Raw genomic sequence first — 57,671 nt, 5'->3', positions numbered from 1 at the left:
TATTTTATATATGGGATGCAACTCAACATCATCCGCAAAAAACAATTTCCACATTAGAACAAGCTGAATTTTTTGCAACCAATCCTCAAGGTTTAGGTTTCACTGAAAACTTAAAAAGCTGGTTGTTAGATGTTGAACAAATTGTCACAAGCCCTGTACTTGCTGAGAATTTTGATGAAGAAATAATCCAATTTTTTACTAAAGTACAAGGTTTCTTTAATTTTTCATCAAATGTTTTTGTGATTGAACATTTACAAGAAAAGAGTAAATATCTTTATAAAATATTAGTCGAAACATTACGTAAACATAAGCTCGTTGCTTTTGATGCAAAACATTATGTGTTTTTTAGTCAGGATGTTATTTTTCCTGATCAAGAAAGTATTGAGGAAATGTTGGGGGCAGTACAAGCCGTAACAAAAGAACAGTTATTGCAATTTAAAGCTGTTCCAGCCAGTAATGATAAACTAATTGTATTTTCGGAAGAATGGTTGAAAGCAAATCAAGATGCATTGCATTTTATAAAAATAAAGAAAAGTAATGTTTTTAACGAATTAGTAATAGGTTTTTATAGAGATATATCGTCTGAGTTATATCAGGATATTGCTATTTTAACTCCAACAAACGGAAATAGGCTTGCATATACGAAAGTAGCACTTATAGATTATATTCAATTAAAAACAGGTGTTAATTTTCATTTAAAAAGAGACCATTATATAAATGATTACACTTTACAATATTTACCAAATATTCATGGTATTGAAGGTGAAGCCAGTCATTTTGATGATCCTAGTCAATTACAATTTGTCCTTCAACAGGTTTATGATTTCTTAATTTATGATGCAGAAAAGCATAAAGATTTAAATACTTTAAATCAGTGGGTAAATCATGGTGATGAAAAGCAATATATTACGGGTTTAGGGGTTATTTCTCGTTTGGTGTTTGCGAAATATATGAATGATCCTTTATATGATCAATTAGTTGATGAAGCTCTGCCATATATTCAAAGGCATCGTTTTTTTAAAAAAATGACATTGGAAGATTTTCATGAAAGATTGACCAAAGAAATAAAAGATATTTTAGACAAATAAACTATTCCATATATCAAAAGTGAAAAGATGTGTTTAACTAGCACATCTTTTCACTTAAAAAGATCATCATTCAGCCGCTTCATTGGTGACACGTAAAACCTCTTCCATTGTGGTTTTACCCGCCAATACTTTACGTAAACCATCATCTCGAATTGAACCTGCATCTTTACGGGCATATTCTTCAAGTTCATACTCTGCTGCATTGCCATGAATCAAACGGCGCATCTGCTCATCAATCGGTACAATTTCATAAATCGCAGTACGTCCTGTAAAGCCCGTATGGGAACAAAAATCACAACCATTCGGCACAGGCAGTTTTAAATTCGATTCTAAACTCACAGGTTTAAACACATCTTTTTCGAAATCATCTGCTTCACGCCACGTATGACAATGAGAACACAATGTCCGAACTAAACGCTGGGCAATCACCCCAATCAATGAACTGGATAATAAGAAGGGTTCAATCCCCATATCTTTTAAACGGGTCACAGCACCAATTGCAGTATTGGTATGTAGTGTAGACAAAACCAAGTGACCTGTTAAAGAAGCTTGAACTGCGATTTCAGCCGTTTCCAAATCACGAATCTCACCCACCATCACCACATCTGGATCTTGACGCAGCATGGCTTTTAACGCACGGGCAAAGGTCATATCCACTTTGGTATTCACTTGAGTCTGCCCAATCCCTTCAAGTTGATACTCAATCGGATCTTCAGCAGTGAGGATATTTTTAGAACCATCATTCAAATCAGAAAGCGCGGCATACAAAGTCGTCGTTTTACCCGAACCTGTAGGGCCAGTGACTAAAATAATGCCATGTGGACGATGAACCAATTGCGTTAAACGCTCATAGTCAGGCTTCATTAAACCCAAATGGGTCATGTTGAGTCGACCCGCTTGTTTATCCAACAAACGCATAACGACACGTTCACCATGCGACGATGGCAAGGTCGAAACACGGACATCCACCTCACGTCCTGCAAGACGTAAAGAAATACGACCATCTTGTGGAATACGTTTTTCTGCAATATCGAGCTTTGCCATGACTTTAATACGCGATACCAACAATGGCGCAAGTTCACGACGAGGCTGTACGATTTCACGCAATTGCCCATCTACCCGCAAGCGAACAGATAATTTCTTTTCAAAAGCTTCAATATGAATATCAGAAGCCCCGACTCGAATCGCTTCAGATAATAAAGCATTGATGAGTCGCACGATTGGTGCATCATCTTCCTGATCCATCAGATCTTCAGTTTCAGGAATCTGATCGGCCAGACTCAATAGATCAGGGTGATCTTCAAGACCAGCTGCAACCTGTTGCGATTCGCCCGTTTCACCAGCATAGCTTGAACTGAGCATATGATTAAACTCAGTTTCATTACATAATTGATGTTGTGCTGTACGACCGAGATAGCGACGGGCTTCCTGAATCGCAATTTGTGCGGTATCCTGACGGCGAACAATAAAAACTTGATCACCTTCATAACGCAACAGCACTCCATGCCGTTTTGCAAAACTATATGGTATTTGTAATTGTTTGAGAACTTGCATTACAACTTATATTAATGATTTAAATTGCTTTGAGTGTACTCTATGCTCATGACAGCGTGAAGTCTGTTTGTTAAAGATTTGATGATGATTTTATGAATGGGATAAACACTTTTGTCTAAGAAGAAAGAACATCTGGAACCAGAACTCCCTGATTTAAAGTGGTGGGGAGAACAACTGTTTGAATTGAACCAATCCAAAGCATGGCAATTTGGTTCTATGATGATGCGCATTACTCGTGGTTTACAAGAATGGCGCTTGGAATATTATCGTCCAAAATTCCAATATGACTATGAACAGCAATGGCATAAAATTCATGATGTAAACTTTGGTTTTCCTGAACCTGTACATGTTGAACGCTATATGTTTCGAGAGACCCATAAAGCATTTCAACTCATGCCCCGTTTAGCCGATCGCTCTGTGGTGATTCGTCCTGTCGATCCAATTTATATTCCAGCAGGTCAACGCGGCACACTCTATATCAGTACACCACTGTGGATTTCAGGTTTTGTGCAAGCCCAAAAAGAACCCTTATTTGATATTCCTGTAATTTTACCTAAGGATACATGGTTTGGCCCTGATCACCGCACAGGCGAAATGTGTTATGCCACCTCAGTCGATGGTCGTACCGAATTAAATTTATTACGTCCACGTGCCTTTCGTGCAGTAACACCGATTGATTTCCACAATGTCAGTAGTCATCAGCTTCGATTTGACCGTATGAATGTGCCTGTTCCTGCGCTACCTTTATTTTATAGTGAAAGCACAGGACGTTTATGGACATCACAAATCAAGGTCGTGTATGAAGGCAATGACCGCCCTGCCCGTGTAAGAATTGAAAATCGTACACCACCTTTGGCCGGCGAAGTGATTTATGTACATCCGCCACGCTCACCAGGTGGCGCTTTGTTCAATATGTTTGATTCATTTTTCTAAGGGATGAGGTAAAAATGGCTGAATCCAATATTCCCAAAGACATTGCCAATAGCCTAAAAGGCATCTTTACCAATGTAAATGTCGACCGCTTAAGTGAAATTGCTGTTGCTCTGATCCTCTGCTTTGTGGGTTTTGTACTGGCACGCGTCATTTCCAATACCTTTATCCGCACCATAGGTGCGCGCTTTAATGCGCACCAACGTTTGGTTTGGCGTAGAGGTATTTTTTATTTTATTTTCTTACTGTTTGTGATTGCCAGCTTAAAAGAAGCAGGCTTTAAACTCAGCGTATTTTTAGGCGCAGCAGGGATTTTAACTGTTGCATTAGGCTTTGCCTCACAAACTTCAGCATCAAATTTAATCAGTGGCTTATTTTTAATTGGCGAAGGTTCATTCGAAGTTGGCGATACCATTCAAATCACTCTGATTCGTGGACATACCATTGAAGGTGAGGTGATTTCGATTGATTTACTTTCCGTGAAGCTTTTGACCATGGACAATGTCTATGTGCGCCTCCCCAATGAGCAATTGATTCGCGCCCCCGTACATAACCTATCAAAATTCCCGATACGGCGATTGTCGATTACGGTTGCAATTAACTTCAATGAAAATATCAATAAAGTCCGTGAAGTTTTAATTGATGTCGCCAACGATTACCCGTTGGTTTTAGCAGATCCTAAACCGCGTGTGACTGTTTCTGCCTTTGGAGAATCCTCCATTGAAATTTTATTTGCGCTGTGGTGTATGCAAGCAAACTATCTACAAGTCAAAGATGAGATTCATGAGTTAATCCGCAATCGTTTTGTGGAAAATCAGATTGAAATCCCTGTACCAAAAATTGGCTTTGTAGATCGTCCAAACCCAAATGAAGTTCTTCAAAATGAAGATATAGACGGTTATGCCAATAAACAGGATTTAAAATTAGAGCAACAACAAGATAAACAGCTTTAAGCAGACAACAGCGATAACCTAGAAAACAAAAGTCCCTCATTTATGATTGAGGGATTTTTGTTTTCAATTACAAAATATTCATCAAGTTTTAAACCATCAGCTGATAAATTAATCACTTCAAAACAACAAAATGGACAATTACAATGCAACTTAATCACTATTTAAACTTTGAAGGTCAGACGGAAGCTGCTTTTAATTTTTATAAATCTGTTTTTGGCGGTGAATTTTCATTTTTAAAACGTTATTCCGAACTGCCCGATGTCCAAGTGCCAGACCAAGAGAAAAACTATATTTTACATGTTTCTCTGCCGATTAATGAATTTACTGTATTGATGGGTTCAGACACCAGCGAGCAGTTCTGTGCACCTAATAGTGCGCCATTTAGCAAAGGCACCAACCATTATATTTCAATCAACTTAGAAGCTCACGAAGCGGATGAAGCTCAGCGATTATTTACAGCACTCTCTGCCAATGGTCATATTGAAATGGCACTAGAACCTACATTTTGGGGTGCTTTATATGGTGCTTTCACCGATCAGTTTGGTATTCGCTGGATGGTGAACTGCCAACTGAATGAAGGATAATGAACAGAATATTGCGATAGCCTATTGATTGACAATGATATAGGTTATATTGCTATTACGATAACAACGTCATTTATAACAATATGATCACTGGTCTTACCCATACCCTTCTGATTATTTTAATCACACTTGCGATTTCTTTTATTGCTTGGCAGCAACGCAATGTAATGAATCGTTTGATTTTCAATGTTTCAGCGATTAAGCATGGTCAATATGATCGCTTTTTAACCCATGGTTTTATCCATAAAGATGGTATGCATTTATTTTTCAATATGTTTACCTTGTACTTCTTTGGGCGAAATGTTGAATGGTTTTTCCGTGATTACTTAAGTGGTATGGGCTTTGTCTTATTTTATTGTAGCGCTATCATCATTGCTGCGATTCCCAGCTATTTGCATAATCGAACCCTAAATTCATACCGAAGTTTAGGGGCTTCGGGTGCCGTTAATGCAGTATTATTTAGTGCGATTCTGTTTAATCCTTGGGGCATGATTTATATCTATATTTTACCTGTGCCCGCGATTATTTTTGGCACGATTTATTTATGCTATAGCCTGTATGCAATCCGTTCAGGACATTCGCCATTAATCGACCACCGCGCGCATATTGCTGGTGCAATCTATGGTTTCTTATTTCCTTTACTGTTAGAACCATCATTAGCTACAGCATTTTTCTATAAATTTATTAATTCGCCATTATTCTAAATTTCATATGGATTCAGTGATATCTAAACTGCTCTGTAAGGAAGTAAGACCTCAATATTTGAAAATTGCGCAATGATCTTAAAAGCGTTCTATCTTGAGAGAATAAATACGACTAACTCAATCTCATCAATACTATAAAAGTTGAATCCTTAGACCCAACTTTTATATTCTTAACATTTGAAATTAATGTTGATCAAGTCGAAATGAGGTCATGGTTAATGAACCAGCAACGGCTTGATCATTAAAAATATGTAACTCATCTTTCTCTTCCTGTAAGCCTAAGGCATATAACATCGGATAATAGTGATCAGGTGTGGGGATCGACAATAAAAACTCAGCACCTTGCTTTTGCCAGTCAATTAAAGCTTGATGGTTATGCGTGGCTAAGAAATTTTTCATCTTTGCATCAGCTTCTAAAGCCCAATCATAACCATAATGATCATCAAATTTATCAAAGGCAATTTTGCTTAGGTTATGTACGAGATTACCACTGGCAACAATCAATACCCCTTTACGACGTAACTGCGCTAATTGTTTAGCCAAGTCATAATGATATTGGGCACCTTGACTATAGTCGACACTCAATTGAACAACAGGAATATTGGCTTGTGGGAATACATGACATAACACGCCCCATGTTCCGTGATCTAATCCCCAACTATGATCATGATGAATTTCTATACTGTGAATTGCTTCAGTTGTTGCCTCAACCAAAGCTTTATTTCCAGTAGCAGGATATTGCACATCAAACAAAGCTTGAGGAAAACGACCAAAATCATGAATGGTTTTCGGTTGTTGCATTGCAGTGACGGCAGTACCACCTTGGGTAAGCCAATGTGCGGAAATACATAAAATTGCTGTGGGCTGTACGTCCATTTCTGCACCAATGCTGTTCCAAGTACGGGTAAAATCATTGGTTTGAATCGCATTCATGGGTGAACCATGTCCCAAAAATAGTACAGGCATGACTTCAGTATTGGGTAAAGTTGCGTTCCAGCCTTTGAGTAGCGATAAGTCACCCATTGTTTGATTTAACATTTCATCCACCATGAATCATCTTTGTTTAATTATCTGCTGTTCATTGTTGTAGATATATAGACTTTTCCAGCCTACAACATTGCAAAAATGCAACGATGAAATTTTTATCAATAGTTTTAATCAGAGAAAGGTTTTACTAACAGATGATCTTATGTTGAATCAATATTGATTTGGGCACGATACAAATAAAGCCGAATACCAATTTATATCGTTCATATCATATTCATAATAAGCAATGGCTACACCAGCTTTAACTTGAGAACAATAAAAAGCCGAACTTTCGTTCGGCTTTCATTTCAAAATCAGTACTTAGAGCAATCAAGCACCTGTTTGATAATGTGCTTTTGGTACAGCTGTAGAGGCTTGGTAAGGATGAGTAAAATCACCTAAACCTGCTGCTGCCTCATGGATATCTTTACCTTCTTTCACAACAAAAGTATCGAAACCAGAACGCTTCATATAGTTCAAAACATCTTTAAACACATCGCCTGTTGCCCGAAGATCGCCTGTATAGCCTTGGCGACGTAACAACGCAGCAAATGAATAACCACGACCATCATTAAAACCTGCGAAATCAATAAAGATCGCATCTAACTGATCTAATGGAAACGCATTGGTTTCAGGTGAAGCATCTACGGTAAGAAATAGTGCTTTTTTCCCCGTCACATTCGCAAGCTGATCCAGCTGCTCAACGGTCAACAACACATCACCTTGTGGCAATACTCCATCTTCAGCAATGATTTTATAGGTATTGTCTGCAACAGTGCCATCTTTAGAGAGGACTTGAAGTGCGGTATTAAGCATATGCGCGCTCCTTAAAAGGTTGAATACCCACTCGGCGATAAGTTTCAATAAATTCTTCACCTTCGTTACGAAGATCAAGATAAGTATTTAAAATTTCATCAATAATGTCAGGTACAGATTCTGCTGCAAATGATGGTCCTAAAATATCACCAATTGAAGCGTCATGGTCTGCATTTCCACCCAAGGTAATTTGATAGAATTCAGCGCCTTTTTTATCCACACCTAAAATACCAATATTGCCGACATGGTGATGACCACAAGCATTCATACAACCTGAAATGTTCAAGTCGATATGGCCTAAGTTATAGACTGTATCTAAATCATCAAAACGGCGTGTAATGGCTTCAGAAATCGGAATAGATTTCGCATTTGCCAATGAACAGAAGTCACCACCTGGGCAGCAAATGATATCGGTAATAAAACCAATATGTGCCCGAGCAAGATTATTCTTTTCAAGCGTTTGCCACAATTCAAATAAATCTTTCTGTGGTACATCAACCAATGAAATATTTTGTTCGTGTGTGGTCCGTAATTCACCAAATGTATATTTGTCTGCAAGATCTGCAATCAAATTCATTTCTTCAACAGTCATATCACCTGGTGCAATACCCGCACGTTTTAGTGAAATAGTGACAATACGATAGCCTGCAACTTTATGTGCATTGGTATTGATATTGAACCACTGTTTAAACTTTGGATATTCAGCAAATAAGCCACTGAAATCTTCATCTGCATAATTTTGATAATCAAACGGCATAAACTCTTCGTCTAATTTTTGCAAAATTTCAGGTTGAACTTTCAAGGTTTTAATTGTTTCAGCAAATTCAGCTTCAACTTTTTCAGCAAAAACTTGTGGTGTTAATGCTTTAACCAAAATTTTAATACGAGCTTTATATTTATTGTCACGGCGACCATGCAAGTTATAAACACGCAGAACCGCTTCTAAATAAGCAATTAAATCTTCACGTGGCAACCACTCACGAATCATAGAACCAATGATAGGTGTACGGCCTAGACCACCACCCACTTTGATTTTATAACCCAACTCACCCGCTTCATTACGAGTTAAATACACCCCAATGTCATGGAATGAAGTTGCTGCACGATCAATTTCTTCAAGTGCGGAAACTGCAATTTTGAACTTACGCGGTAAAAATGCAAACTCAGGATGGAATGTAGACCACTGACGAATCAATTCACACGTCGGGCGTGGATCTGCAATTTCCCCAGCAACAACACCAGCGTATTGGTCTGTTGTGGTATTACGGATACAGTTTCCTGAAGTTTGGATCGCATGCATCTGAACAGAAGCTAAACCTTCAAGCATATCAGGCACATTTTCTAGCGCAGGCCAGTTAAACTGAATGTTCTGACGTGTCGAAACGTGTGCATAACCACGGTCATATTCTTTGGCAAGCTCTGAAACTTTACGTAATTGTTTAGAGTTCATTAAACCGTAAGGTACAGCAATACGTAGCATTGGCGCATAACGCTGTACGTATAAACCATTTTGTAATCGTAATGGACGATACTCATCTTCAGTGAGTTTTCCAGCTAAATAACGTTCCGTTTGATCACGGAATTGTGCAACACGTTCATTGATCAGTTGCTGATCGAAATCAGTATATAAATACATGGCGTACAGCTAGTAGTTTCATTATAACGATGCACAATATAACGAGTATTGATCTATCAAAGAAATGCTTTTTTTCCATATTTTATAGCGGTTTTATTGATAAGCATTGTGCAAAGATCGAATTGGCAATGCTTTACGGGCAAAGCATGCTTTTATTACGTTATGGATGTTTTTCTTCATTGCTTATCTTTATTTTAGATAATAAAAAGAGCATATCGAATATGCCCTCTCTTTGATCACAGCTGTCATCCCGATACTGAACTTATTCAACCCTGTAGCTTATTGATATGTACACAGGATTGATTAAGATCAATGCCCAAAGCTGAGTTTAGCGATCTTGAGTTAATCCTCTGCTTTCTGCTGCTCATCACTATTTTCTAATTTATCTTCGGCAATTTTTGCGGCTTCATAACCTGCAAATGCGCCAGCTGCTTTTTCTAGAAAGCCAGCATCAGGATCTAACGTATCGACACTTTGCTCAGCAATCACTGCACCTGCAATTTTACCTAACTCGTCTAATAAACCGCTCATTGATCACACTCCGCAGTGTTTTGTTTGAGTTTTTAGTCTATGTAAACTTGTTGAAAACATTGCGAAGTTTCTGTTGTTACACTAACTAGATTATGAGAGAGCAATGCAATGATTGATGTCAATTTTTTAAAATTAAGATCCGCTTAATCTTTTAAGGCTGCAATACAGCGCCCTTTTTAAGCAGATCAAGCGATGACAACTCAGATGGTCAAATAGGTATTCTCCCAAACACTTTGGTCAAGCTCTACATGAGAATCAGCATTCAAATCTACTTCAATCAATTGCACATAACGGCCATATACCTGATCTATCGCCAGACAATCATCTACCTCTAAAACTCGATCGGTATGTGGTTTTTGCCAATGCCCTGCAAAATGCTGTTTACCCTTGGCTTTCGCTTCAATCGCATCTTGAGCAACAATCAGGATATAGCGGTGTAACTCACCAAACTCATTTACATCATAGCCGCCTAAATTAATTAGCCAAAGCTTCTGATCTGATTCATTCGGTTGCGCATCAGTAAAATGTATTTGATATTTCTTATTTTCAAACACTAAAGCCTGTAATTTTTGCCATGCGTCGATGTGTAAGCCCTGTTGCTCACCAAACCACGCATTTTTTAATTGAGGATAAACCTCTTCAAGTGAATCGCCTACGGCAAGAACCACATCATGAACTTCAACATTGGCACGTGCATGACGGCCACCCAACATAACGATAAATAAACTAGACATATTCAGTCACTAAGTTAATGTTTGAACAAGTTTTAATAATAAAATCCCACCCACAGATAATACGGCATTGTTCAAAAAATGAATGAGTAATACATGCCAAATATTGCGTGTCCACAAATAGATCAGATTTAAAAATAAACCTGCACTCATAAAGCTGATTGTCGCGATTAAATTTCCGTCAAAATTATGATAATGGATCAAACCAAATAATATAGAGTTCAATATAATCAGTACAATGCGCCATAACCACGGTTGGATAAATAACTTTTGCAATAAAGTATAGCGAAACACAATATCTTCTAAAAGCGCAGTAAATAGTGGACCCGAGCTAATGATCAACAGACTGAGAAAAGGAATATGTTCAGGATCAATCAGGCTTTTTTCTTGTGTACTCGGCCCGAGGGGTAAAAGCTGACGTGTCAGTGAGATCACCACTTGTAGCACGATTGCACCAACCACCACTAAGACACTTGAGCGCCAAAAGGCCTGTTTATACTTTTGCCAATGCGTAAGCAACATTTCCTTATATAAGTAGCACACTAAAATAAACAGCACGCCTCTTAAAATGGTATCGCCCAGACTAACAGCTATCGAGATTCCAAATATTTTTTCTAAAATAAAGCCATTTAAAATAATTAAAGGGATGATACAAATCGCAAATGTGTCTTTCCATCCCCAGGCAATTTTTTCAGGAAAAGGTTCAGCTCGAACCCGTTGTAAAAAACGCATATAAAAAATTAACCGATTATTTTTGGTAAATTCTGGGTAATTTAGCTCATGATTTCCATGTGCTTTTTGTAGAGTTTCCCCATGATCCTGTCTAGTCCAGAAATAAAAAAGCCTCTATAAAAGAGGCTTTTAAATTGATCGAGTGAAATGAATTACATCTCGACCATTTCAACACCATCAATACGTGCAACAGTCATTAAGTCTTTGTCACCACGACCCGATACCGTCGCAATAATAATTTGATCCTTCGACATTGTTGGCGCGAGTTTAGTCACATAAGCCATTGCATGTGAACTTTCCAATGCAGGAATAATCCCTTCAATATGAGTCAAATCACGGAAGCCTTGAAGTGCTTCTGTATCATTAATTGGCACATAATTCACACGATGCATGTCTTTTAAGAAACTATGTTCAGGACCTACACCAGGATAATCCAAACCTGCAGAGATTGAATGTGTTTCAATAATCTGACCTTGCTCATCTGACATTAAATAAGTACGGTTACCATGTAAAACGCCAACATGGCCTGCATTTAATGGCGCAGAATGTTTCCCTGTTTCAATGCCTAAACCTGCGGCTTCAACACCGTACATTTTAACATCTTGATCATTTAAGAATGGATAGAACAAGCCCATTGCATTTGAACCACCGCCGACACATGCAACCAAAGCATCTGGTAAACGACCTGCTTGCTCTTGAATTTGTTTACGTGCTTCACGTCCAATAATCGACTGGAAATCACGTACCAATTGCGGATATGGATGTGGACCTGCAACCGTACCAATCACGTAGTAAGTCGAATCTACATTGGTTACCCAGTCACGCATCGCTTCGTTCATGGCATCTTTTAATGTTTTAGAACCACTTTCTACAGGAACAACTGTTGCACCAAGCAAACGCATACGGTAGACATTCATGGCCTGACGTTTTACGTCTTCTGCGCCCATGAATACCACACATTCAAGACCTAAACGTGCGGCAATTGTTGCAGTCGCCACACCATGTTGACCTGCACCCGTTTCCGCAATAATACGTTTTTTGCCAGAAAGCTTCGCAAGTAGCGCCTGACCAATGGTGTTATTGACCTTATGTGAGCCTGTATGGTTTAAGTCTTCACGTTTAAGATAAATTTGCGCACCACCCAACTCTTTCGACCATCGCTCAGCATAGTAAAGCGGACTAGGACGTCCGACATAATAAGCGAGATCACGGTCGAATTCTGCCAGAAACTGCGCATCATCTTTCATACGGAAATAGAGTTTCTCTAAATCCTCTAAAGCTGCCATTAAAGTTTCTGACACAAAACGTCCGCCATGGATACCGAAATGCCCGTTTTGATCTGGGAATTGGGTATAGTCAATCACACTATTTTGTTGATTACTTTGCTGATCCACGTTGGACTCCTTGCATAAATCGTTCTACGAGTTGTTGGTCTTTGATACCTTTTGCGGATTCTACGCCTCCGCTGACATCGACTGCATACGCTTGAGTCGTTTGTATAGCGTCTTCAATATTTTCAGGTTTTAAACCACCTGCCAAAATTAAAGCAATATCGAGTTTAGGGAATTGAGACCAGTCAAAACTGTGTCCAGTCCCTCCTTTCAGTTCAGGATGCCATGCGTCTAAAAGCATAGCACTCGCACCAGCCTGTTGGTATTGCTGAATTGTCGTAATAATATCTGAATTTTTTGCATCAGGTTTAATCTGAATCGCTTTGTACCAACGGCGCTTATTATACTGTGCGATCTGCTGACATTGTTGTGCAGTTTCATCACCATGAAACTGAATAATATCCAAAGGTACTTGTTCTAATACTTGTGCAATGTCTTGTGCGCTGGCATTGACAAATAATCCAACAATGTTGATATACGGTGGAATAAGTTGTGCCAATTGCTGAGCCAATTCAATCGTGACATAACGTGGACTAGGTTCATAAAACACAAAACCAATCGCATCCACACCTGCTTGTACAGCAGCTTGGATATCCTGTGGTCGTGTAATCCCACAAATTTTGGCACGGGTACGCATAGCTTTGAACTCGAATTTGTTCAGATCAAACTGATTTTTTCAGTATTTTAAGCAAATCATTGTAAAGCAAATTTATTCACTTGCGTTAAAGTTCTATAGGATTATCTGTTTTACATTGTTTATACACTAAACAAACTTTATACTGCACACAAATGCAACAAGTCTAGCTTAAGGCTTTGGGAAGTTGGTGGAAATCCAACACTGCCCCCGCAACGGTAAAATGAAAATATTATTCTTTAATAAGTCAAAAGACTTACACCACTGCAATGTTTTGTGGGAAGGTGGAATAATCTGAATCGCTTTAGGTTCTATATTTAAGTCCGGATACCAGCTTGTTGTGCCCTTAAACTCAATCATTCACGGGGAGTGAATGTATGGAGCATATCATGTCTGTTATTTTTAAACCTACTGCACTTGTAGGTGCTGTCGCTATTGCGATGGGGTTATCTTCTACTGCTTTTGCAGAAAATCAAAATCTGACTTCTGATTCGACAGCATCATTGTCACCAATTGTTGTGACTGCCACTCGTTCAGAAGAAAACCTTAAGAATGTCCCAGTTCGACTCACAGTTATTGAACAAAAGACAATTGAACAAAATCCTTTACTCAATGTCTCTGATATTATCCAACGTGATCCCTCTGTTTACATTAAACAAAGTGGTGGTATTGGGCAAGTTTCAGAAATTGCACTTCGTGGTACGAAAGCTGTACATACGTTAGTTTTAAAAGATGGTGCTCGTTTAAATAGCCAAAATGAATTAGGCCCTCTATATCCTGCTTTCTTAGATACAACAGACGTTCAACAAATTGAAATTTTGAAAGGTCCTGCATCTGTTCAGTATGGTAGTGATGCTATTGGCGGCGTTGTTCAACTTATTTCAAAAAAACCTGTAAAATCTGGTGCGGAAGTGACCGGTATTTATGGTGAAAACAATACTTATAAAGCAATTGCCAAAGCAAATTTAGTGACGGATCAGGGCTTCTATGCACAGGTCGGTGGTCAGCGTTTAGAAAGCGATGGCACACGTATCTTTGAAAGCCAACCTAAAAATGAAAAAGCAAGCTATGACCAAAAAGGCTACAATGCCAAATTTGGTTATTCGCAAGAAAACCTAGTTGATGCATATGCTTCGATTAGCGAAAATAAAGGCACAAATGTTTTTAGTAATGACTATATTGTCAATACTGCACCACGCGAATTTGAAAACCGTGTGATCAATGCCAAAGTTGCATATAATATTTTGCCTGATTTAATTTTGAATGCGCAGTATGCAAATGTTCAAGATAAACAGAATGTTCCTGCTTATGCCTCTCACTACAATACTGAAAACAACCAAGGTGATTTAAACTTAAAATGGAAATTCACACCAAATCAAAATGTCTTGGTTGGTGCAACATATAATGATGCGAATTATAAAAGTAATACCATCTTGAAAAATGATCAAAGTGTGAATAGCACAGGTTATTATTTACAACACCAATTCAAAAATGAGTTGTTTGATACCCAAGCTGGTATTCGTGTAGAAGATAATGAGCGTTTTGGTACTCACACCGTAGGACAAGGTGCAGTACGTTATCATTTCTTACCTAATGCAAGTGTATATGCCAATATCGGAAGTGCTTTCCGTGCACCGACCTTAAATGAGCTATATTCACAATGGGGTGGTAATGAAAAATTAGAGCCTGAAGAGAGTACCTCTTATGAAATTGGCTTTGACTACGATTTAACCTCAAATATTAGTACAAATCTTTCTGCATACCATACCAAAATCAAAAACTTGATTATTTACAATTACCCTGCTGGTAATGAAAATGTTGATAAAGCTAAATTTACTGGTGGTGAAGCAGAAGTTAAATGGCATCAAGATGATTTGTTCCTCTCTACCGCATATGCTTATGTGAAGACAGAGAATGACAAAGATGGTAATGAAATTGCCTATCGCCCTCGCCAAACGCTTACTTTAACCACAGGTTTAGAAAATTCAACTTATGGTATCAGTGCTTCATTAATTGCACGAGCTAAAGCATATGCAGATGCTGCGAATAAAACTCGCGTTCCAGGTTATGCAACTGTGGACTTAAATGCTTATTGGAATGCAACGCCAAATGTTAAAGTCTTTACCAACATTCAAAATGTAGGTGATGTTGAGTATCGTGAAGTATTCAATAATTATCCAGCACAAGATTGGTATATCAACAGTGGCCGCCAAGCTTCAGTTGGGGTAACTTTCCGCTACTAAAAGCGACACCCAAAAAAAATATCTAAAACAGCGCAGTTTATGGATAATGTTTTGACCGACATTATCCTTTTTTATTCTTTATCTTTTCATTTTCATCTAGGACAAAATTATGGGACATCGTTTAAGTAAAATTTATACCCGTACAGGCGATTCAGGCACCACAGGATTAGGAGATGGTTCTCGCGTAGCGAAAGATGACTTACGTATTACAGCCCTCGGTGATGTAGACGAACTAAATTCTATTGTTGGTGTATTACGTTCACAAATTTCAATGAGTAGCATCGTCGATAAAGCCGATTGGGATAAATCACTGAGCTTGATTCAACACTGGCTATTTGATTTGGGTGGTGAAGTCTGTATTCCTAACTACAACTTGCTTCAACCTGTTTGTGTTGAATTTCTTGAAAAGGAAATCGACAAAATGAATGAAGACTTACCAATGCTTAAGGACTTTATTCTACCTTCAGGAACATTAGCATGTAGTTATGCACATCAAGCACGTGCTGTATGTCGTCGAGCAGAACGTAGCTTAATGACTGTACACAGTCGTGATCAAAATATTCAAGCAACTGCTCTACAATTAATTAACAGATTATCCGACTGGTTTTTTGTTGCTTCACGCACCTTACAACGCGCAGAAGGCGGTAGTGAAGTACTTTGGCAAAAGAACATCAATGACACGATTTAACGATAAATCACTGTCTAAAAGTAAATTTTTAACAGTATGATAAAGTCAAGTTATTGCTAAAAGTAAGACTTAAACGATTACTAGACAGATGAAAATGGGTATGTGAGTTCATTATGAGAATTATCGGACATCGTGGCGCGCGTGGTGAAGCACCTGAAAATACCCTAGCTGGATTTCAATATATTCACGATTTAGGTATCCGCGCAGTTGAATTTGATGTTCGACAATTAAAAGATGATGAACTCATTATCATGCATGATGATAATTTTTTAAGAACAACTGGAATAGATCAAGTACTGTATGATTTAAACAGCGCTGAATTAGCGGCCTATAACCAAGCCAATATCTGGATGGATTGGGAAAAACAAATTACCCCAACCTTAAACCAAAGCCTAAAGATTATGCAGGACTTTGAGCATATTGAAGTTGAAGTGAAAGCTGTAGAAACATTGCAACACGCTGAACAACTCATCATCGAATTACAAAAACAACTGCGAGGTTTTGAAAATGTCGCAGTGATTACCAGTTTTGATTTAAAAATACATCAAGCCTTACAACAGCAAAACTCAAGTTTTAAACGTGGTCTACTGATTGAAGATGACATCCAACAACGTGCGATCGAACAAGCATTACAACTGGGATGCTGCCAGATTGGATGGATGAATCAATTGGCAACAGATGAGCTCATTCAAGCAACTCAGCGTGCAGGTTTGGGCATCAGTGTTTGGACCGTCAATGATATTGAGCGCGCTAAGCATTTAAGAGATTTGGGGATCAATGGATTAATTACTGATTTCCCAAAAATGATGCAGCTTGCCTTAGCGCAAATTCAATAACTCAAATCCATTTAATAACACAATAAAGTAGAATTTTATTTTGAACTTTTGAGGGTTCCAAAATTAAAATTTAACTTGAGAATCAATTGTCTAACCCCCTAAAAATCAAATTGGATAAGACAGAAAAATTCTTACACTATTGTGACATTTAAATACGACGTTTTAACCATTCATTTTTTTCGATCAAACCGCTAGAATTCATGTTTTATTCTGTTACTGTTTTATACAATACAGATGTACACTAATACTAGTGAACACATGTTCGCCCATGATAATATCTGTGAAAGTATAGCCTAGAAAAATGCTGAAGCTATGCGTTTAACTTTACCTGATTAAGGTTCTTAGGAGTGCTGTTGGAGATGAATGCTCCCCTACCCAAAGCCCCAATAAATTGGATCGGTGTTTTTGCCTTGGTGTTTTTACCCCTTGTGGCAGTAATTGCGATCCCTTTATATGCCTACCACCATGATTTTAGTGCGGCAGCTTGGATTAGTTTATTCGTTTTACTCGGTCTCAGTAGTTTAGGTATTACTGCAGGTTATCATCGCTTGTGGGCACATCGTGCATACGAAGCGACTTTACCACTTAAAATCATTTTGATGATCATGGGAACTTTTGCTGTTCAAAACAGTATTTTGTTCTGGGCTTCTGGTCACCGTACACATCACCGCCATGTGGATGATGTGGATCAAGATCCGTATTCGATTAACAATGGTTTTTGGTACGCTCATATTGGCTGGATGTTACGTAATTATCCTGCTGCTGAATCAAATTATAAAAATGCACCTGATTTGTTGAATGACAAAGTGGTTATGTTCCAAGACAAGTATTATGTTCCACTTGTGATTGCTGTACATGCTGCGATTTTAGTTCCACTGGGTTGGGCTGTAGGTGACATGTGGGGCGTATTACTCTTAGGTGGTTTGCTCCGCTTAATCATTAGCCACCATGTAACTTTCTTTATTAACTCACTCTGCCATATGTGGGGCAAACGTCCTTATACTGACGAAAATACTGCACGTGATAACTTTGTTCTTGCCATTGCAACATGGGGCGAGGGTTATCATAACTATCACCATATTTTCCAATACGATTATCGTAATGGTGTGAAATGGTGGCAATATGATCCAACAAAATGGTTGATTTGGTCATGCTCTAAAATCGGTTTAGCCAAAAATCTACGTCGTATCCCAAGCTTTAATATCAAAAAAGCGGAATTGGCGATGAGATTTAAATATGCTGAACAGGATTTAGCGATTTATGGTCATAACGTCAATGCAGACATCATCGCGATGAAACAAAAAGTATCGCAAGAATATGAAGCATTCACCAATACGTTAAATGATTGGGCTGCGTTAAAAGAACAAGAGCTACAAGCGAAAAAAGCATCTGTTGCTGAAAAAATCCACCAGATGGATGTCAAACTCAAAGTTGATTTCCAATTGGTCGAACAGAAACTTGCTTTCCATCGTGAACGTTTAGAAACACTGATGCGTGGAATCAAAAAGAACGTTGTTTCTTAAATTCTCAATACACATCAAAAGCAAAGCTCCGAAAGGGGCTTTTCTTTTATCCATTTTTTACAGAAATTCATACTGAGAATATTGAGAGAAAATAATATGCAAATTAATAACATCCCCTTTGGCATTACCAACTGGGCAGAAGTTCCAACAACGCGCCATGAGGGTGAGCAAGGCTTTGCACTTTGGCGCACACAGCAATTTGACAATATTCGAGTGCGAATGGTCGAATATTCTGTCGATTATTTGGCTGACCACTGGTGTTTAAAAGGTCATATCCTGTTTTGCTTGGAAGGTGAGTTGCACACTGAACTTGATGATGGACGTACCTTTACCTTAAAAGCAGGGATGAGCTATCAAGTTGCAGACCAAGCTGAAGCGCATCGTTCTTCTACCGCATTTGGTGCAAAGCTATTTATTGTCGACTAAAACAGTCGACATTATCTCAATAGCTTAAAACTTTGCTATATTGAGAGGGACAAGTAAAACCATTGTGACCGATCGCTATGCAATTTGCCCCACGTTATCCATCTCTCGATTCAAAGCTCTACCATGAGCAAATGCCTAGTCCACTGAAAGGTGCAAAGGCTGGGCATTTTAATGCTGCGCTTGCGGATGAATTACAATGGTCTGAAGATGAAAAAGCCCAATGGGTCGAAATTTGTAGCGGACAAAAAACCTTTGCTGAATTTCATCCCCTTGCCATGGTTTATGCAGGGCATCAATTTGGACAATGGGCAGGTCAATTGGGGGATGGGCGTGGCCTATTGATAGCGCAAATTTTAAATCGACAAGGTCAAACCATTGACCTACATTTAAAAGGTGCAGGCTCAACCCCCTACTCTCGTATGGGAGACGGACGTGCTGTATTACGTTCTGTGATTCGTGAATATCTAGCGGGTCATGCACTCAATGCACTGGGGGTTCCTTCAAGCAATTCCGTAGGCTTTACTTCTTCAACCCAAGGCGTACAACGAGAAAAACTTGAACTTGGTGCAATGATGTTACGCACTTCGGATTGCCACATCCGTTTAGGGCATTTTGAATGGATCAATCAATATCAGCCTGAATTACTCACTGAATTTACCCAAAAATGTATTGAATGGCACTATCCACAATGTTTGAATACTGAACAGCAAAAGTTTGAAGACACTGTTCTAGCATTTGCAACGCAAGTGATTCAAAACACCGCTGTCATGATCGCAAAATGGCAATTGGTGGGTTTTGCACATGGGGTTATGAATACAGATAATCTCAATATTACAGGTTCTACCCTCGATTTTGGCCCTTATGGTTTTATGGAGCGTTTCCGTCCCAATTGGATCAACAATCATAGTGATTACAATGGTCGTTATACCTACCAAAACCAACCAAGTATTGCACATTGGAACTTATGGAATTGGTTAAACAATTTAATTCCACTGGCACAAGCAGAAAATAAAGAACAATTTAAGCAAGACCTCGTCGAATGTTTAGAGCATTTTGAACCGACCTTTCTAGAACATTATACCCATGGGCTATGCCAAAAACTTGGACTACCTGCCTTCCACAAAGATAGTTTTGATTGTGGTATGGCATTTTTAAGAATTCTACAAAGTGAGCAACTCGACTATACCGACAGTTTTCTTCGCTTACAGAATAAAGAATACGAAGCCATTAAAGATGATTGCCTAGATCGCTTTCAATTTGAAAACTTCTTGACGCAATATCACAGTATTCGTGAGCAGCAAGATATTGATGTACTTGATGCGGAAATGAAAAAGGCCAATCCAGTCTATATTTTAAGAAATCATATGCTACAAACAGCCATTGAACAGGCTGAACGTGATGATTTTTCTGAGGTTGATCGTCTATTTAAATTGCTTAGTCAACCGTTTACCAAACAAACGGATTTAGAAACAGCCAAAGATTTAGCGCCTTTACCGAGCGACGTTCCAGAAGTGATAGTGAGTTGTTCTTCTTGATCAAATAAATTGCCGAATCACTTTCTTTGATCTGCCCCATCATAGTTACCCACAATTTCTGTGGATAAACTTGTGTTTATCCACAGGATAAATCCACAATCACAAATTAACTACAGCTTTTGTCTTTAGAATGAATAAAATTTAGGCAATACAGGGTTTTACAACATTAGTATTCTAAAATGAATAAAAAATACCTCATTCCATGCTTGATTCTTTTGGCTATAGCTATAGCAAGTGTCTGGACTTATCAAAAATATAATCAATTTATTCCAACCGCAAATGCTGCCATACATGTGCAGAATTTATCTGAGCAAGAGATTCAACGTCTTCGTCAAAACACGCCAATCACCGAAGTTAAAGTTTATAAATCGGATCGTATTGTTAAACTCATGCATCATGATCAAGACATACGAACATATCCAATGCGCTTAGGCTTTGATCCTATTGGACATAAAGTTAAAGAAGGTGATGGAAAAACCCCTGAAGGTCGTTATATTCTAGATTGGCGTAATCCCAATAGTGCATTTTATAAATCGCTGCATGTGTCCTATCCAAACCAACAGGATAAATCTAAAGCCAACCAATTTGGCGTTTCTCCTGGTGGTGACATTATGATTCATGGTTCAGCAACACGCTCACAAGTGGAAAAACTCCCCAGTTTAATGACCTACTTACCTAGAAATGACTGGACATGGGGGTGTATTGCCGTTAGAAATATAGATATGGATGAAATTTGGAAACTGGTCGATGATGGAACAGTGATTAGCATTTATTCATAAATAATATTTTAAAAAGAGACAGTGATGACTGGTGAAGAAATCCGAACTTTAGCATTTAAGATTGCGTCACATTTGCCTAAATCCGAACTTGACTATCCTTTTGGTGAGGATGTTCCTGTTTTTAAAGTGATGGGAAAAATGTTTATGTTAGGCTCTGAACTGCATGGCAAAAAACTGATTAATTTAAAAGTTGAACCTGATCATGGCGAAATGTTGAGAGATCTCTACCCCTCGATTCAGGTGGGCTACCATATGAATAAACGTCATTGGATTTCAGTCTATGAAGGCGAACAGATCAGTGCTGATCTGATTCAAGACTTGGTTGAAGGCTCTTATGAGCTTGTGAGCAAGAGCCTGACCAAAGCCCAAAAGCAGGTATTGGCGGTTTATCAACACATTAAATAATTAGCGGGCTTTGGATCGCACATTAGATCAACAGACCTAACCTCTATCTACTCACGATTCAGTCAAAATTAGAATGTATCAATAAACATAAAGTTATATGTTTATTTTTCAAACATAACTTTTTACATTTATAAACATTTACCCACAATATCTGTGGATAAACCTGTGTTTATCCACAACGATGAACTTAAAATGTCGAAAACTTAATCTTCTGGATATTCAAAACGGTAGCCTACGCCATAAACAGCTTGTACCCATTCATGACGATTTCCGGTTTCCGCTGCTTCAGATATTTTACGACGTAAGTTCTTGATATGACTATCAATAACACGGTCAGCAACATCAAAACTATCTGGGTTAATATGGTCTAAAAGTTGCGCTCTAGAATAGACTTGTCCCAAATGTTCGAGGAAAAGCTCTAAAAGGCGGAATTCAGTTGGCGTTAAATTCAACGATTTTTGTTGATACCAGATACGTTGTTGTGCTTTATCAATACGAAATAAGTCATTGGCTTCAGGTTCAGCTTTACGTTCTAAACGGCGTAATACCGCTTGTACACGTGCCACCAACTCTTTTGGGCTAAAAGGTTTACAGACATAGTCATCTGCTCCCATATTTAAACCCAAGACACGATCGATTTCTTCAGTTCGTGCAGTCACCATGATAATCGGTAAGTCGGTTTGCTCACGCACTTTACGGCAAATGGTCAAACCATCCATACGCGGAACCATCAAATCCAACACCATTAAACTTGGCTTGCGTTGCAGAAAGCTGTCATAAGCTTCTTGACCATCATGAAACATACTGACTTCAAAGCCCGCTGCTTCTAGATAATCCCGCACCAATTGCGCAAGTTCAACTTCATCCTCTACCAGCATGATATGCTTCATGTTGTACTATTCCTGTTTAAACTTTAGTATGTTTTGAAAATGTCAGTTTGCAACGCAAACCGCCTAATGGCGAATGATCAAAAGTAAGCTGACCATCGAGTGTTTGTGCAATTTTACCTGATAAAGCCAATCCCAATCCTGTACCGCCTGTACTACGTGTACGTGAATTATCCACACGATAGAAACGTTCGCCCAAGTGTACAATCTGTTCATCACTCAAACCCACTGGGCTATCATCAACGATCACACTCCAAGAATCTGCATCTTGCTCTGTATGCACTTGGACTTCACCACCTGCTTCAGTATAGCGAATACTATTTCCAAGTAAGTTGACCATAATTTGCTTAAAGCGATCTATATCTAATTGTAATTTCGCTCCCTCACCTGTGGCTGAAATTGTTAAATCAGCCTGTTCAAATTTAGGTTTAAAATTCTCGATTTCCTGTAAAACCACCAACCAAGGATCAATTTCTGCAAAGTAGCATTTTAATTGTTGTGCTTCAGCTTGCGCCAAATCGGCTAAATCCTGTGTCAGCTTTTTCAAGCTCGTGACCTGACGTAACATCGCTTCAAAATGTTCTGGTGTCGGCTTGCGAATTCCATCCTGCATGGCTTCAATCTGTGCTTGTAATACTGCTAATGGCGTTTTTAATTCATGTGAAGTATCAGCAACCCACTGACGGCGTGATGTTTCATGCTGGTCGAGAATGACAGCCAGTTGATTTAACTCTGTTGACAAGTCTCCTAATTCATCATTGCGGTTAATCACCACTTGATGCTGGTAGTTACCTTTGGTTAATTCGCGAGTTGCGTTCAATAAACGTTGAATCGGTGTTTTAAAATAAGTCGCCAATAACAATGCGGCAACCAAGCTTGATAAGAAGGTGAAGATATAAATCAGCACTAAATAACGCTTTTGATTACTAAAGAAGTTAATACTCAGCGCATCATCCTGATCTAAAACTGGTTTTAAACCCAAGTAACCGACCACTTCGTCATTGACTAAAATCGGACGATAAGACACCTGATCATCTGACGGTTCACCTAAAATAAACTGTTGTTTTGCATCATATAAAGAAAGTCGTGAACTCAGCCCCAAACGGTCAGGCAATGACACAAATATCTTTTTGCCATTCTGCGGATTTACCGTTCGCATCGAATCTCGCGTTGGCGCTTCTTTCGCTGCAGAAGCTGGTGCTTCATGTCCTGCTGAAAGATGACCTTTATCTTTGCCTATAGGCGGTTTATTTGCTTTACGATCTGAGGGTCTATATAAGTTTTGATTTGAACTAAGCGGAAATTTCAAACCTTCAAAAGGTTGATAAGCTGAGGGTAAATTTTCTTCGAGAATTTTCAGTTCTTCTTTATCCAGTTGAGACTTATGAACGGCACCGTCCGTTTGTCCCAAAGTCGCCACCATTGTATGTTCTTTAAAGTAGCGTTGCTGTAAAGCGATATCATACTGACGACGTAGCCACCAGCGTGATAATTTATCATAATCATCAGGCGCAGCATCACCTTCAATTTGCAAAATCTGTGCTTGAACCGCGTTACCCCAGTCTTGATAGACTCCATATACATCTGCCAAGTTTTCGATCAGATGATCAAGTTTCTGCATTTCAACATCTGCAACATATCTGGCAAAGTTCTTTTGCATGGTCCAATGTAAAACACCCAAGCTCACTGTTGTAATGACTAAAGTTGTCAATAAAACGGTCAGAAATAAGCGTAATGCAATGGGAACTCGACGTATTTTCAAAACTGGTCTCACGTTTTTCTTCTCATTTCAACATTGTACCCAACAGTTGCTCAAAATTCTCTCCATTGTTTCTACATCATTATTATTTAATCTTTACTGTATCAACAGAACATCAAAATATTCATTGGAGTAGTAACAATGAAAGCAATGACAAAAATCGCACTGGTATCAGCAAGTATTTTAACTGCAGGGGCTTTGACGGCCTGTCAATCCAATCCTGGTCCTAAAGAAGGTCCAGATGGCCGTCCAATGATGCATGGTGGACATCATAAAATGTCACCAGAACAACGCGAAGAAATGAAACAGAAACGTGCTCAACATAAAGCGTTACGCCAACAAATGCAAAAAGCCTGTGATGGCAAAGCAATTGGTCAAACGGTTCAGGTGACAGCAGGTCAGCAAAATATTAATGGTACATGTAATATCGTATTCAAGCCTGATCACAAGGCGATGAAAGAAATGAAACAGGATTACCGTCGTGATGGAGAACAACGTGGCCGTATGATGCATCATGAAGGACCACGTATGAAAGACATGACCGAAGAGCAACGTGCTCAAATTAAGCAAGAATTTGCACAAAAACGTGCAGAACGTAAAGCACAGTGGGATGCGATTCAAAAATCATGTGCAGGCCAAACTGATGGCAAGGCAATTCAAGTAAAAATGAATGACAAAATCATCGATGGTAAATGCGTTGTTAAATTCCAGCCAGAATTTAAAGCAGGCGAAAACATGCCCATGATGCCATCAAAAGTTTAATCTATCTCGGCTAAATATAAAAAACGACCCAAAAGGGTCGTTTTTTATTTGTCACGATAGTTTACTTGGAATTATCCGAAATCAAAGCCACTTGTTGGGCATAATTTAATAACTTAAGTTTAGAAGCCGCTAATTCTTCAGCAGTGGCTTGGCGGGTGATATCCCGATGAATGCGCAATACATGCTGACGTAAAGAATGACTTTCTGCAGCATTGTAAGATTTACAGAATTCTTTAATTGCAGGATCACGCTGTTCAATCATTCGATCAACCCAACGATCCAATTGCGCCAACTTTTTAATCCCTTGTTTAGGGGTTAAATAAGACAAAATGATGGCTTCATCTTCATTACGCAAAAGCTTACCAATCCGTTGAAATTGACGGCGACGTGCTTCAAAAGATGTGATCAATTGCACATCAAGCAAAGCCTCAATCAACCGATCTTCAACAGGTAAAGATTCAATTTGTTTCTTCGACAACTCTGCGAGTTGTTCACCTAAAGCAGCCATACGTTGTACAGCTTTTTTCTGTTCGGTTTTACTTGCACGCCCTTCTAAAGACTCAAAATCATCTTCAGTAAAACGTTGCGGACGACGTGCCACGATTATTCTGCCTCGTAAAATTTATCTGCGAACAGTGCTTGAACTTCAGACAAAGCTTTTTCTTCATCTGCACCATCAATCACTAGACGCAAGGTGGTTCCTTTACCAGCTCCGAGCATAAGTAAAGAAAGGATATTCTTGGCATCGACTAACTTGTCACCCTTACCAATTTGAATAGAGCATTTAAATTTAGTCGTGACTTCGATTAGTTTTCCAGATGCACGCGCATGTAATCCTAATTTATTAATTACGTCAACAGTTGTGTCAATCATGACCAGTGCTTCATTTCTCTATGTAATACCTGAATAGTCCATTTCGACTCAAGAGCCTTTTTCAACCTATCCACAATATAAACCGAACGATGTTGCCCCCCCGTACAGCCAATTGACACTGTAATATAGTGACGATGACCTTCCGAAAAAGCAGGCAACCACTTATTTAAAAACTGATAGATGTCTTGATACATCTCATTTGCTTGCTCGCTGGCTTCTAAAAATTTACGTACTGGTTCATCTAAACCCGAATATTTACGTAACTCTAAATCCCAATGTGGATTCGGCAAATGCCTTACATCAAAAACAAAATCTGCATCTAATGGAATACCATGTTTATAACCAAAAGATTGCAAAATTAAAATGAGTTTATCGGACTGTCCCAGTTTGGACAATAAGGTATCTTTTAAATCGTGTACACTTTTATCCGTTGTATCGATATGTACTGTTGCTCGCAGTTGAATTGGGAGCAATAAATTTTTTTCTTCTTGAATACATTCATTCAAACTTTGGAAGCGGTTTGATAAAGGATGTGGACGTCGCGATGCACTAAAACGCGAAATCAACTCCTGATCACGAGTCGTTAAATAAATAACGTCTACACTACCATGTTTCTGTAACTGTTGAAAAACCTGATCAAAACCTTGTAAATCTTCTTTGGCACTTCGAACATCGACACCGAGTGCCAATAACTCTAAATTGTTTTCTCTATCCAGCTTTTCAACGATTTCAGGAAGCAATGCCAAAGGCAAATTATCGATACAGTAATAACCCAAATCTTCAAGCACCTGCAAAGCAGATGATTTACCTGAACCAGACTGTCCTGTTACGATAAGTATGCGCTTCATGGCATGGCGATCCTAAAAGCAAAGTTTATGTAAAATGTTTTACTTGTAAATTGTCAATCAGACGAGTCTTGCCTAATTTCGCTGCAACAAACAATACAACATCTTGGTCGAATTGTTCAACTTTTTGCAACGCTGGGCTACGTGCTTCGACATAATCCACAATTAACCCTGCATCATTTAAACTTTCACGAATTTGTGCCAAGACATCTGCAAGTGCTTTACCTGCATGTAAATCTTGTTCAGCAGTCGTTAAGCTCTTAAAAATAACAGGAGCTGTTTGACGATCTTGTTCAGATAAGTAACCATTACGAGAACTTAAGGCCAAACCATCTTCAGCACGTGCAATTGGCACACCAATCACTTCAATTGGCATATTCAAATCACGAACAACCTGCTTAATCACAGCCAATTGTTGATAATCTTTCTGTCCAAAAAATGCAAAGTTCGGCTGTACAATATTAAACAATTTGGTGACAACGACAGCGACACCATCAAAATGACCGGGACGTTGTAAACCGCACAAATCATTGGTAATTTCGCCCACACTGATATTGGTTAAGCGCGGGAATTTACCATACATTTGTTCCACAGAAGGTGCAAAAACAATGTCGCAACCCACTTCAGCAAGTAAATTACTGTCTTGCTCAAGTGTACGAGGATAATTATCAAAATCTTCATTCGGTCCAAATTGGATTGGATTGACGAAAATACTGACCACCACCACATCACATAATTTACGCGCTTCACGAACCAGATTTAAGTGGCCTTGATGTAGATTTCCCATCGTCGGTACAAAACCAATGATTTTACGTGCCGATCGAGCAGGCTGAAGTGATGCTGTTAATCCTTGAATGGTCGTTTCTGTCTTCATGTTTACAGCTCTACTTGGAAAGTATGTTCTTTGGCAGGGAATGATTGCTCTTGTACAGCAACATGATATGCCTTAAATGCATCCACGATTGCAGTTTCCCCTGCTTGTTCTTTCATAAAATTACGTACAAAACGTGCCACTTTACCAAACGTCAAACCAAGCATATCTTGCACCACAAGTACTTGACCATCGGTATCTGCACCAGCACCAATGCCAATCACAGGAACGTGTGGGAATAATTCAGCAATTTCTTTACCCATCTGTGCCGGAACACATTCGAGCAATAACACAGCGGCACCTGCCTCGACTACAGCTTTACAGTCCGCAATCAGTTGATCTGCTGATTCACGTGTTTTCGCTTGTAATTTATAACCACCAAAAACATGCACCGATTGTGGTGTTAAACCCAAATGTACACAAACAGGAATACCATTTCGTGTCAAAACTTCTACAGTTTCAGCCAGCCACTCACCGCCCTCAATTTTCACCATTTGAGCGCCCGCTTGCATCACGGTTTTTGAATTGAGCAACGCATCATTAAGCGTGGCATAACTCATAAAGGGTAAATCACACAGGACAAACGCATGTTGATTTGCACGACGTACAGCAGCAGTATGATAGGCCATATCTGCAACAGTCACAGGCAAGGTAGAATCATGCCCTTGGATTGTCATCCCTAAAGAATCACCAATCAAAATGGTGTCAATCTCAGCAACTTCCATACCTTTTGCCATACTTGCATCATAGCAAGTTAAGCATGAAAATTTACGTCCCTGAGTTTTGAATTGTCTTAAATCACTTAGGCTAATCATGACGATATTCCTCTATCAATGAGAGTTCCTCTGCCCATTCAATCCTTTAATCAGCCCATGACTGATCTGCTAAAACACTAAGGGTTGAATGTTGCACGAAATCTAACTTTTGCAATGATTGTCCATTGACTTGAAGCTCAGGATCGAGATCCAACAATGGAATCACCACAAAATCACGCTCTAAAATACCAATATGCGGTACTGTGAGCCGCTCATTTATAATGTTTTTTTCAGCATAAAGCAAAAGATCTAAATCTAAAGTACGCTCACCCCAACGGCGTAAACGTACTCGACCCGATTCATTTTCAATACGTTGCAACTCATCCAGCAAGGCCAAAGGCGCTAAATCAGTGTGTAATTCTGCAACTGCATTGTGATAATTTGGCTGATCTTGAGGCCCCATCGGTGGGCTTTGATACAGCTTTGAAACAGTAACAACACCTAAGTTTCTGAGTTTTTCTACAGCTTCCCGTAGAATTTGCTCAGAATCACCTAAATTACTGCCTAAACCAATATAGGTTTTAATCATGATTGTGTCGGTCCAAAAATCACACTGCTTAAATCACGTTGTACGCGTCTACGCTTGGTGATTGGATGATCCGCTGTAATCTCGCCTTTGTTTACTGCCGTTCGAGCATCACTTCTACTTCTAAAATCTTGAGATGATGTTGAGTTTGGTTTAGCCCGTGAACGACGGCTACGAGATTCTTGTTCTTTCACCAATGGTTCAATTTGCGTGGAAGCTATTGCTTTTACATCTTCAACAGGGGCAACTTCAGCAAGTTTCTTACGACTCTTGGCACGCTGACGATTATAACTGCCAATTGCACGTTCTTTCTCATCAGTCGACATGTCTTGGTAAGCTTCCCACCATGCACCCATGCCATTGGTAGAAGCATCACCTGACTTCTCTCTCAACAGCAAGAAATCAAATCCTGCACGGAAACGTGCATGACCCGAAAGCGCTTCAATCTGTTGTGGTTTCGGGTTGAGCAAACGACTTTGCATTTCCCAGACTTCACGAATAAAGGTTTCGGCAAAACGAGGAATAATGGTTCGTGTCGCTTGACGTTTTAACACATCTAAGCCTGCTTGAGCTCGTGCTTCTGCAGCAACTACACCTTTAGCATGGTAGAAATCACAACGCGCTAAGAAATTATTCCAAAGCAATACCGCATAGAAAAATGCAGGATTAATGGTTTTACCCATTTGAATCCGTTGATCGGTATTTTTCGCTGCGCGCTCTATAAATTGGGTAATCTCAGGGCTAATATCAGCAAATAATTGCTTCCAAATACCAAATTCAATCAACATCGGCATCACACGATGCAAATGTCCCATGGTGAATAATTTTTGCGACTCATCATATAAACGATGCGGAGAAACATCACGCAGCAATTGTGTCATTTCTTGGGTAAAAACGTCTAATATTTTAGGATCTATACTAAAATTTAACTTCGCAGCAAAACGTAATGTACGCAACATCCGTACTGGATCTTCTTCAAAACGAAGTGCTGGATCACCCAATAGTCTTAAAGTTTTGGTTTTTATATCATCAATAGCATTACAAAAATCGAGCACTTCCCCTTTTCGAGGTTGGTAATACATGGCATTAATGGAAAAATCACGTCGAGCAAAATCTTGCTCTATTGTTCCCCAATTGTTGTCACGTAAAATCATCCCTTGTGCAGAGGTAATGGCTTTTTTCGGTGGGGCACGGAATGTCGCCACCTCAATCAATTCACGACCTGAATACACATGTGCCAATTCAAAACGTCGCCCAATAATTCGGCAACGACGACCAAATACCTCTTTCACCTGTGAAGGTGTTGCATTGGTCACAGCATCGTAGTCTTTCGGATTTAAGCCAAGCATTAAATCACGTACACCACCACCGACTATATAAGCTTCATAGCCAGCTTTAGTTAAAGAATCAATAACATCTAAAATGGAGGAAGGTAATTGAGCGGTGGATAACCCACACTTTGACGCACGCAAAGTTTGCAAAAGACACTGTCTCCTACGTCAGGACGTAAAAATCATAATTGTGCTAATGATATCGCTTACACAGCTAAAGGGCAATTTGATTCTCGCAAACTTCACTTGAATTTATGGACTATTGATAATTCGTCGATCTACAGGCTGTTAAACCCATCATAAACTCAGTCGTGCCCTATTCTGCTCGAAAAGTTTCTCGCCAATCCCCTTCACTTTTTTTAAGTCATCAATACTTTTAAATCCGCCATTCTGATTGCGATAAGCAATAATCGCCTGTGCTTTCTTTGCTCCCACACCCGTGAGCTGTTGTAATTGCTCGACACTTGCAGAGTTTAAACTGACTTTTGAAGCTGAGCTGTTTAAAGATTGAGTAGGTGATGATGGGCCTTTGTGATTGCTATTCGATGGTGATGTTTTGCTATTCGGTCGCGAAAGATAGTATTGATCATCGACTTTTTTTAATTTTGCATCATGGGCCTGTTGTTCTGCTTTCCAGTTGAGATAAGCTTGATCAAACTGTTGTGCATACAAGCTCAAGGAGCAACTCAAAAGCACCAATAAAAAAGATAATTTAATTAGTTTTACTACACGATTAAAATAAAAATACTGATTACTCATTGCTAACCTTTGATTTTAATTGTTGCTTTGCCTGATCCCAAAGGAGATCCATTTCTTCTAAAGACGCATCTTCTAATCTTTTATTTTTAAAATTGATTTGATCTTCAATATAAGCAAAGCGAGATTTAAATTTATAAATGGTTCCTAACAGCGCCATCTCACTTGAAATGCCTAGTTTACGCCCTACATTGATTAAAGAAAATAAACAATCACCAAATTCTTCCATAATTTCATCAGGTTTTTCCGATTGCAGCGCCTCTTCAAACTCTGCCAATTCTTCTTTGACTTTATCGTAGGCCTGCGCCACATCAGGAAAATCAAAGCCTACTTTTGCGACATTTTTTTGAATGTTTTCTGCCTGAGATAAAGCGGGACCATGTTTTACCGCATCTAATCGAGATTGAGTTTTGCCCTGTTTTTCTTGTTGTTTAATTTCCTGCCACAACACCGACACTTGTTCAGGGGTTAAATTATCAAATTGTTGTTTTTGGAAAACATGTGGATGGCGTCGAATCAATTTTTGACAAAGTACATCGACAACATCGTTAAAATCAAAAGCCCCCTGCTCACTGTACATCTGTGATTGAAAAACCACTTGTAGCAATAAATCACCTAATTCATTTTTAATTTCATCTATATCACCAGAACGTACTGCTTCTTCCACTTCATATGCTTCTTCAATCGCATAGCGCGTTAAACTTTCAGGTGTCTGTTCACGATCCCAAGGGCATTCTGCACGTAATTGTTTCATGATGGCGAATAGCTGTTGCATTTTATGTCCTTTAAGATCAATAACAAATGACTGCACAACACTTGTTGTTATGCATATTTTATGTTCAACTCTTTGCAATCAAAATAAACTAAAAAGGATGCTGCAATGAGTCAAAGCATATTCATTAGTGGTGCTGCGCAAGGGATTGGGGCTGCGATTGCACGTCTATTCTACCAACAAGGTTATCAAGTTGGTATTTATGATATCAATGAAGCGCAGGCTCAAATTTTAGCAGATCAATTGGGTGACAATGCCAAAGCGGGAAAATTAGATGTGAGCGATTATGCACAATGGCAAACCGCGCTTAAAGAATTTTCTCAATGGGCAAATGGTCTCAACATTTTAGTCAATAATGCTGGGATTCTTTATTCTGGAGATTTTGAAAAAACTGAGATTAGTGCTCATCACCGTACAATCAATATCAATGTCAATGGCGTTTTAAATGGCTGTCATGCCGCACTTCCCTATCTAAAACAAGCGAAATTTGCGCGTATCATCAATCTTTCCTCAGCATCAGCCATTTATGGACAAGCAGATTTAGTCTCTTATTCTGCCAGTAAATTTGCCGTACGCGGTATTACAGAAGGATTAGATATTGAATGGCAAAAATATGGTATTCGCGTACTGGATGTGATGCCTCTTTTTGTCCAAACAGCGATGGTGACAGACATGGATGCAGGCGCGATTCAAAATATTGGAGTCAGTCTCACGCCCCAAGATGTTGCCGAACAAGTGTTTGCACAGGTTAAAGCCAAAGGCTCACTTTTCACGGCTACACATCGCCCAGTCGGGTTAAAAACCAAAGTAATGTTTACACTTTCTGCTATTAGCCCTCAATTTATCAATCGCTTTAGCAATTTAATACTCACGAGAAAATCTAAAACCTAAGCTTTAATACTGTAAAAACCAACCCAATAGAGACCAATTTTTTTATAAATCAATTATATAAAGCAAACCATTATATTAGATAATAAAAAACTCGCATTTCACGAGTTTTTTATTGTTCAAATCATAAAATCTGATCAAGCTAACATAGCTTAATTACCTTGAACCAAACGTCGAGCACTAATAATGCCAGGCTGTTGTTCCAATCTTGCTAAGAGGCGAGACAATTGCGCCAAACCTTTAACTTCAATCAACAATTTCATATTAGCAATACCATCTGCTTCAGAAATCGTATTCACCTGACGGATATTGATCTGATCTGAAAAAATCACTTGGGTCAAATCTTTTAACAAACCACGGCGATCATACGCTTCCACCACAATTTGCACACTTTGCCCACGTGTCGGTTGCATTTCCCAATCCGCTTCAACCGCACGATCAGGTTCTAACTTGATCATGCGCATATAATCTGGGCATGCAACCTTGTGAATACTGACACCACGATTCAATGTGATATATCCAGCAATTGACTCACCATGAACAGGCTGACAACATTGTGCAATATGTAATTCAACATTGTCCAAACCATCAATTAAAATTCCATGCGCCGACAAGGTATGACTTGCGCGTGGATTTAATGTTGGTTTTAAAACCAGCTCTGGTTCATCCTGATCTAAGTGCATGTGGCGATTGACTTGATTGATCAAGGCATGAAGGCTAATTTCCCCACTCACCAAAGACACAAGGATGTCATCCCCAGTTTTCACATTGAAATGATTACAATAATCACTTAAATCAATACTTTTCGGGTGAATCGCTAAACGTGAAAGTTCTTTATTGAGCAACTCACGCCCAACTTCCAAATTTTTACTGCGATCTTGTTGTCTAAACCAGTGGCGCAACTTGTCACGCGCACGCGCTGTTTTAATATAACCCAAAGAGTTAACCAACCAATCACGATTGGGTTCTCGATCTTTCTTGGTTAAAATCTCAACCTGTTCGCCTGTTTTTAAGGTATAGGTTAACGGCACATAGCGTTGGTTGACCCGTGATGCATAGCACTTATTGCCGACCTCAGTATGCACATGATAAGCAAAATCAAGCACCGTCGATCCGCGTGGTAGTTCTTTAATATCCCCATCACGACTAAACACATAGATTTTTTCAAAACCTTCAAAATCTTGAATTTGTTCAAAATCTTCTGTTTCATCTTCATTGGGATGTGCACTGGTTTCGGTACGTTCTTGATAATGTTCAAGCACTGCACGTAAAGAATGCAAACGATGATTAAATGAATAGTCGGTGGTTTTCGAGCCTTCTTTATAATTGAAGTGTGAACACACGCCCAACTCGGCTTCTTCATGCATTTCTTTGGTTCGAATCTGGATTTCCAAAGATTTATTTTCTGCAATCACCGCAGTATGTAAAGAGCGATAACCATTGGCTTTGGGGTTGGTAATATAGTCATCGAACTGATGAGGAATATGACGCCAAATTTGATGCACAATGCCTAAAGCGTGATAACACTCTGCGACAGATTTAACCAAGACGCGTAACGCGCGAATATCATAAAGCTGATCAAAACTCAGATTTTTACTCTTCATTTTGCGGTAGATCGAATAAATATGTTTTACCCGACCTGAAATCTCGGCCTCGATATCATGCCCAGCCAGCTCATTCTTGAGTTTATCCACCACAAACTGAATATATTGCTCACGCTCTAGACGCTTTTCATTAAGTAAAGAAGCAATCTCTTTATAACGTTCAGGTGCCAAATAACGGAAAGCAAGATCTTCGAGCTCCCACTTTAATTGCGCAATGCCTAAACGATGCGCCAAAGGCGAATAGATGGTGAGAATTTCTCGTGCAACACGCTCTTGACGCTCTTTTGAAGAATGCGCCAATTCACGTAAAGCAAAGGTACGTTCAGCCAGTTTAATCAATACCACGCGAACATCTTCTGTCACAGAAATCAACATCTTATAGATGCCTGTTAGGTGTTCACGCTGATTATTATTAAAGTGATCTTCTAAACGTTTATTCTTTTCAATCAGTTCAGAAAGTTTACCCATCGCCAAAGTGCCTTTGACAAGGTTGTAAACCTGCTCACCGCATTGTTGCTGTATTTCCTCTAAAGTCGTGAGATCTTCACGCACACTACGATAAAGCACAGCTGCTGCCAGCGTATCTTCATCGACATGTAAATGCGCGAGAATATCGGCCATTCCAATGCCTGTTGCAAAGGTATTGGTTCTGGAATTTACTGTGGTCGCCAATTCTTTTTGTAATACTAATTGCGCGACTTCTTCTAACTGCTTAAGTTCAGCACCGTCTAAAATTCCACGCACTCGATCTAGCCAAGTTGCTAGAGCCTGTTGCGCTTCATCGGCATGTTCTACAGTCGCTTCCTCTGATAGCTCATTGAGCTGATCAGGAAGTTGCTCACGTACTGTGACCATACCCTACTCCTCTAACTCTATATTTCATTATAAATCGTTTATCTCTAATTTCTTTTCAAACAAAGCAATCGATTCTACATGCCCTGTGTGCGTAAACATGTCCATCACACCGGCTTTAGTGAGCTGATAACCATGTTGTACCAAAATTCCAGCATCTCTCGCCAATGTTGCGGGATTACACGACACATAAACGATTCTTTGCGCACCAAATTTGGGCAAATAATGCATAACTTGTTCTGCACCCGCACGAGGAGGGTCAATCAATAATGCATCAAATCCTTGATTTGCCCAAGAATAATGCGAAAAGTCTTTTGTTAAATCTTGTGAATAGAATTTAACATTGCTTATGCGATTGTTCAGTGCATTTTCTGTACCACGCCTCACCATCGCTTCGCTACCTTCAACAGCAATGACTTTTCCTGTAGCACCCACACGTTTAGCGAGCGGCAGAGAAAAATTCCCCAATCCACAAAATAAATCCAAAACAGTTTCACCTGCTTTCAACTCAAGCAAATCACATGCCAGATTAACCATCTGCGGATTTACAGTGGGATTCACTTGGGTAAAATCTGTTGGATTAAACGCAAACTCAATATCAAAATCTTTTAAACGGTAATGCAAATGCATGTCTGCCTGAGCATCATCTAGACGTTGTACACTTTCCACACCCGCAGGTTGCAAATACAACTGCCACTGTTTCTGTAACGCATATTGTTGCAATAGGTTGACATCATGGGCTTTTAATTTTTCAGTATGGCGAACCAATAATGAAATTTCGCTATCGCCTTTGGCTAATTCTATATGACCAATGCTGCTTTTGCCTTTTAGACTTTCGAGTAATGCCTTGATTTCAGGTAAAGCCTGATCTAATTCAATATCTAAAATTTTACAGGTTTCAATTGCAGTTAAGTGGTTGCTCTGTGCTTCACGAAAACCCATCAGTAATTTATTTTGTTTAGCTAAATAACGCACCCCTATTCGGGCTTTATGTCGATAGTCGGTACGTGTTGAACGCAATGGCGCTAACCACTGTTCAGGCACTAAACCCGCAAAGTGGCTAAGATGTGATTTTAAAACATCTTGTTTTAAGCGAATTTGCTCATCTGGATGAATATGTTGCATATTGCATCCACCGCAAGTACCAAAATGTGGACAGATCGGTTGAATACGATGTGGATTTGGCTCACTGAGTAATTCAATACTGTCCGCTTCTTCAAGTTTGGATACTTGACGCGTCACTTGAGCTTTTACGATTTCACCAGGCAGTGCATAGCGAATAAAAACTTTTTTACCCTGCTTTTCACTTGGATGATTGAGTTCTGTACCATAATGCGCAATCCCTCGCCCTTCGTGTGACAATCTTTCAACTTTAAAAATATATTGTGGAAGCTGAGATGGTCGAGGTTTGGCTCTATGTTTCAAAGGGATACCTAATCGGGTGTGGAGGAAAAATCTGCTTGAGTAAATTCAGTTCGTTGTGAGGTTTCACGCCAAACATTTAAAAACTCATGTTGTTGAGTTTGTCCTTGCAAATAATGAATAGAGGCTTGAATCCATAAACGGTGATCTTGCAAAGAAATCTGACCTTTAAGCAAAGCCCATCTTAAGAAAATCAACCATGTATTTAAAACATCACCTTCGCAATAGCTGGTGAGTTTCAACCATTGCTGTGTATTCACATATTCGGGAACAAAATAACCTGAAATACCACGTTTACCGGGATAACCCAATAAATGTGCAACATCATCCAATTTCTGGAAATGACGTCCATTAAACATCGCCATGACATCCATTAAGTCGACATGACGGTTGTGGTATCTGTTCTGATAGTTATTATACCTTTTTTGTGTGTCAATCTCACCTTGATCGAACAAACTTGGCGCAGATAGTCCATGATACATGGCGCGGAATAAAATCACAGGCAAATCAAACTGTGAACCATTCCAGCTCACGAGTGTTGGATGTCTTTTATCAAAGATAGATAAAAATTTTTGTAAAATTTCAGTTTCAGTATAGTGCTCTCGACTAAATGAAAACAGTTTCATCACACCATTTTCATCAATCCACAATCCCGAAATACAAACAATTTCATGTAAAGCCAAGCGCTGAAAATCCATCCCCGATTCTTGACGGCGTAGTTTTGCCAACGCCTGTTCTAAATCGTCCTGTGGTAAATCCAAGCCATATAAATGCGCCCCAGACTTAAGATCGGTCAGGGTTTCGATATCAAAAACTAAAACTGGAAGACGCATAAAAGCTTTACTCAATACTCAAGTTTGCCATCATGAAGCAATTTATGACTTCGAAGCAACTATTCTTCATCCTCAACAGAGAACAAACCTGTAGAAAGATAACGATCACCTCTGTCACAGACAATACAGACAATCACTGCGTCTGGATTTTCTTCAGCAATTTTAACCGATGCCCATACAGCACCACCTGAAGAAGTCCCAGCACTAATGCCTTCTTGACGTGCTAAACGGCGTGCGGTTTTTTCTGCTTCAATTTGCGGAATATCCATGATCTGATCGACACGGCTTGGATCAAAAATAGTCGGTAAGTATTCTTGTGGCCAACGACGAATACCCGCAATATTTGAACCTTCTGAAGGTTGTAATCCGATAATTTGAATATCTGGATTTTGTTCTTTTAAATATTTAGAGATCCCCATGATCGTGCCCGTTGTGCCCATAGAGCTCACGAAATGGGTGATTTTCCCTGCGGTTTGTTGCCAAATTTCAGGGCCTGTAGTCAGGTAGTGTGCTTCCACATTGTCTGGGTTGCCAAACTGATTTAATACTAAACCTTGGCCTTCACTTTGCATTTGCAAAGCCATATCACGCGCAACCTCCATATTGGTTGCTTCGATCAATTCAGCCCCATAGGCACGCATCGCATCTTTACGCTCTTGGCTAGAGTTCCCTGGCATGATCAATTTCATTTTATAACCACGCATTGCGGCGACCATTGCCAACGCAATCCCAGTATTTCCACTCGTCGCCTCGATCAACGTATCACCCGGCTTAATTTGACCACGCTGTTCAGCTTTCATGATCATGTTATATGCAGGACGATCTTTAACAGAACCAGCAGGATTATTGCCTTCTAGCTTTGCCAATACTGTTGCTTGAGTATGACTTGCCAAACGTTGTAAACGCACCAGAGGAGTTTTTCCTACATAGTGATCTAACAAAAATTCGTCGGCTAAGAAATCAGGTTGTGTGTGACTCATCGGTTGCACCTATATCGAGGTGGGCATATTGTATGAAAAAAAGAAACATACTGCACATCTTTCCGTTTCATTTTGCTTGGAATGATCAAACTAAATTCATATATATCAACACACCCAAGTAGGAGCATGATTTTCTTTATTGAATAAAATTAAATACATATAAAAAAATAAACTTTACTTAGAATTAGAAATGATAAAGTTATCTATAAAACAGCATAACTCGTTTTCAATTCACAAGATTTTTAGTCATATTGTCATGCAGGATGATTAAAGCATGTTAATATCTTTGCCATGGGCAATGAGTTGCTGGAACAATGTCGAATTTCAATAAAAAACTATTTAAACGCTTAAAACTCAATCACGCTTATGGTCAACTTATTGCGTTAATTTTCGTGCCAATTATGATTTTGGCATGTGTTGGTACAGCACTGGTTCTTTCTGAAACATCAGCTGCTGCCAAGTCTAAACAGCGCTTCCAAGCCATCGCGATATTGAGCCGTTACCAATATACTGCTGAGCAACTCACCGCAGTCATGGAACAGGATCCAATTCAACACGCCAAAGCTGAAAGCATTTTACAAAAAATGTTTAACGAAAAGCATTTACTTAGTGCAGCGATTTTAGATGAAAATAACGTTAATCATTTAAGTGTAGGCTACCAAAATCAACGTGCTTGGCCAAAAATTCCAAAATCAGGCACTTTCTTTGGGCCAATTCAAAATAAGTACAACAATATTTATGGGATTAAACTTAATCCCAGCAAATCTGCTGAAAATATGTGGTTGGTGATTGAACTTGATAATCAACCTTTAGAAATTTCACATTATCGTGTCATGATCGTGTTGATTACAACTGCCTTATTAACGCTATTGTTGCTTCTATTGTGTCTAAACTTCTATTCAAGACGCTGGATTGCACCGATGTACGAAATTCGGATGCAATTGCAACGCTTAAATGCAGATACGCTTGATCAACATATGGTGATCAACAGTACTGGGGAACTGCGCTTATTACAGCGTGATATTGCCAATGTAGTGAAACGGCTACATTTCAGCTTCCTTGAGCTAAAAGAACATACTGAACAAACAGAAGATGACTTACGTCGTACATTAGACACCTTAGAAGTCCAGAACATTACCTATAAACAAGCCCGTGATCAGGCGATTTCATCCAATCAGGCGAAGTCGGTCTTCCTTGCCAATATCAGTCATGAATTACGTACCCCATTAAATAGTATTGATGGCTTTATTCATTTGATGTTGCGCCAAGACAATTTAAGCAATGATCAAAGTTTATATTTACAGACCATCCGTAAGTCTTCTGCACATTTATTGGCATTGATTAATGATGTACTCGATTTCTCAAAAATTGATGCAGGTAAATTAGAACTCGAAACCGCACCTTTTGATCTTGAAGAAGCAATTTTCGATGTGATGGATATGCTCTCTCCATTGGCAGCGCAAAAGCATATCGAGATGGCATTCTATTTTGCCGACAATGTGCCTAAACATGTCATTGGCGATGCCTTACGCTTTAAACAGGTGCTGACCAATCTTATTTCCAATGCGATTAAATTCACCCCTGATGGTGAAATTATTGTTCGTGCGCGCATGGAACACGATGATATCGGGCAATGTTTGCTGCACTTTAGTGTACAAGACAGTGGTATTGGTTTAAGTGGCACCGATCGTAAACGACTATTTGAATCATTCTCTCAAGGTGATGCTTCTGTCACTCGCCAATTCGGTGGTACAGGACTCGGTTTAGCCATTTCTAAGCAACTTGTACATTTGATGCATGGTCAAATTGGCTTTGAAGATAACCAAGAACGTGCACCCACAGAAAAAGGTTCAACCTTCTGGTTTACTGCCATGTTAACGGTAAATGAAGATGAAAAAATTGTTCATCCATCATTTAAAAACTTAAATGTAGTGTCTTTCTTGGCACACCCTGCAACCGCCAATGTATTACGTCATTATTTAGAAGACTATCAAGTCCAGCACACTGAAGCACAATCAATTTTAGATCTGTTTAGCCGACTAAATAGCTTAGAAAAAAATACTGAAAATACCTGGTTGATTGTTGATCATAGTGGAGATACTGAAGCCTTACTTAAAGAAATTCGTGGTCGTTATCAAGGTCATTTGGCGGTATATGGTTATCAAATGTCACTTGATCCAAATATGTTGACTGAATATAAAGCACGTCCACTGTATCAACCGCTGAGTCGTAGTTCAGTGATTCAACTATTGAGCAATCAGCCTGTTTTTGAACAAGAACATCATAAAGACTTTAAAGGGCAAGATTTACATGTTTTAGCAGTAGATGATCATTTACCGAATTTGATCGTACTAGAAGCGCTATTAGGCGAGCTAAATGTAAAAACCACCAAAGCTCTCAGTGGTCAAGAAGCCTTAACCATTATTCAGCAAGGGGTTGAACAAGGTGCAAAACCATTTGATCTTATCTTTATGGATATTCAAATGCCAGTCATGTCTGGGATTGATACCACACGGGCAATTCGCTCGCTGGAATCTACCTTAGATGGTATGCGAATGCCGATTATTGCATTGACAGCTCACGCATTGGCTGATGAAAAACAAAAACTACTCAAAGTGGGTATGGATGACTATGTAACCAAGCCGATCCAGATTGAACAAATTATTCAAATTCTCACCAATTGGACAAGCGATAAATTTATTCAACATCAACAGCCTATCGAAAATACAGTATATATCGAAGCGCTGGACTCTTATATTCTAGATTGGAAACAAAGCCTTGCTTTAGCGGCCAATAAAGAAGATCTCGCACAAGATTTGTTAAAAATGCTAGTCGACAGCTTCCCAACGGAGTTGGCTGAAATTGAGCAACTCATTGAGCTTGAGGACTTCCCGCAATTAGAACATGTGTTACATCGCTTATATGGCGCTACCCGTTATGTCGGCACACCAAAATTGCAACGCATTACGGGTGATTTTGAACAATTTATTTCCATGCTACGCAAAGAGCGCCGTAAAGCAGATGAAGCCTTTATCCAAGACGTGATGAAACGCTTTGATGAACTTCAATTGGCGATTCATGAAGTTGAAACAGCTGCACAGCAGATTTTACCCGCTTCATAAATACAGCGCAGTTCTAGCCGATTCAGCGCTATAAACGCTTTTCTTATCGCGTTTTAAGCTGTTTTTAAACCCGCAGGATAAAACCCCAATTGACTCTGGGTTTTATCCTGCGTATGGTTTTTATTGTTTCTTTAAAACAGCATGAATTAGAACAATCTTTTTATTGCAATCATCTTTTTAAAGATCCAATAAAATGATACAAGTCACTATTGCAATCCTGTTTTGGCTTTACTACCCAATTGGCACATCAACACAGTTTCGGTGACTCTACTGTCATGTAACTATTCAATTCACATGCTATGCTGATGACCAAGGAAAAAATGAGTCAAGATCATGGCACTACTACATATAGAAAAAAACAATGGTATCGCAACAGTTTCATTAAATCGTCCAGATAAACGCAATGCCATGAGTTTTGCTTTACTCCGTGAACTGGTAAGCGTCGCACAACAGATTAAAAAAGACCGCAGTATTCGTGTGGTGATTCTGACGGGTGAAGCCAATGTATTTAGTGCAGGTATTGACCTTGCTGACTTAAATAGTCCAAAAAATACAGCCTTTGCTGCTTGGGAACTGATTAAACCTGGTCAAAGCCTATTCCAAAAAGCATTTTTGATCTGGCAAGAACTGCCTGTCCCTGTCATTGCAGCAATTGAAGGTTTCTGTTTTGGTGCAGGGATGCAACTTGCATTGGCTGCAGATATTCGTATTGCACACCCAGAGACTAAAATGTCAATCATGGAAAGCCGTTGGGGGCTTGTGCCTGACATGGGCTTAACCCGTTCAATCAAGGGCGTGATTGGTATTGATTTAGCCAAAGAGCTTACTCTCACTGCACGTATTTTTGATGGCAATTATGCCAAAGACATTGGTTTGGTGACGCATGTAGACGACTCACCGTTGGCAAAAGCTCAAGCCATTGCAGAAGAGATGCTGCAACGCTCACCAGATGCGCTGATGGCGGCTAAACGTGTTTTAGATGCTATGGAACATCAACCTCAGAAATCTTTACGTTTAGAGAAGATTTGGCAGTTAAAATTACTCTTGGGTAAAAATAGTCAAATTGCACGTAAAAAGGATAAAAATCCTGAATTAAAATTTTTACCGCGCCAATACAAATAATCCAAAATTATTATTGAAAGCTTTTTGAGTTATAAAATGAATTTTGATCGTAACAGTAAAATTGCATTTTTAGGGATGGGATTAATGGGTAGCCGTATGGCAACCCGATTAATCCAAGCAGGCTTGCATGTCGCTGTCTGGAACAGAACAGCATCTGCTTGTGACGCCCTTATTGATCTAGGCGCTCACCCATTACAGCTTGAGAATATTGCAGAATATCCGATTATTCTCAGTTGCCTTGCTGATGATAAAGCTGTACAGCTAGTCTATGAGCACATTGAGCCCTATTTACAAGCCAAGCAAGTGATTGTGGATTTCTCCAGTTTATCTGTGGATAAAACCAAGCAGCTGGCTGAAAGCGCAACAACAAAACAGGTGATTTGGATTGACTCACCTGTTTCAGGTGGAACTGCAGGCGCCGAAAATGGCACGCTGGTCATTTTTGCTGGAGGCAATGCTGAGGTGATTCAAGCACTAAGCCTTGTTTACAATATCCTCTCTCAACGTGTCACCCGTATGGGTGAAACAGGTACTGGACAAGCCACTAAAATCTGTAACCAACTTATCGTTGCTGCCAATAGTACCTTGATCGCGGAAGCTGTTGCGCTTGCCAGTAAAGCAGGTGTAGATACAACCCTACTGGCGCCGGCTTTGGCTGGTGGTTTTGCCGACTCAAAACCTTTCCAAATTTTAGCCCCACGCATGGCAACACATACTTTTGAACCAGTACAATGGAAAGTACAAACGCTTTCTAAAGACTTAAATAATGCCATTCAACTTGCACAAAAATTTGATTTAGAAATTCCTGTGGCTCAACATGCACTTGGGCAATTACAAAGCCATCAAAACAACGGATTTGCTGAATCGGATTTAGCCACAGTCATTCATCAAGTAGAAAATAAATCGGGTTAAAATACACGGAACTACACATAAATAAGTTGAAAAATAATCTATTGCCTACTACATTGAAGATGAGAGTCCAAATATAGCAAGGAGCGTTCTTATGACTAAACTCGCAGTAAACCTATCCTTGATTTTTACTGAAGTGCCGCTCATTGAACGCTTTGCTTTGGCACATCTTCATGGCTTCCACAATGTCGAAATTCAATTTCCGTATGAATTAAGCATTGAAGAGATTCAAGCGCAACTTGAACAATATGACCTCAGCCTTTGCCTGATCAACGTTCCCGCCGGTGACTTGATGCAAGGTGGAAACGGACTTGCTGGTGTGCCTGGTCAAGAACTGGCATTTCATCAAGCATTGGAACTTGCAATTGAATATGCAGAAGCGCTCAATGTTCCAAACGTCAATATTTTGGCAGGTAAACAACCACAAGATGCCGATTTACTCCCCTGTTTAAACACCTTGGCAAACAATTTAAAACTGGCTTGTCATCTGCTCTCTAATCGTGATATTCAGCCTGTATTTGAAATGATCAATGGTACAGACATGCCACGTTTCTTGGTTCAAAATATTGCACAAGGCCAAGAAATGTTAGAAGCAGTACAGCATCCTGCATTAAAAATGCAATTTGACTGTTACCACATGGCGATGATGGGCGAAGATGTACTGGCAGCCTTACAAGAAAATATTGATTGGATTGGGCATATCCAATTTGCTGACTGCCCAGGACGTCATGAACCAGATACCGCACAAATTGATTATTCTGCAATTTTTTCCTGGTTAAAACAAAGCGCCTATACGGGCTTTATTGCAGCAGAATACAAGCCACAATCGCATTCAAATCAGTCATTTGCATGGAAAGAAAAATATTTTTCCAACAACCATAGCTATTAAATAGGTGTTTACTTAGGCAAACGGTTGCATTGTATAATTTGTATTTTTTAGACAAAAGCGCTATATTAGAAGATGAGATATTTTCTGGAAAATATACCTTATATGAATTTAGAACCATCGCCCAGCGCTTCTAATTCTCACGAACTTGCAATGAACACTCAAAATCAAGACGTACAGACTTGTTTAAAAGTCGTACAAGAAGCTCTACTTGATGTAAAAGCCAAAGATATTATTCAACTTGATGTCAGCGCTATTAGCAACGTTTCAGATGCAATTGTCATCGCGAGCGGGACATCAACACGCCATGTTAAAGCACTTGCTGACAATGTTGCTGAAGAAGCACGTAAAGCAGGCTTTCGCCCAATTGGTGTTGAAGGTGAACGAGACGCTGAATGGATCCTTATCGATTTAGGATTTGTAGTCGTACATGTGATGCTACCAACAGCACGTAAATTTTATGATCTGGAAAGTTTATGGCGTGCGACACCTGAAAGTGTTGCCTAACTTTTAATACAGAACTTAAATATGAAAAAAGCGACTTTATGTCGCTTTTTTTAGTGCTTGGCTTTTTTCAAAGCTTTTAAGTACTCAATTTTTTAACGACTTAATTGAGTATGCATTACGCAGTTTACAAATCAGTTTAAATACTAAGAATGCAACGCCAAAACTCCACACAAAATTTACCGCAATCCCAATACTTTGATCGATAACACTGGCCTTGTTGGCTAAATTAATCACGGGGTTATCTGTCAAAGAAACAGCCAGTGTGCCCCATGCTCCACAAATACCATGTACCACAACAACTTCACGAATATGCTTAGAATCAATCCAATAGGTCAATAAACGGGGTAAATAGATTGTGAATAATCCAGAAACTAAGCCAATAATCAATGCCGATGACAAATTCACTAAACCACAACTTGCCGTGATCGCCACCAAGCCACCCAAAGCACCTTTAATCATTTCAACCCATGAAATAATTTTATTGTTGAGTACCAAGGAAAAAATCAAGGGGGCAATCATTGCCCCAAAGAGTGCAGCAAAGGCATTGATGACAATGACTCCAATATCCGCATAGAGTGCTGAGATATAAACTACATTTAGACCTGACCATGCCAGCCAAAGAATAAAGCCAGCCAATGCCAAAGATAAGATTTTATAATCTTCAAAGATTAAGTCTTTTTTTAAGATTTCTTGTCGGTCTTGAGGTTTTAAAGTTAAGTAGCCCGCCAACACAATCCATGCTGCGGTGGAATGCACCACTGTTGAACCCGCAAAATCAATAAATCCTAACTCTTTTAACCAGCCCTTACCGAATAAGATATTTCCCCAAGTCCAGCTACTAAAGAAAGGAAAGATCACACCTGCGATCATTAAACCGGTTATCCAGTTGACAAATAAGGGAACTTTACTGGGAATCACTCGCCCAACCACAGTGGTTATTGTGGTGGCCATTAGGGTATAAAAAAATAATAAATTCCAATGCCAACCATGCAGCATGCCATTCATATATTTTTCGGAGCTGGCATCGCCTGCAAGGAGAATTTTTGCGCAGAAGAAACCAAAAATAAGCGTTCCTAAAACTGCTGAAACATAATTGACCAATAATGCGGAAATTGACTTATAGGTGTTTTCATATCCGCCTTCAACTACAGCAAAGCCAGCTTGCATCAGAATGACAAATATTCCACCAAAGAATAAAAGCTCGTAGTTGGTAATGAGATTAAAAGCAGCAAGATCACTTTCTAAACTTGAAGCAAAACTAAAATTTGGATAAAAAAATATGATGCAAATTAAGCTGATGAAGTATTTAAATCGCACTATATAATTAATCCTAACCTATCGCTTTTTCATCGCTTTAAATTCACAATAATTAGTATTTTCGCTACTTAATTATCATTTAATTTATCAAGTATAGAGAATTTCATGGAGAAATAAACTAATTTTTATGTAAAAAATATAGCTTACAAAGTACACGCGACGAGCAAGATTGTTGATCGTGATCGAGTACTATTTATTTTTATTTAAAGATAAGCAGCTTACATTTAACTGGTTTTATTAAACAATGCCGATTTGCAACACATGTGGCTTAAGCTTGAAAGTTTCAGCACTTAGACGTATAGATACCACAATCGAATACGGAATAACGTTGCTGCGATTTATGTGTTATGCAGAATGAAAACGTCTATACGGTCTTTAATCAACCATGTTGAATGATTTGAATCTGTGGAAATGCAAAGCCCTTACAGGATAATTCAGAACGCCATGCCACCGTCAGCATGACTCGGCTCAGCTGGAGATTTTGGTAGGCAAAGCTGCCCAATAACGGATGCGTAGAGATCCCACCATCATTCACCACATGCACTCCAGTATTTAGCTCATTTAGACTCAAACGAATCCCTAGGCCTGATGCTTTTAAAATCGCCTCTTTGGTGGTCCACACCTTAAACCAAAAAGTAGGATCAAAGTCTAACGCTTGCCAAGCTTGATATTCTTGGGGATGAAAAGCATGTTTTGCTAAAGCTTCAAAGCGAACTTTTCGATCTAAATCCTCAACATCCACACCCAAATCTTGGATTTGCTGGCTACTCGCCAAAGCATAATGTTGCTGGCTATGTGAATGATTCACGTGAAACTTTGGATAATCAATTAAATAGGGTTTACCAAAATCTGTTTTTTCAAACGAGTGGTTACTGATTTCAACTGAAAAAATATCGGACAACAATTGGTTTCTATATTGATAGATCGCCTGTTTCAGTTCTTGGATCTGCCCCTTTCGATCGCTCGAATGGTAAGTCGGAAGAATATTTTGAATAGAATTAACATCCAATTGAATAATACGATTCACAATCCATTCCCAAACATTTTTCATTATCTTAAATCAAAAAAACCCAAAGATCACTTTGGGTTTTGGTGTGTTCAACGCTAAATTTAGCTTCTAAATTTCTTTTCAGCCTTTTTAAATTTCTGTACATAACGACGACGACGTGCTGCAACACGCTCATCAATTTGAGATTTACGGCCTTCAAATGGATTTTCAGCTGTTTTAAAGTCAACGCGAACTGGTGTACCTTCAAGGTTATACACTTTACGGAAGACATTTTCTAAATAACGACGATAGTCCGCAGGCGTCTTATCCACCTTATTACCATGAATCACAATCGTTGGTGGGTTTTGTCCACCCATGTGGGCATAACGCATCTTAATACGTTTACCACTGATCATTGGCGGTTGATGTGCTTCAGTTGCATCATTCAAAATCTGAGTTAATTTTGCAGGTGAAACTTTTAAGTGTGATGAATCATAAGCACGGTGAATGGTTGGATACATCTCACCGACACCTGTTCCATGCAAAGCAGAAATCAAATGTACTTTTGCCCAAGGAATAAAGTCAAAACGACGATCAACATCCAATTTACATTGTTTGCGATCATACTCTGTCATGTTGTCCCATTTGTTAATGGCGATCACCATGGCACGACCAGCTTCAAGTGCATAACCGATCAAATGTAGATCTTGTTCAACCACACCTTCACGTGCATCTAAAACCACCACGATGACATGTGCATCTTTAATCGCTTGTAGCGTTTTAACGATTGAGAATTTCTCAATCATTTCATCAACTTTACCTTTACGACGTACACCAGCAGTGTCGATCAAGGTATATTGACGACCATCACGTTCAAACGGAATATAAATCGAGTCACGGGTTGTACCCGGTTGGTCAAATGCAACAACGCGATCTTCACCTAACAAACGGTTAACCAAAGTAGATTTACCGACATTTGGGCGACCAATAATTGCTAAGCGTAAACCTGTTGCCTTATCGTGTTCTTCTGGGTTTTCATCTTCAGGGACATCCACCAAGATATCCTCAAGCATTTGTTGAACACCACGACCATGACTTGCCGCAACTTGTAAGGGTTCACCCATACCAAGTTTATAAAATTCAACTAATGCAGCTTCAGCATGTACACCATCGACTTTGTTGGCAACCAAGTAAACCTTTTTACCAAGTGTACGCAACTCACGGGCAATCTGCTCATCAGAAGCCAATAGACCAGCACGTGCATCGACAACAAAAACAATGATATCGGCTTCATTAATCGCAGTTTTTGATTGCTCTGCCATATATGAGTCGATACCACCTTCATTTTCACCGATACCCCCAGTATCAACGACAATGAAAGATTTATTTTCATAAGTTGCATCACCATATTTACGATCTCGGGTAAGACCAGCAAAATCAGCAACGAGTGCATCACGGCTCTTGGTAATCTGGTTGAATAACGTTGATTTGCCGACGTTTGGACGACCAATGAGCGCAATTACGGGTTTCATAAAATAACCTTTATTCAAGATCAGCCAGTATGACTGGTCTGAACATCAGAAATGTATAGGAAGAAGAATAGGAAAAACCTAAAATAAAAACACGGGGTATTGATTTTCAATCACCCCGTGTATGGAATTCATACGGATTGCTCTATTTTAACACAAGACTAAAAAAATAGAGAATCCTAATCGTGTCTGTTGATTAACTGTTAACGACTTTGCCAGATACTCATTGCACCTTTGCGTGTCGAAACATAAACTTGATTATCAATCACTCTCAAAGTACGTACTTCACCACTGGTTTTAGCACGACCTAACGTTGTTCCTGTATTTGGATCAATTTGATGTAAATAACCATCTAAATCACCCACAACAAGATTTGAACCGAGCAATACAGGGTTACTTAAGTTACGATTGAGCAGTTGCTCATTTTTCCAAAGCTGCTGACCTGTAATCAAGTCATACGCAATAATTTGACCATCAGTTTGCGATACGATGACTTTACCATCGGTCACTTCTGGACGGTTGATACTGCTTGAATTTTCACTCCACAAAACGCGTTGTGAAGCCAAATCTAGAACAGTAACTTGCCCTTGGAAACTCGTCGTAACCACATATTGTCCTGAAACGACAGGCTCACTGTCCACATCAATCAAGCGCTGAATATCAGAACGACCTTCAGATACCGCAACACGACGTTGCAAACGCGGTACACCTGCAAGGCTATCTATTGCAAAAATATAGCCAGTAGAAGTGCCGATAAGCACGGTACGTGGATCTAAACTAACTGGAGTGGCTTGGCCTCTTAAGCTAAATGAAGCGCTTGGTAACTTATAAGTCCACGCTTGCTGACCTGTCGCAACATCTAAGGCATAAACCGTACCGTCATTTGCAACCACAATCACGCGACCAGATTGAATCAAAGCAGAACTGATAATTGCACCTGACAATTGCGCAGACCATTTGGTTGCACCCGTCGCTTGGTCTAATGCAAAAACATGCCCTTTTTGATTACCAACAATCACCACACCATCTGCTGCTTCAACACCAGAACTTAAGCCATCTTTGGTAACTTTAGCATTCCATAAGCGCTGTTTGCCTTTATAGGCAGCCACTTCACCTTTTGGATCTAAAGCAAACACAACACCATTGTCTGTATCTAAACGTAGACGTAATGCATCTTCACTGCTGGTCGAAGAGACACTGGTCGAAAATACTTGAACCAAACTCGAAGCTTGTGCAACTTTAGGCAGTGGATTTGGCTTAATCTTCACTTCTTTCGTCTTATTACTTGAACAGCCGATTAAAGCGATTGATAAGATTGCTAAAGCAAAAGGTATTTTAAAATTTCTATCCATTAAGACTCATCCACTTGTGTTGCTAAGATTGGGCGTTCAAGATCAGGATCTTCTACTAATACGCCAACACTTTCGAGTTTAATTTGTAAAATTTGACGTTCTTGTTTACGCTCAACGACCGCATTCCATGCTGCTTGATACGATTTTTTTGCATTTTCAGTGTCATTTTTTGCCACATAAATATCACCTTTTAACTCATCAGCACTTGCCTGAAAAGCAGGATCATTCACAGCTGACAAGGTTTTCAAGGCTTCATCAAACTTCTTTTGCGCCAATTGTGCATCGGCAAGTTTGATTTTTACAACTTGTAACAAACCAGCGTCTTTAATTTTAGAATTTTCAACTTTTTTCAGTTCACGCTCAGCCAATGCATAGTCATTTTTATCATAGGCAACTTTTGCCATGACAATTTGTGCTTGAATTGCATGAACAGAATCTGGATTGTCTTTGACAATTTTATCTGCTGACGCGACTAAGGCAGCAGTGACTTTAGCATCACCATTGGCTGCTCGCGCCTCATCCATCAATTGCTGAACTTTGGCTGTTTCATTTTGATTTTCAGCCAAAGTTTTCTTTTGCCAATATTCCCTACCGAAAAAGGCAATCAATGCAATGAGGACACCTGTCACCATAGCCGAGCCATATTTCTTAAAAAATGACTTCACACTATCCAGTTGCTCATCATCAGTCATTGCACTCATTTGACTCCCCTTTTCCTTATGATTATCGGCTTATTTTGACGAAAATTTTTCAATGAAAAAAGGCACAATTTCAGTGGCCTTAATTTCATATTGTTCTGCTGTCGCAAGTTCTTTGACTAAAACTTGCTGCGCTACAGCCTCACGCTCACCAAAGATCAAAGCATAGCTGGCACCCGATTGGTCTGCCTTCTTCATTTGACTCTTCATTGAACCCTGTGAACCTGTTTTCAAACGAATTGTACTATTTACAGCTTCAAGTTGATCACGAATTTGTTCAGCCAATACCAAAGCCTGACCTTGTGTTGCAGGATCTGACAGCAAGAATAACTCACATTCACGCACAGGTGTATTGTCTTCAACTTGTTCAAGAAGCAATAATAAACGTTCCATGCCCATGGCAAAACCAACTGCTGGTACAGATTGATCAGGCTTACCTTTCAGCTGTCCAACCAAACCATCATAACGACCACCCGCACATACCGTTCCTTGAGAACCTAAATGTGTCGTTGTCCATTCAAAAACAGTTTTGTTGTAATAGTCTAAACCACGGACTAGTTTTTGATTGATGACAAACTCAATACCCGCATCAGTTAAATACTGTTGCAATTGAGCAAAATGATTCAAACTGTCTTCTTTTAAGAAATCATGCAACTTAGGTGCATTTTCAAGAATTTGCTGAGTTCGTGCATCTTTCGAATCTAAAATTCGCAATGGATTGGTGGTTAAACGACGTTGCGAATCTTCATCCAAATCAGCGTGATGCGCTGTAAGAAATTCAACCAATGCAGCACGATACTCTGCACGTTCATCAGACTCGCCCAAGGTATTTAGCTCAAGTTGAACTTTATCTGCAACACCCATGCGTTTCCATAAACGCGCAGTCATGAGAATCAGTTCAGCATCTTGATCAGGTGTCGCTACACCAAAAGTTTCTACACCAAATTGGTGAAACTGGCGATAACGACCTTTTTGCGGTTTTTCATAGCGGAACATTGGTCCAACATACCAAACACGTGGATTTGCACCACGGAGTAAGTTATGTTCCAACATTGCACGTACACAACCTGCTGTGCCTTCTGGACGCAAAGTTAAAGATTCAGGCGGATTACCCTTATCGAAGAAAGTATACATTTCTTTTTCGACGATATCAGTTGCATCACCAATTGAACGCTTAAACAAATTGGTATGTTCAACCACCGGCAAACGGATTTGCTGATAACCGTATGCATCCATAAGTGATGCTAAATGCTGCTCAAGACGTCTCCACGCAGGTGTTTGCGATGGAAGAAAGTCATTAAAACCTTTAATTGCGACAATTGAACTCATGATGAACTACGAATAATCTCTTTAGCTTTAGCTTTTTCAAGCTCTTGAACACGTTGACGAACCATGCTTTCGATTTCATCAACCAACTGATTTGTATCTATTAAGTGACTCTTTTCACCATTACGATACACGAGTGAGCGCGGACTTGCACCGACTATACCAATATCAGCTTCTTTTGCTTCACCCGGACCGTTGACTTTACAACCAATGACAGACACATCCATTGGTGTACGAATATCTTCTAAACGCTCCTCTAAAGCCTGCATCACTTTGATCACGTTAAATTCCTGACGTGAACAGCTTGGACAAGCAATAAAGTTAATCCCATTTGAACGAAGGCTCAGGGATTTTAAAATATCAAAACCAATTTTTACTTCTTCTTCAGGCTCAGCCGCCAATGAAATACGCATGGTGTCACCAATGCCATCCAACAGCAAACCACCTAGAGCAATCGCAGATTTCACTGAACCCGTACGATAGATCCCAGCTTCGGTTACACCTAAATGTAATGGATTATCAATTTGTGCAGATAATAAACGATAAGCATCCATTGTTAAAAATACATTTGATGCTTTTACTGAAATTTTAAACTCATGGAAGTTTAAACGATCCAATATATCGATATGACGCATTGCAGATTCAAGTAATGCCTGACCTGTCGGCTCACCATATTTCTTTTGGATATCTTTTTCTAAAGATCCAGCATTGACACCAATACGCATAGAAATATCGTGATGACGTGCAGCAGCAACCACTTCACGAATCTTGGCTTCAGAACCAATATTCCCGGGGTTGATCCGCAAACAGTCTGCACCCATGTCTGCAACTTTCAATGCGATTTTATAATCGAAATGAATATCTGCAACCAATGGTACCGTGACACGTTTACGAATTTCACCAAAAGCTTCAGCAGCTTCCATAGTCGGTACCGATACCCGCATAATGTCCGCACCAACATCTGCACAGCGTTGAATCTGCGCAACTGTTGCATCGACATCACAAGTTTCAGTATTGGTCATACTTTGAATACTGATCGGTGCATCACCACCGACATACACTGAACCTACACGTATTTTACGTGTAGGACGGCGCTTGATTGGATTCTCAATCATGATCTTATCTACTCTTGCCCATTAACGTGACAAACGGAATTCTGCTTTTCCGTTCACTGTATATGGAGACAATGAAATCTGTTCATTATTAAGGCTTAATGACACAGCAGTTGCATCATCGAGACGAATTTGGAATGGTGATTGGCCATTAACGGTTAAAGCAGCCGACTGGCGACCAGTCGCCAAAACTTTTCCTGTACTATCTACAATATGTACAGAAGTTGGATGACTGAAATTCAATACCATTTGGTCACCTGAAGTCGCAGTTGCATTGTTTAAATTCAACACTTCTACTTCTGAGGCTTGTGGTTTGGCATCGACATCAGCGCTTTTACCCGATGTCATTTTTTGAATTCCAGCAATCACAGCCCAAATCACCGCAAGCGCAACAATGGCAATTAAAATTCGCTTTAACCATTTTTTATTACGATCACTGTTTGATCCAGGCAATTTCCCCATAATCTTGATTGGGGAGTTGTTCAATGCATGGTTTGGCAAAAGCCCAGTATCATTTTGATAAATTTCATCAAAGCGTTGAATGACTACCGTTGCATCAACGCCTAAAAACTTGGCATATGAACGATAATAACCTTTAATAAAGGTTGCTTCTGGCAAAGACTTATATTCATCTTGTTCCAATGCTTGTAAGGTTTTTACAGGCATTTTTAGTTCGTTTGCAACATCTTGAATGTCTAGGTTTTTGGAGACTCGAATTTGACGCAAGTACTCACCTGGACGTTGAACATTTCCTAAGCCATTAGATGCTACGTTTGAACCTGTAGGTTGCTGTGAATTAGGATTTACTTCCATACGGCCTCAGTACTGTACTGTAATTGCAGATAACGTTGATATTCTTTACTGTCCGGGAACAATGCACGCAGTTGATTGACCAACACTTGCATTCCCATCTGATCATTATTGGCACGTGCAATACGTAAACCAATCCAAAGCGCTCTCGCACCCTGTTTGTCCTGACCTACTAAACGAACATATTGCTCATAGAGTTGACTTGCTTGCGCACTTTTTTGTTGCAAATAGAAAATTTCTGATAACTCTACCAGAGAAATAATCGAATCGCGATTGACTTGTAAAGCTTGTTTGAATGCTTTTTCAGCATTTGCCACATCACCGACTTTTAAGTAAACCCGACCTAAATTTTCTAAAGCCTTGTAACGCTGATCATAACCAAGCGCAGCACCAGCTATACTCAATTGTTCAATCGCGTCATTATAGCGCTCAGTAACAAATAAATATGTTCCATAATTATTACGAGCTTGTGCATTTTTTGAGTCACTGGAAATTGCACGCTTAAAATAGCCGTCTGCTTTTTCCATACTGATCTTACTGCCTTCTTGTTGCAGTAAGACACCCATCATCATATTTGCCGCAGAATCACGTGAATCAGTTTCTAAAGCTTGGTCTAGTGCGCGTTTTGCAGCATCTAAATCACCTGTACGAATATATTCAGCAGCAAGCTGAGTACGTACTTTAACGGCTTTTTCAGGATCTTTTTTTATTATTGTGTCTGAATTTGTCGTTTGACAACCCTGTACGACCAATGCAGATAAACCAATTGCCAATATTACAACTGCTTTTTGATACATCGATTTTCTCAAAGTCAGCCCCTGATTATTTGTTGATATAAATGTATGTCTACAAATCTTTAAGCTTATGAACGAATAATCTCACCACGTTCAGCAACTTTCTTTTTCCACTGCTCTGCACGACGGGTACGATCTGCCACTTGCCCGACCAACTGCCCACACGCAGCATCAATATCATCACCACGTGTCTGACGAATCGTACACACAAAACCTGCATCAGACAAAGTTTTTTGGAAAGAAATAATACGATTTCGACTTGAACGGCCATACGGCGCATGCGGAAATGGATTAAATGGAATCAAATTAATTTTACTTGGTAAGTTTTTCAGTAACTTAATCATTTGTTGTGCATGTTCAGGATGATCATTCACTCCTTCCAACATCACATATTCAATAGTGACATGTTTACGAGAGCTTTCATTACCATCTTTGGCAATATAGCGCTGACATGCAGCAATCAATTGTGCTAATGGATATTTTTTATTAATCGGCACCAATTCATTACGTAACTCATCATTTGGCGCATGTAAAGAAATCGCCAAAGCCACATCTATATCTTGTGCCAATTGGTCAATTTTCGGTACAACACCTGAAGTTGATAATGTAACGCGACGTTTAGACATGCCATAAGCAAAATCATCTAACATGATATTCATTGAGCTTAATACAGCATCATAGTTGAGTAATGGCTCACCCATTCCCATCATCACCACATTGGTCACCGAGCGCTCACGTTCAGCAACAGGTACTTCTTCCATATAAGAATAGTTGGCCACCCATAACTGTCCAATGATCTCGTCAGGGGTTAAATCACGCTGAAAACCTTGCTTTCCTGTTGAACAGAATGAGCAATCTAAAGCACAACCCACTTGTGATGAAATACACAGTGTTTTACGTGAGCCTGTTTTATCTTCTGCTGGAATCAATACCGTTTCAACCAAAGAGCCCGCACCATCACCAACACGGAATACCCACTTACGAGTTCCATCTTTCGAATAGTTACGATGCACCACTTCTGGCGCTTTGATTTCACAAATTCTTTCTAGTTTTTCACGCAACTTTCCTGAAATATTGGTCATTTCAGCAAAATCAGTGATAAAAAATTGATGCATCCATTTCATTACCTGCCCAGCACGGAATTTTTTCTCGCCGATTTCTTCGAAGAATTTTTCCAATTGCGGACGTGACATGCCAAGTAAATTCACTTTCTGCACATTTGCAGTCTGAATACGATCAGCCTGTACAGATTTTGATGATGCAGGCTGCTGTTCATCTAGATTTAACGATGAAGCGACAACTTCAGAATTCATGGGGATTACCTAAATCATGCCGTAGTAATAAAACATATTGACCAATATTTAGCCAAATAAAGCAACAAAAATAAAAAAACCAGACAAGTAGTATATCACCTATCTGGTTTCGGGTCTGTTATCAATTCATAAATCGGAGATTTATTCGTGTAGAAAAAGAGACCCTAGATACGTCGAATTAACGAGTACGTGGGCAAACTTCAGTTTGAGCGAAGAAGTAATTTACTTCACGGTCAGCAGATGCAACTGAGTCAGAACCATGCGCAGCATTTTCATCGATGCTTACAGCAAAATCTGCACGGATTGTACCAGGAGCAGCTTCTTTAGGGTTTGTAGCACCAAGAATTTCACGGTGAGCAAGAACTGCGTTTTCACCTTCAAGAACAGATACTACAACTGGACCAGAAGTCATGAATGCAACAAGGTCACCAAAGAAACCACGTTCTTTATGCTCAGCATAGAAACCTTCAGCTTCTGCTTTAGAAAGGTGTTTCATTTTAGTCGCAACGATTTTAAGACCAGCTTTTTCGAAACGAGCAAAGATGTCACCAATGTGGTTTTTAGCAACTGCATCTGGTTTTACGATAGATAAAGTACGTTCAATAGCCATGAGTGGCTCCTTTAGTCAAATTGACACGAAAATTTGGGCGCATTATACCGAATAATGAACAATTTTCTGCTTTTAATCTGTAAAAAATTTGGATTTTTCGATGCGCTGTGACGTTTAGCATCATTCAGCAACATCTCAAGCCATTAATTCGCTTCATCAATCCATGCCATTTGAATGGCTTCTAGCAGACCTTCAGTCGATTTGGTTGGATCATCACTAAATTCTGGCAATGCACAAATCCATGCATGCATATCGGTAAAACGCACCCATTGTGGATCCACATCTGGATGCGCTTCACTGAGTTCAATTGCGATATCAATTGTATCTGTCCAACGTAAGCCCATATCAGGTCTTCCTTTGCTCAATTTAATTCTGCTACTGTATCAAATCTCAATTCATTCAGAAATAAATCATTCTAGACATTTACAAGATTCACCACGGATTCAAGCGTTTAATTTACAAGACGGATTGAATTGAGCCAATTATTCAAAGTTAAAACCTTGATGATCAAAATCATCAGATTCTTTAAAAATAAAATTACAGACCAGCAGTAAGTAAACCATCATAACATCACTCCTAAATATGGTGCGCTTAACACAATCAAACTCGCGACACTTGCACCAATCAGTGCGCCAACAATGACATCGCTTGGATAATGCAGACCCAAAACCATCCGAGATAACGCCACAAGAATGGTAAAAGGCATCATAATGAACAACATAACTGGTTGAATATAGCCAAAGACAATAGTGACC

The 57,671-nt window shown here is 39.4% G+C and carries 57 protein-coding genes and 1 riboswitch (2 of these 58 cut by a window edge); of the genes, 20 read left to right on the top strand and 37 right to left on the bottom strand.

Annotated features, from left to right (window positions below; all coding sequences use genetic code 11):
• Window positions 1-1,088 carry the 3' portion of a hypothetical protein gene (locus F981_RS22195; protein ID WP_004725987.1) on the top strand. It extends 10 nt beyond the left edge of the window, so the window shows 1,088 of its 1,098 coding nt (coding positions 11-1,098); its start codon lies off the left edge, out of view; its stop codon occupies window positions 1,086-1,088.
• A gap of 66 nt (window positions 1,089-1,154) precedes the next feature.
• On the opposite strand, the gene gspE is transcribed toward F981_RS22195, so the two are convergent.
• A complete protein-coding gene (gene gspE / locus F981_RS22190) occupies window positions 1,155-2,642 on the bottom strand; it encodes a type II secretion system ATPase GspE (RefSeq protein ID WP_004725986.1) in 1,488 nt (495 codons plus the stop codon).
• Window positions 2,643-2,753: 111 nt separating this feature from the next.
• On the opposite strand from gspE, the gene F981_RS22185 reads away from it, so the two are divergent.
• The 4 genes from F981_RS22185 to F981_RS22170 all read left to right on the top strand — a co-directional run bounded on the left by F981_RS22185 (window position 2,754) and on the right by F981_RS22170 (window position 5,813).
• Entirely contained in the window at window positions 2,754-3,575 is an 822-nt protein-coding gene (locus F981_RS22185; RefSeq protein WP_004725984.1) for a hypothetical protein, read from the top strand.
• A gap of 14 nt (window positions 3,576-3,589) precedes the next feature.
• Complete coding sequence (locus F981_RS22180; protein ID WP_004725982.1) at window positions 3,590-4,525, top strand: mechanosensitive ion channel family protein; 936 nt, start codon at window positions 3,590-3,592, stop codon at window positions 4,523-4,525.
• A 143-nt stretch (window positions 4,526-4,668) separates the two neighbouring features.
• Window positions 4,669-5,109 (top strand): VOC family protein, encoded by a 441-nt coding sequence (locus F981_RS22175; RefSeq protein ID WP_004725980.1) that lies wholly within the window; start codon window positions 4,669-4,671, stop codon window positions 5,107-5,109.
• Between the two features lie 83 nt (window positions 5,110-5,192).
• On the top strand, window positions 5,193-5,813 hold the full coding sequence (locus F981_RS22170; RefSeq protein WP_004725978.1) for a rhomboid family intramembrane serine protease: 621 nt from the start codon (window positions 5,193-5,195) through the stop codon (window positions 5,811-5,813).
• Between the two features lie 183 nt (window positions 5,814-5,996).
• Here F981_RS22170 and ygiD read toward each other — a convergent pair whose 3' ends face one another.
• From ygiD to F981_RS22130, 8 genes are all read right to left on the bottom strand, one after another.
• A complete protein-coding gene (gene ygiD, locus F981_RS22165) occupies window positions 5,997-6,863 on the bottom strand; it encodes a 4,5-DOPA-extradiol-dioxygenase (protein WP_035371919.1) in 867 nt (288 codons plus the stop codon).
• Between the two features lie 306 nt (window positions 6,864-7,169).
• Complete coding sequence (locus F981_RS22160; protein ID WP_004725974.1) at window positions 7,170-7,655, bottom strand: DUF934 domain-containing protein; 486 nt, start codon at window positions 7,653-7,655, stop codon at window positions 7,170-7,172.
• Entirely contained in the window at window positions 7,648-9,291 is a 1,644-nt protein-coding gene (locus F981_RS22155; RefSeq protein ID WP_004725972.1) for a nitrite/sulfite reductase, read from the bottom strand. The genes F981_RS22160 and F981_RS22155 overlap by 8 nt, the downstream gene beginning before the upstream one ends.
• Window positions 9,292-9,633: 342 nt before the next feature.
• Window positions 9,634-9,822: a hypothetical protein gene (locus tag F981_RS22150; protein WP_004725970.1), complete on the bottom strand. Its 189-nt coding sequence runs from the start codon at window positions 9,820-9,822 to the stop codon at window positions 9,634-9,636.
• 200 nt (window positions 9,823-10,022) lie between these two features.
• Window positions 10,023-10,556: a DUF1543 domain-containing protein gene (locus tag F981_RS22145; protein ID WP_004725968.1), complete on the bottom strand. Its 534-nt coding sequence runs from the start codon at window positions 10,554-10,556 to the stop codon at window positions 10,023-10,025.
• 9 nt (window positions 10,557-10,565) lie between these two features.
• Entirely contained in the window at window positions 10,566-11,285 is a 720-nt protein-coding gene (locus F981_RS22140; protein WP_004725966.1) for a CPBP family intramembrane glutamic endopeptidase, read from the bottom strand.
• Window positions 11,286-11,437: 152 nt separating this feature from the next.
• Window positions 11,438-12,679 (bottom strand): tryptophan synthase subunit beta, encoded by a 1,242-nt coding sequence (gene trpB, locus F981_RS22135; RefSeq protein ID WP_004725964.1) that lies wholly within the window; start codon window positions 12,677-12,679, stop codon window positions 11,438-11,440.
• Window positions 12,663-13,313 carry a phosphoribosylanthranilate isomerase gene (locus F981_RS22130; RefSeq protein WP_004725962.1) on the bottom strand — a complete coding sequence of 217 codons (651 nt, stop codon included), beginning with the start codon at window positions 13,311-13,313 and terminating at the stop codon, window positions 12,663-12,665. The genes trpB and F981_RS22130 overlap by 17 nt, the downstream gene beginning before the upstream one ends.
• Before the next feature lie 142 nt (window positions 13,314-13,455).
• Window positions 13,456-13,663: riboswitch (cobalamin riboswitch) on the top strand.
• A 24-nt stretch (window positions 13,664-13,687) separates the two neighbouring features.
• Between F981_RS22130 and F981_RS22125 the strand changes: the two genes are divergently transcribed.
• From F981_RS22125 to F981_RS22090, 8 genes are all read left to right on the top strand, one after another.
• Entirely contained in the window at window positions 13,688-15,553 is a 1,866-nt protein-coding gene (locus F981_RS22125; RefSeq protein ID WP_004725960.1) for a TonB-dependent receptor plug domain-containing protein, read from the top strand.
• Between the two features lie 109 nt (window positions 15,554-15,662).
• Window positions 15,663-16,241: a cob(I)yrinic acid a,c-diamide adenosyltransferase gene (locus tag F981_RS22120; RefSeq protein ID WP_004725958.1), complete on the top strand. Its 579-nt coding sequence runs from the start codon at window positions 15,663-15,665 to the stop codon at window positions 16,239-16,241.
• A 113-nt stretch (window positions 16,242-16,354) separates the two neighbouring features.
• Window positions 16,355-17,077, top strand: a complete 723-nt coding sequence (locus F981_RS22115; RefSeq protein WP_004725956.1) for a glycerophosphodiester phosphodiesterase — start codon at window positions 16,355-16,357, stop codon at window positions 17,075-17,077.
• Window positions 17,078-17,436: 359 nt separating this feature from the next.
• Window positions 17,437-18,600: an acyl-CoA desaturase gene (locus F981_RS22110; protein WP_004725954.1), complete on the top strand. Its 1,164-nt coding sequence runs from the start codon at window positions 17,437-17,439 to the stop codon at window positions 18,598-18,600.
• A 96-nt stretch (window positions 18,601-18,696) separates the two neighbouring features.
• The gene (locus F981_RS22105; protein ID WP_004725953.1) at window positions 18,697-19,026 is read left to right on the top strand and encodes a DHCW motif cupin fold protein; all 330 of its coding nucleotides are present in this window, start codon (window positions 18,697-18,699) and stop codon (window positions 19,024-19,026) included.
• A gap of 77 nt (window positions 19,027-19,103) precedes the next feature.
• Window positions 19,104-20,561, top strand: a complete 1,458-nt coding sequence (locus tag F981_RS22100; protein ID WP_004725951.1) for a protein adenylyltransferase SelO — start codon at window positions 19,104-19,106, stop codon at window positions 20,559-20,561.
• A 179-nt stretch (window positions 20,562-20,740) separates the two neighbouring features.
• On the top strand, window positions 20,741-21,340 hold the full coding sequence (locus F981_RS22095) for a L,D-transpeptidase family protein (protein WP_004725948.1): 600 nt from the start codon (window positions 20,741-20,743) through the stop codon (window positions 21,338-21,340).
• A 24-nt stretch (window positions 21,341-21,364) separates the two neighbouring features.
• Entirely contained in the window at window positions 21,365-21,745 is a 381-nt protein-coding gene (locus F981_RS22090; protein WP_004725945.1) for an MmcQ/YjbR family DNA-binding protein, read from the top strand.
• A gap of 203 nt (window positions 21,746-21,948) precedes the next feature.
• Here the strand turns inward: F981_RS22090 and F981_RS22085 are convergent, their stop codons facing one another.
• Both F981_RS22085 and baeS read right to left on the bottom strand, forming a co-directional pair.
• Window positions 21,949-22,635 (bottom strand): response regulator, encoded by a 687-nt coding sequence (locus tag F981_RS22085; protein WP_004725942.1) that lies wholly within the window; start codon window positions 22,633-22,635, stop codon window positions 21,949-21,951.
• A 16-nt stretch (window positions 22,636-22,651) separates the two neighbouring features.
• Window positions 22,652-24,394: a sensor histidine kinase efflux regulator BaeS gene (baeS, locus tag F981_RS22080; RefSeq protein ID WP_035371923.1), complete on the bottom strand. Its 1,743-nt coding sequence runs from the start codon at window positions 24,392-24,394 to the stop codon at window positions 22,652-22,654.
• Between the two features lie 138 nt (window positions 24,395-24,532).
• Here baeS and F981_RS22075 point away from each other — a divergent pair, with 138 nt between their 5' ends.
• Window positions 24,533-25,153, top strand: a complete 621-nt coding sequence (locus tag F981_RS22075; RefSeq protein WP_004725937.1) for a hypothetical protein — start codon at window positions 24,533-24,535, stop codon at window positions 25,151-25,153.
• A 61-nt stretch (window positions 25,154-25,214) separates the two neighbouring features.
• Here F981_RS22075 and yjgA read toward each other — a convergent pair whose 3' ends face one another.
• From yjgA to mazG, 9 genes are all read right to left on the bottom strand, one after another.
• A complete protein-coding gene (yjgA, locus tag F981_RS22070; protein ID WP_004725935.1) occupies window positions 25,215-25,754 on the bottom strand; it encodes a ribosome biogenesis factor YjgA in 540 nt (179 codons plus the stop codon).
• A gap of 2 nt (window positions 25,755-25,756) precedes the next feature.
• Entirely contained in the window at window positions 25,757-26,026 is a 270-nt protein-coding gene (locus F981_RS22065; protein ID WP_004725933.1) for an HPr family phosphocarrier protein, read from the bottom strand.
• Window positions 26,023-26,874 (bottom strand): RNase adapter RapZ, encoded by an 852-nt coding sequence (gene rapZ, locus F981_RS22060; RefSeq protein WP_004725931.1) that lies wholly within the window; start codon window positions 26,872-26,874, stop codon window positions 26,023-26,025. Before rapZ ends, F981_RS22065 begins: the two co-directional genes overlap by 4 nt.
• Before the next feature lie 25 nt (window positions 26,875-26,899).
• Window positions 26,900-27,745 (bottom strand): pantoate--beta-alanine ligase, encoded by an 846-nt coding sequence (gene panC / locus F981_RS22055; protein ID WP_004725929.1) that lies wholly within the window; start codon window positions 27,743-27,745, stop codon window positions 26,900-26,902.
• Window positions 27,746-27,747: 2 nt separating this feature from the next.
• Window positions 27,748-28,557, bottom strand: coding sequence for a 3-methyl-2-oxobutanoate hydroxymethyltransferase (panB, locus tag F981_RS22050; RefSeq protein ID WP_004725927.1), 810 nt, complete (start codon window positions 28,555-28,557; stop codon window positions 27,748-27,750).
• Between the two features lie 46 nt (window positions 28,558-28,603).
• Entirely contained in the window at window positions 28,604-29,089 is a 486-nt protein-coding gene (folK, locus tag F981_RS22045; protein ID WP_035371916.1) for a 2-amino-4-hydroxy-6-hydroxymethyldihydropteridine diphosphokinase, read from the bottom strand.
• Entirely contained in the window at window positions 29,083-30,564 is a 1,482-nt protein-coding gene (gene pcnB / locus F981_RS22040; protein WP_004725923.1) for a polynucleotide adenylyltransferase PcnB, read from the bottom strand. Before pcnB ends, folK begins: the two co-directional genes overlap by 7 nt.
• Before the next feature lie 147 nt (window positions 30,565-30,711).
• Window positions 30,712-31,173, bottom strand: a complete 462-nt coding sequence (locus tag F981_RS22035; protein WP_004725921.1) for a ComEA family DNA-binding protein — start codon at window positions 31,171-31,173, stop codon at window positions 30,712-30,714.
• Window positions 31,166-31,945, bottom strand: coding sequence for a nucleoside triphosphate pyrophosphohydrolase (mazG, locus tag F981_RS22030; protein ID WP_004725919.1), 780 nt, complete (start codon window positions 31,943-31,945; stop codon window positions 31,166-31,168). Before mazG ends, F981_RS22035 begins: the two co-directional genes overlap by 8 nt.
• A 105-nt stretch (window positions 31,946-32,050) precedes the next feature.
• Between mazG and F981_RS22025 the strand changes: the two genes are divergently transcribed.
• Complete coding sequence (locus F981_RS22025) at window positions 32,051-32,833, top strand: SDR family oxidoreductase (protein ID WP_004725917.1); 783 nt, start codon at window positions 32,051-32,053, stop codon at window positions 32,831-32,833.
• Window positions 32,834-32,982: 149 nt separating this feature from the next.
• Here F981_RS22025 and F981_RS22020 read toward each other — a convergent pair whose 3' ends face one another.
• Genes F981_RS22020 through cysM form a run of 4 tightly spaced genes read right to left on the bottom strand, consistent with a single transcriptional unit; the run spans window position 32,983 to window position 38,521 of the window.
• Window positions 32,983-35,289 (bottom strand): RelA/SpoT family protein, encoded by a 2,307-nt coding sequence (locus F981_RS22020; protein ID WP_004725915.1) that lies wholly within the window; start codon window positions 35,287-35,289, stop codon window positions 32,983-32,985.
• A 27-nt stretch (window positions 35,290-35,316) separates the two neighbouring features.
• The gene (rlmD, locus tag F981_RS22015; RefSeq protein ID WP_004725913.1) at window positions 35,317-36,711 is read right to left on the bottom strand and encodes a 23S rRNA (uracil(1939)-C(5))-methyltransferase RlmD; all 1,395 of its coding nucleotides are present in this window, start codon (window positions 36,709-36,711) and stop codon (window positions 35,317-35,319) included.
• Window positions 36,712-36,719: 8 nt separating this feature from the next.
• Window positions 36,720-37,541: a 3'-5' exonuclease gene (locus tag F981_RS22010; protein ID WP_004725911.1), complete on the bottom strand. Its 822-nt coding sequence runs from the start codon at window positions 37,539-37,541 to the stop codon at window positions 36,720-36,722.
• Window positions 37,542-37,600: 59 nt separating this feature from the next.
• A complete protein-coding gene (gene cysM, locus F981_RS22005) occupies window positions 37,601-38,521 on the bottom strand; it encodes a cysteine synthase CysM (RefSeq protein ID WP_004725909.1) in 921 nt (306 codons plus the stop codon).
• Between the two features lie 314 nt (window positions 38,522-38,835).
• Between cysM and F981_RS22000 the strand changes: the two genes are divergently transcribed.
• The 5 genes from F981_RS22000 to rsfS all read left to right on the top strand — a co-directional run bounded on the left by F981_RS22000 (window position 38,836) and on the right by rsfS (window position 45,067).
• Window positions 38,836-41,643 carry a GacS-like sensor histidine kinase gene (locus F981_RS22000; protein ID WP_004725908.1) on the top strand — a complete coding sequence of 936 codons (2,808 nt, stop codon included), beginning with the start codon at window positions 38,836-38,838 and terminating at the stop codon, window positions 41,641-41,643.
• A 333-nt stretch (window positions 41,644-41,976) separates the two neighbouring features.
• On the top strand, window positions 41,977-42,765 hold the full coding sequence (locus F981_RS21995; RefSeq protein ID WP_004725906.1) for a crotonase/enoyl-CoA hydratase family protein: 789 nt from the start codon (window positions 41,977-41,979) through the stop codon (window positions 42,763-42,765).
• A 36-nt stretch (window positions 42,766-42,801) separates the two neighbouring features.
• A complete protein-coding gene (locus tag F981_RS21990) occupies window positions 42,802-43,677 on the top strand; it encodes an NAD(P)-dependent oxidoreductase (protein ID WP_004725902.1) in 876 nt (291 codons plus the stop codon).
• Between the two features lie 91 nt (window positions 43,678-43,768).
• Window positions 43,769-44,563, top strand: a complete 795-nt coding sequence (locus tag F981_RS21985; RefSeq protein WP_004725901.1) for a hydroxypyruvate isomerase family protein — start codon at window positions 43,769-43,771, stop codon at window positions 44,561-44,563.
• Window positions 44,564-44,665: 102 nt separating this feature from the next.
• Window positions 44,666-45,067, top strand: coding sequence for a ribosome silencing factor (rsfS, locus tag F981_RS21980; protein ID WP_016539395.1), 402 nt, complete (start codon window positions 44,666-44,668; stop codon window positions 45,065-45,067).
• Between the two features lie 84 nt (window positions 45,068-45,151).
• Here the strand turns inward: rsfS and F981_RS21975 are convergent, their stop codons facing one another.
• The 13 genes from F981_RS21975 to F981_RS21915 all read right to left on the bottom strand — a co-directional run.
• Window positions 45,152-46,384, bottom strand: coding sequence for an ammonium transporter (locus tag F981_RS21975; RefSeq protein ID WP_004725896.1), 1,233 nt, complete (start codon window positions 46,382-46,384; stop codon window positions 45,152-45,154).
• 379 nt (window positions 46,385-46,763) lie between these two features.
• Window positions 46,764-47,435 carry a 4'-phosphopantetheinyl transferase family protein gene (locus F981_RS21970; protein ID WP_004725895.1) on the bottom strand — a complete coding sequence of 224 codons (672 nt, stop codon included), beginning with the start codon at window positions 47,433-47,435 and terminating at the stop codon, window positions 46,764-46,766.
• Between the two features lie 59 nt (window positions 47,436-47,494).
• Entirely contained in the window at window positions 47,495-48,904 is a 1,410-nt protein-coding gene (der, locus tag F981_RS21965) for a ribosome biogenesis GTPase Der (protein ID WP_004725892.1), read from the bottom strand.
• A gap of 200 nt (window positions 48,905-49,104) precedes the next feature.
• Window positions 49,105-50,253: an outer membrane protein assembly factor BamB gene (gene bamB, locus F981_RS21960; RefSeq protein ID WP_004725891.1), complete on the bottom strand. Its 1,149-nt coding sequence runs from the start codon at window positions 50,251-50,253 to the stop codon at window positions 49,105-49,107.
• Complete coding sequence (locus F981_RS21955) at window positions 50,253-50,954, bottom strand: YfgM family protein (RefSeq protein WP_004725889.1); 702 nt, start codon at window positions 50,952-50,954, stop codon at window positions 50,253-50,255. The genes bamB and F981_RS21955 overlap by 1 nt, the downstream gene beginning before the upstream one ends.
• Before the next feature lie 30 nt (window positions 50,955-50,984).
• A complete protein-coding gene (gene hisS / locus F981_RS21950; RefSeq protein ID WP_004725886.1) occupies window positions 50,985-52,280 on the bottom strand; it encodes a histidine--tRNA ligase in 1,296 nt (431 codons plus the stop codon).
• Window positions 52,277-53,392, bottom strand: coding sequence for a flavodoxin-dependent (E)-4-hydroxy-3-methylbut-2-enyl-diphosphate synthase (ispG, locus tag F981_RS21945; protein WP_004725885.1), 1,116 nt, complete (start codon window positions 53,390-53,392; stop codon window positions 52,277-52,279). The genes hisS and ispG overlap by 4 nt, the downstream gene beginning before the upstream one ends.
• Window positions 53,393-53,413: 21 nt before the next feature.
• Window positions 53,414-54,202, bottom strand: a complete 789-nt coding sequence (locus F981_RS21940; protein ID WP_004725882.1) for a helix-turn-helix domain-containing protein — start codon at window positions 54,200-54,202, stop codon at window positions 53,414-53,416.
• On the bottom strand, window positions 54,193-54,996 hold the full coding sequence (pilW, locus tag F981_RS21935; protein WP_004725881.1) for a type IV pilus biogenesis/stability protein PilW: 804 nt from the start codon (window positions 54,994-54,996) through the stop codon (window positions 54,193-54,195). The genes F981_RS21940 and pilW overlap by 10 nt, the downstream gene beginning before the upstream one ends.
• A 65-nt stretch (window positions 54,997-55,061) precedes the next feature.
• Complete coding sequence (rlmN, locus tag F981_RS21930) at window positions 55,062-56,306, bottom strand: dual-specificity RNA methyltransferase RlmN (RefSeq protein ID WP_004725880.1); 1,245 nt, start codon at window positions 56,304-56,306, stop codon at window positions 55,062-55,064.
• Window positions 56,307-56,484: 178 nt separating this feature from the next.
• Entirely contained in the window at window positions 56,485-56,916 is a 432-nt protein-coding gene (gene ndk, locus F981_RS21925) for a nucleoside-diphosphate kinase (RefSeq protein ID WP_004725878.1), read from the bottom strand.
• 143 nt (window positions 56,917-57,059) lie between these two features.
• On the bottom strand, window positions 57,060-57,260 hold the full coding sequence (gene iscX / locus F981_RS21920) for a Fe-S cluster assembly protein IscX (RefSeq protein ID WP_004725877.1): 201 nt from the start codon (window positions 57,258-57,260) through the stop codon (window positions 57,060-57,062).
• A 218-nt stretch (window positions 57,261-57,478) separates the two neighbouring features.
• Window positions 57,479-57,671: the final stretch of a phosphatase PAP2 family protein gene (locus F981_RS21915; RefSeq protein WP_004725875.1), read on the bottom strand. Its footprint extends 359 nt past the window's final position; 193 of the gene's 552 nt are visible here — the last part of the coding sequence; its start codon lies off the right edge, out of view; the stop codon is at window positions 57,479-57,481.

It is taken from the genome of Acinetobacter guillouiae CIP 63.46 (assembly GCF_000368145.1).
In the GTDB taxonomy this organism is placed as follows: domain Bacteria; phylum Pseudomonadota; class Gammaproteobacteria; order Pseudomonadales; family Moraxellaceae; genus Acinetobacter; species Acinetobacter guillouiae.
This window is presented reverse-complemented; position numbering and strand designations above follow the sequence as displayed.

Coding starts and splice junctions, on each gene's coding strand:
- F981_RS21970 (WP_004725895.1), bottom strand. CDS start 47,435: ATGAAAAATGTTTGGGAATGGATTGTGAATCGTATTATTCAATTGGAT.
- F981_RS22180 (WP_004725982.1), top strand. CDS start 3,590: ATGGCTGAATCCAATATTCCCAAAGACATTGCCAATAGCCTAAAAGGC.
- panB (WP_004725927.1), bottom strand. CDS start 28,557: ATGATTAGCCTAAGTGATTTAAGACAATTCAAAACTCAGGGACGTAAA.
- panC (WP_004725929.1), bottom strand. CDS start 27,745: ATGAAGACAGAAACGACCATTCAAGGATTAACAGCATCACTTCAGCCT.
- F981_RS22100 (WP_004725951.1), top strand. CDS start 19,104: ATGCAATTTGCCCCACGTTATCCATCTCTCGATTCAAAGCTCTACCAT.
- F981_RS22105 (WP_004725953.1), top strand. CDS start 18,697: ATGCAAATTAATAACATCCCCTTTGGCATTACCAACTGGGCAGAAGTT.
- gspE (WP_004725986.1), bottom strand. CDS start 2,642: ATGCAAGTTCTCAAACAATTACAAATACCATATAGTTTTGCAAAACGG.
- F981_RS22140 (WP_004725966.1), bottom strand. CDS start 11,285: ATGCGTTTTTTACAACGGGTTCGAGCTGAACCTTTTCCTGAAAAAATT.
- F981_RS21940 (WP_004725882.1), bottom strand. CDS start 54,202: ATGGAAGTAAATCCTAATTCACAGCAACCTACAGGTTCAAACGTAGCA.
- F981_RS22020 (WP_004725915.1), bottom strand. CDS start 35,289: ATGGTCACAGTACGTGAGCAACTTCCTGATCAGCTCAATGAGCTATCA.
- pilW (WP_004725881.1), bottom strand. CDS start 54,996: ATGTATCAAAAAGCAGTTGTAATATTGGCAATTGGTTTATCTGCATTG.
- F981_RS22130 (WP_004725962.1), bottom strand. CDS start 13,313: ATGCGTACCCGTGCCAAAATTTGTGGGATTACACGACCACAGGATATC.
- F981_RS22095 (WP_004725948.1), top strand. CDS start 20,741: ATGAATAAAAAATACCTCATTCCATGCTTGATTCTTTTGGCTATAGCT.
- F981_RS22145 (WP_004725968.1), bottom strand. CDS start 10,556: ATGTCTAGTTTATTTATCGTTATGTTGGGTGGCCGTCATGCACGTGCC.
- hisS (WP_004725886.1), bottom strand. CDS start 52,280: ATGAGTTCAATTGTCGCAATTAAAGGTTTTAATGACTTTCTTCCATCG.
- F981_RS21985 (WP_004725901.1), top strand. CDS start 43,769: ATGACTAAACTCGCAGTAAACCTATCCTTGATTTTTACTGAAGTGCCG.
- F981_RS21990 (WP_004725902.1), top strand. CDS start 42,802: ATGAATTTTGATCGTAACAGTAAAATTGCATTTTTAGGGATGGGATTA.
- F981_RS22065 (WP_004725933.1), bottom strand. CDS start 26,026: ATGATTGACACAACTGTTGACGTAATTAATAAATTAGGATTACATGCG.
- ispG (WP_004725885.1), bottom strand. CDS start 53,392: ATGATTGAGAATCCAATCAAGCGCCGTCCTACACGTAAAATACGTGTA.
- F981_RS22035 (WP_004725921.1), bottom strand. CDS start 31,173: ATGAGTAATCAGTATTTTTATTTTAATCGTGTAGTAAAACTAATTAAA.
- F981_RS22010 (WP_004725911.1), bottom strand. CDS start 37,541: ATGCGTCTTCCAGTTTTAGTTTTTGATATCGAAACCCTGACCGATCTT.
- cysM (WP_004725909.1), bottom strand. CDS start 38,521: ATGAGTCACACACAACCTGATTTCTTAGCCGACGAATTTTTGTTAGAT.
- bamB (WP_004725891.1), bottom strand. CDS start 50,253: ATGGATAGAAATTTTAAAATACCTTTTGCTTTAGCAATCTTATCAATC.
- F981_RS22150 (WP_004725970.1), bottom strand. CDS start 9,822: ATGAGCGGTTTATTAGACGAGTTAGGTAAAATTGCAGGTGCAGTGATT.
- F981_RS22155 (WP_004725972.1), bottom strand. CDS start 9,291: ATGTATTTATATACTGATTTCGATCAGCAACTGATCAATGAACGTGTT.
- F981_RS21955 (WP_004725889.1), bottom strand. CDS start 50,954: ATGAGTGCAATGACTGATGATGAGCAACTGGATAGTGTGAAGTCATTT.
- F981_RS22160 (WP_004725974.1), bottom strand. CDS start 7,655: ATGCTTAATACCGCACTTCAAGTCCTCTCTAAAGATGGCACTGTTGCA.
- der (WP_004725892.1), bottom strand. CDS start 48,904: ATGAAACCCGTAATTGCGCTCATTGGTCGTCCAAACGTCGGCAAATCA.
- ndk (WP_004725878.1), bottom strand. CDS start 56,916: ATGGCTATTGAACGTACTTTATCTATCGTAAAACCAGATGCAGTTGCT.
- F981_RS22170 (WP_004725978.1), top strand. CDS start 5,193: ATGATCACTGGTCTTACCCATACCCTTCTGATTATTTTAATCACACTT.
- F981_RS21995 (WP_004725906.1), top strand. CDS start 41,977: ATGGCACTACTACATATAGAAAAAAACAATGGTATCGCAACAGTTTCA.
- F981_RS22000 (WP_004725908.1), top strand. CDS start 38,836: ATGTCGAATTTCAATAAAAAACTATTTAAACGCTTAAAACTCAATCAC.
- ygiD (WP_035371919.1), bottom strand. CDS start 6,863: ATGGTGGATGAAATGTTAAATCAAACAATGGGTGACTTATCGCTACTC.
- rapZ (WP_004725931.1), bottom strand. CDS start 26,874: ATGAAGCGCATACTTATCGTAACAGGACAGTCTGGTTCAGGTAAATCA.
- F981_RS22125 (WP_004725960.1), top strand. CDS start 13,688: ATGGAGCATATCATGTCTGTTATTTTTAAACCTACTGCACTTGTAGGT.
- F981_RS22090 (WP_004725945.1), top strand. CDS start 21,365: ATGACTGGTGAAGAAATCCGAACTTTAGCATTTAAGATTGCGTCACAT.
- F981_RS22085 (WP_004725942.1), bottom strand. CDS start 22,635: ATGAAGCATATCATGCTGGTAGAGGATGAAGTTGAACTTGCGCAATTG.
- F981_RS22115 (WP_004725956.1), top strand. CDS start 16,355: ATGAGAATTATCGGACATCGTGGCGCGCGTGGTGAAGCACCTGAAAAT.
- rlmN (WP_004725880.1), bottom strand. CDS start 56,306: ATGAATTCTGAAGTTGTCGCTTCATCGTTAAATCTAGATGAACAGCAG.
- iscX (WP_004725877.1), bottom strand. CDS start 57,260: ATGGGCTTACGTTGGACAGATACAATTGATATCGCAATTGAACTCAGT.
- F981_RS22075 (WP_004725937.1), top strand. CDS start 24,533: ATGAAAGCAATGACAAAAATCGCACTGGTATCAGCAAGTATTTTAACT.
- F981_RS22175 (WP_004725980.1), top strand. CDS start 4,669: ATGCAACTTAATCACTATTTAAACTTTGAAGGTCAGACGGAAGCTGCT.
- F981_RS22025 (WP_004725917.1), top strand. CDS start 32,051: ATGAGTCAAAGCATATTCATTAGTGGTGCTGCGCAAGGGATTGGGGCT.
- rsfS (WP_016539395.1), top strand. CDS start 44,666: ATGAATTTAGAACCATCGCCCAGCGCTTCTAATTCTCACGAACTTGCA.
- F981_RS22120 (WP_004725958.1), top strand. CDS start 15,663: ATGGGACATCGTTTAAGTAAAATTTATACCCGTACAGGCGATTCAGGC.
- mazG (WP_004725919.1), bottom strand. CDS start 31,945: ATGCAACAGCTATTCGCCATCATGAAACAATTACGTGCAGAATGCCCT.
- F981_RS22110 (WP_004725954.1), top strand. CDS start 17,437: ATGAATGCTCCCCTACCCAAAGCCCCAATAAATTGGATCGGTGTTTTT.